The 57,671-nt window shown below is 41.4% G+C and carries 53 protein-coding genes, 1 tRNA gene and 1 riboswitch (2 of these 55 cut by a window edge); of the genes, 21 read left to right on the forward strand and 33 right to left on the reverse strand.

What is annotated here, in order from left to right; translation table 11 throughout:
* The 4 genes in view from J3L18_RS08750 to J3L18_RS08765 are tightly spaced (at most 25 nt apart) and all read left to right on the forward strand, a layout consistent with a single transcriptional unit that may run on beyond the window.
* On the forward strand, window positions 1-362 hold the 3' portion of the coding sequence (locus tag J3L18_RS08750) for a DNA-3-methyladenine glycosylase (protein ID WP_129570192.1). Its footprint begins 241 nt before the window's first position; 362 of the gene's 603 nt are visible here — the last part of the coding sequence; its start codon lies beyond the left edge, outside the window; it ends in the stop codon at window positions 360-362.
* 25 nt (window positions 363-387) lie between these two features.
* Window positions 388-1,671 (forward strand): kynureninase, encoded by a 1,284-nt coding sequence (kynU, locus tag J3L18_RS08755; RefSeq protein WP_129570193.1) that lies wholly within the window; start codon window positions 388-390, stop codon window positions 1,669-1,671.
* A 14-nt stretch (window positions 1,672-1,685) separates the two neighbouring features.
* Window positions 1,686-2,540 (forward strand): bestrophin family protein, encoded by an 855-nt coding sequence (locus tag J3L18_RS08760; protein ID WP_090525589.1) that lies wholly within the window; start codon window positions 1,686-1,688, stop codon window positions 2,538-2,540.
* A 5-nt stretch (window positions 2,541-2,545) separates the two neighbouring features.
* Window positions 2,546-3,448, forward strand: coding sequence for a histone deacetylase family protein (locus tag J3L18_RS08765; protein ID WP_129570194.1), 903 nt, complete (start codon window positions 2,546-2,548; stop codon window positions 3,446-3,448).
* On the opposite strand, the gene J3L18_RS08770 is transcribed toward J3L18_RS08765, so the two are convergent.
* From J3L18_RS08770 to J3L18_RS08785, 4 genes are read right to left on the reverse strand one after another with little or no spacing between them, the layout of a single operon-like run.
* On the reverse strand, window positions 3,445-4,827 hold the full coding sequence (locus J3L18_RS08770; RefSeq protein ID WP_129570195.1) for an MATE family efflux transporter: 1,383 nt from the start codon (window positions 4,825-4,827) through the stop codon (window positions 3,445-3,447). The two genes, J3L18_RS08765 and J3L18_RS08770, sit on opposite strands and share 4 nt — an antisense overlap.
* Window positions 4,828-4,879: 52 nt before the next feature.
* On the reverse strand, window positions 4,880-5,512 hold the full coding sequence (locus tag J3L18_RS08775) for an AlbA family DNA-binding domain-containing protein (protein ID WP_091164649.1): 633 nt from the start codon (window positions 5,510-5,512) through the stop codon (window positions 4,880-4,882).
* 13 nt (window positions 5,513-5,525) lie between these two features.
* Window positions 5,526-5,984, reverse strand: coding sequence for a GNAT family N-acetyltransferase (locus tag J3L18_RS08780; RefSeq protein WP_091164647.1), 459 nt, complete (start codon window positions 5,982-5,984; stop codon window positions 5,526-5,528).
* Window positions 5,985-5,993: 9 nt separating this feature from the next.
* Complete coding sequence (locus J3L18_RS08785) at window positions 5,994-6,470, reverse strand: DUF4442 domain-containing protein (RefSeq protein ID WP_091164644.1); 477 nt, start codon at window positions 6,468-6,470, stop codon at window positions 5,994-5,996.
* 175 nt (window positions 6,471-6,645) lie between these two features.
* Here J3L18_RS08785 and J3L18_RS08790 point away from each other — a divergent pair, with 175 nt between their 5' ends.
* Window positions 6,646-6,843, forward strand: a complete 198-nt coding sequence (locus tag J3L18_RS08790; protein WP_091164641.1) for a hypothetical protein — start codon at window positions 6,646-6,648, stop codon at window positions 6,841-6,843.
* A 75-nt stretch (window positions 6,844-6,918) separates the two neighbouring features.
* Here J3L18_RS08790 and J3L18_RS08795 read toward each other — a convergent pair whose 3' ends face one another.
* From J3L18_RS08795 to J3L18_RS08850, 12 genes are all read right to left on the reverse strand, one after another.
* Window positions 6,919-7,713 (reverse strand): SDR family NAD(P)-dependent oxidoreductase, encoded by a 795-nt coding sequence (locus tag J3L18_RS08795; protein WP_129570196.1) that lies wholly within the window; start codon window positions 7,711-7,713, stop codon window positions 6,919-6,921.
* A 108-nt stretch (window positions 7,714-7,821) separates the two neighbouring features.
* A complete protein-coding gene (locus J3L18_RS08800; protein ID WP_223266200.1) occupies window positions 7,822-8,571 on the reverse strand; it encodes a phytanoyl-CoA dioxygenase family protein in 750 nt (249 codons plus the stop codon).
* 62 nt (window positions 8,572-8,633) lie between these two features.
* Window positions 8,634-9,722 (reverse strand): GNAT family N-acetyltransferase, encoded by a 1,089-nt coding sequence (locus tag J3L18_RS08805; protein ID WP_176844408.1) that lies wholly within the window; start codon window positions 9,720-9,722, stop codon window positions 8,634-8,636.
* A 110-nt stretch (window positions 9,723-9,832) separates the two neighbouring features.
* Window positions 9,833-10,693 (reverse strand): glycosyltransferase family 2 protein, encoded by an 861-nt coding sequence (locus J3L18_RS08810; protein ID WP_129570198.1) that lies wholly within the window; start codon window positions 10,691-10,693, stop codon window positions 9,833-9,835.
* A gap of 422 nt (window positions 10,694-11,115) precedes the next feature.
* A complete protein-coding gene (locus J3L18_RS08815; protein ID WP_129570199.1) occupies window positions 11,116-12,378 on the reverse strand; it encodes a tetratricopeptide repeat protein in 1,263 nt (420 codons plus the stop codon).
* A gap of 5 nt (window positions 12,379-12,383) precedes the next feature.
* Window positions 12,384-13,502 carry a tetratricopeptide repeat protein gene (locus J3L18_RS08820; RefSeq protein WP_091164626.1) on the reverse strand — a complete coding sequence of 373 codons (1,119 nt, stop codon included), beginning with the start codon at window positions 13,500-13,502 and terminating at the stop codon, window positions 12,384-12,386.
* 5 nt (window positions 13,503-13,507) lie between these two features.
* Entirely contained in the window at window positions 13,508-16,099 is a 2,592-nt protein-coding gene (gene gyrA / locus J3L18_RS08825; protein ID WP_091164620.1) for a DNA gyrase subunit A, read from the reverse strand.
* A 162-nt stretch (window positions 16,100-16,261) separates the two neighbouring features.
* Entirely contained in the window at window positions 16,262-16,660 is a 399-nt protein-coding gene (locus J3L18_RS08830) for a hypothetical protein (RefSeq protein ID WP_129570200.1), read from the reverse strand.
* Window positions 16,661-16,683: 23 nt separating this feature from the next.
* Window positions 16,684-17,598, reverse strand: a complete 915-nt coding sequence (gene hemF, locus J3L18_RS08835) for an oxygen-dependent coproporphyrinogen oxidase (RefSeq protein WP_129570201.1) — start codon at window positions 17,596-17,598, stop codon at window positions 16,684-16,686.
* A 281-nt stretch (window positions 17,599-17,879) separates the two neighbouring features.
* On the reverse strand, window positions 17,880-19,112 hold the full coding sequence (locus J3L18_RS08840; protein WP_129570202.1) for an MFS transporter: 1,233 nt from the start codon (window positions 19,110-19,112) through the stop codon (window positions 17,880-17,882).
* A gap of 126 nt (window positions 19,113-19,238) precedes the next feature.
* Window positions 19,239-19,436, reverse strand: a complete 198-nt coding sequence (locus J3L18_RS08845) for a cold-shock protein (protein ID WP_090525558.1) — start codon at window positions 19,434-19,436, stop codon at window positions 19,239-19,241.
* A 138-nt stretch (window positions 19,437-19,574) separates the two neighbouring features.
* Complete coding sequence (locus J3L18_RS08850; protein ID WP_129570203.1) at window positions 19,575-20,210, reverse strand: peroxiredoxin; 636 nt, start codon at window positions 20,208-20,210, stop codon at window positions 19,575-19,577.
* Window positions 20,211-20,355: 145 nt separating this feature from the next.
* Here J3L18_RS08850 and J3L18_RS08855 point away from each other — a divergent pair, with 145 nt between their 5' ends.
* Entirely contained in the window at window positions 20,356-22,140 is a 1,785-nt protein-coding gene (locus J3L18_RS08855; RefSeq protein ID WP_129570204.1) for a glycoside hydrolase family 15 protein, read from the forward strand.
* A gap of 123 nt (window positions 22,141-22,263) precedes the next feature.
* Here the strand turns inward: J3L18_RS08855 and J3L18_RS08860 are convergent, their stop codons facing one another.
* The 9 genes from J3L18_RS08860 to J3L18_RS08900 all read right to left on the reverse strand — a co-directional run bounded on the left by J3L18_RS08860 (window position 22,264) and on the right by J3L18_RS08900 (window position 30,888).
* Window positions 22,264-22,452, reverse strand: coding sequence for a hypothetical protein (locus J3L18_RS08860; RefSeq protein ID WP_129570205.1), 189 nt, complete (start codon window positions 22,450-22,452; stop codon window positions 22,264-22,266).
* Between the two features lie 176 nt (window positions 22,453-22,628).
* Entirely contained in the window at window positions 22,629-23,477 is an 849-nt protein-coding gene (locus tag J3L18_RS08865; protein ID WP_129570206.1) for an N-acyl homoserine lactonase family protein, read from the reverse strand.
* Window positions 23,478-23,564: 87 nt separating this feature from the next.
* Window positions 23,565-25,772: a bifunctional alpha,alpha-trehalose-phosphate synthase (UDP-forming)/trehalose-phosphatase gene (locus J3L18_RS08870; protein WP_091164601.1), complete on the reverse strand. Its 2,208-nt coding sequence runs from the start codon at window positions 25,770-25,772 to the stop codon at window positions 23,565-23,567.
* Between the two features lie 150 nt (window positions 25,773-25,922).
* Window positions 25,923-26,399 (reverse strand): hypothetical protein, encoded by a 477-nt coding sequence (locus J3L18_RS08875; protein WP_091164597.1) that lies wholly within the window; start codon window positions 26,397-26,399, stop codon window positions 25,923-25,925.
* Between the two features lie 225 nt (window positions 26,400-26,624).
* On the reverse strand, window positions 26,625-27,437 hold the full coding sequence (locus tag J3L18_RS08880) for an SDR family oxidoreductase (RefSeq protein WP_129570207.1): 813 nt from the start codon (window positions 27,435-27,437) through the stop codon (window positions 26,625-26,627).
* 149 nt (window positions 27,438-27,586) lie between these two features.
* Complete coding sequence (locus tag J3L18_RS08885) at window positions 27,587-28,330, reverse strand: menaquinone biosynthetic enzyme MqnA/MqnD family protein (RefSeq protein ID WP_129570208.1); 744 nt, start codon at window positions 28,328-28,330, stop codon at window positions 27,587-27,589.
* 13 nt (window positions 28,331-28,343) lie between these two features.
* Window positions 28,344-28,970 (reverse strand): histidine phosphatase family protein, encoded by a 627-nt coding sequence (locus J3L18_RS08890; RefSeq protein ID WP_091164592.1) that lies wholly within the window; start codon window positions 28,968-28,970, stop codon window positions 28,344-28,346.
* Between the two features lie 112 nt (window positions 28,971-29,082).
* Entirely contained in the window at window positions 29,083-30,276 is a 1,194-nt protein-coding gene (gene mqnE / locus J3L18_RS08895; RefSeq protein ID WP_091164589.1) for an aminofutalosine synthase MqnE, read from the reverse strand.
* Between the two features lie 93 nt (window positions 30,277-30,369).
* Window positions 30,370-30,888: a hypothetical protein gene (locus tag J3L18_RS08900; RefSeq protein WP_129570209.1), complete on the reverse strand. Its 519-nt coding sequence runs from the start codon at window positions 30,886-30,888 to the stop codon at window positions 30,370-30,372.
* A 96-nt stretch (window positions 30,889-30,984) separates the two neighbouring features.
* Between J3L18_RS08900 and J3L18_RS08905 the strand changes: the two genes are divergently transcribed.
* From J3L18_RS08905 to J3L18_RS08920, 4 genes are all read left to right on the forward strand, one after another.
* Window positions 30,985-32,100 carry a trans-sulfuration enzyme family protein gene (locus J3L18_RS08905; RefSeq protein ID WP_129570210.1) on the forward strand — a complete coding sequence of 372 codons (1,116 nt, stop codon included), beginning with the start codon at window positions 30,985-30,987 and terminating at the stop codon, window positions 32,098-32,100.
* Window positions 32,101-32,319: 219 nt separating this feature from the next.
* Window positions 32,320-32,430, forward strand: a riboswitch (SAM riboswitch).
* 246 nt (window positions 32,431-32,676) lie between these two features.
* Window positions 32,677-33,996: an O-acetylhomoserine aminocarboxypropyltransferase/cysteine synthase family protein gene (locus tag J3L18_RS08910; RefSeq protein ID WP_129570211.1), complete on the forward strand. Its 1,320-nt coding sequence runs from the start codon at window positions 32,677-32,679 to the stop codon at window positions 33,994-33,996.
* 90 nt (window positions 33,997-34,086) lie between these two features.
* On the forward strand, window positions 34,087-35,142 hold the full coding sequence (locus tag J3L18_RS08915) for a homoserine O-acetyltransferase family protein (RefSeq protein ID WP_129570212.1): 1,056 nt from the start codon (window positions 34,087-34,089) through the stop codon (window positions 35,140-35,142).
* Window positions 35,142-36,377: a homoserine dehydrogenase gene (locus tag J3L18_RS08920; RefSeq protein WP_090525929.1), complete on the forward strand. Its 1,236-nt coding sequence runs from the start codon at window positions 35,142-35,144 to the stop codon at window positions 36,375-36,377. Before J3L18_RS08915 ends, J3L18_RS08920 begins: the two co-directional genes overlap by 1 nt.
* A gap of 75 nt (window positions 36,378-36,452) precedes the next feature.
* Here J3L18_RS08920 and clpB read toward each other — a convergent pair whose 3' ends face one another.
* Window positions 36,453-39,071: an ATP-dependent chaperone ClpB gene (gene clpB / locus J3L18_RS08925; protein WP_091164568.1), complete on the reverse strand. Its 2,619-nt coding sequence runs from the start codon at window positions 39,069-39,071 to the stop codon at window positions 36,453-36,455.
* A gap of 361 nt (window positions 39,072-39,432) precedes the next feature.
* A complete protein-coding gene (locus J3L18_RS08930) occupies window positions 39,433-39,870 on the reverse strand; it encodes a DUF4488 domain-containing protein (RefSeq protein WP_129570213.1) in 438 nt (145 codons plus the stop codon).
* Window positions 39,871-40,052: 182 nt separating this feature from the next.
* On the opposite strand from J3L18_RS08930, the gene J3L18_RS08935 reads away from it, so the two are divergent.
* Window positions 40,053-41,393 (forward strand): sensor histidine kinase, encoded by a 1,341-nt coding sequence (locus J3L18_RS08935; RefSeq protein WP_129570214.1) that lies wholly within the window; start codon window positions 40,053-40,055, stop codon window positions 41,391-41,393.
* Window positions 41,394-41,770: 377 nt separating this feature from the next.
* On the opposite strand, the gene J3L18_RS08940 is transcribed toward J3L18_RS08935, so the two are convergent.
* Together J3L18_RS08940 and J3L18_RS08945 are read right to left on the reverse strand one after the other, a co-directional pair.
* Complete coding sequence (locus J3L18_RS08940; RefSeq protein WP_090525933.1) at window positions 41,771-42,208, reverse strand: DUF5675 family protein; 438 nt, start codon at window positions 42,206-42,208, stop codon at window positions 41,771-41,773.
* Between the two features lie 87 nt (window positions 42,209-42,295).
* Window positions 42,296-43,717, reverse strand: coding sequence for an ATP-dependent DNA helicase (locus tag J3L18_RS08945; RefSeq protein ID WP_129570215.1), 1,422 nt, complete (start codon window positions 43,715-43,717; stop codon window positions 42,296-42,298).
* Window positions 43,718-43,774: 57 nt separating this feature from the next.
* Between J3L18_RS08945 and J3L18_RS08950 the strand changes: the two genes are divergently transcribed.
* The 3 genes from J3L18_RS08950 (at window position 43,775) to rsmD (ending at window position 45,641) form a co-directional block, all read left to right on the forward strand.
* Window positions 43,775-44,248, forward strand: coding sequence for a hypothetical protein (locus tag J3L18_RS08950; RefSeq protein WP_129570216.1), 474 nt, complete (start codon window positions 43,775-43,777; stop codon window positions 44,246-44,248).
* 68 nt (window positions 44,249-44,316) lie between these two features.
* Entirely contained in the window at window positions 44,317-45,129 is an 813-nt protein-coding gene (locus J3L18_RS08955; protein ID WP_129570217.1) for a DUF3822 family protein, read from the forward strand.
* Window positions 45,105-45,641: a 16S rRNA (guanine(966)-N(2))-methyltransferase RsmD gene (gene rsmD / locus J3L18_RS08960; RefSeq protein ID WP_129570218.1), complete on the forward strand. Its 537-nt coding sequence runs from the start codon at window positions 45,105-45,107 to the stop codon at window positions 45,639-45,641. The genes J3L18_RS08955 and rsmD overlap by 25 nt, the downstream gene beginning before the upstream one ends.
* On the opposite strand, the gene J3L18_RS08965 is transcribed toward rsmD, so the two are convergent.
* Window positions 45,638-46,390: a DeoR/GlpR family DNA-binding transcription regulator gene (locus J3L18_RS08965; protein WP_129570219.1), complete on the reverse strand. Its 753-nt coding sequence runs from the start codon at window positions 46,388-46,390 to the stop codon at window positions 45,638-45,640. The genes rsmD and J3L18_RS08965 overlap by 4 nt on opposite strands.
* A gap of 60 nt (window positions 46,391-46,450) precedes the next feature.
* Between J3L18_RS08965 and nudK the strand changes: the two genes are divergently transcribed.
* A complete protein-coding gene (gene nudK / locus J3L18_RS08970; protein ID WP_129570220.1) occupies window positions 46,451-47,026 on the forward strand; it encodes a GDP-mannose pyrophosphatase NudK in 576 nt (191 codons plus the stop codon).
* Window positions 47,027-47,155: 129 nt separating this feature from the next.
* Window positions 47,156-47,617, forward strand: coding sequence for a pantetheine-phosphate adenylyltransferase (gene coaD / locus J3L18_RS08975; RefSeq protein WP_091164529.1), 462 nt, complete (start codon window positions 47,156-47,158; stop codon window positions 47,615-47,617).
* Here the strand turns inward: coaD and J3L18_RS08980 are convergent.
* The gene (locus J3L18_RS08980; protein WP_112657201.1) at window positions 47,586-48,224 is read right to left on the reverse strand and encodes an NUDIX domain-containing protein; all 639 of its coding nucleotides are present in this window, start codon (window positions 48,222-48,224) and stop codon (window positions 47,586-47,588) included. The two genes, coaD and J3L18_RS08980, sit on opposite strands and share 32 nt — an antisense overlap.
* Between J3L18_RS08980 and pyrE the strand changes: the two genes are divergently transcribed.
* The 3 genes from pyrE (at window position 48,223) to J3L18_RS08995 (ending at window position 51,387) form a co-directional block, all read left to right on the forward strand.
* Complete coding sequence (pyrE, locus tag J3L18_RS08985) at window positions 48,223-48,882, forward strand: orotate phosphoribosyltransferase (protein ID WP_129570221.1); 660 nt, start codon at window positions 48,223-48,225, stop codon at window positions 48,880-48,882. The genes J3L18_RS08980 and pyrE overlap by 2 nt on opposite strands.
* A gap of 92 nt (window positions 48,883-48,974) precedes the next feature.
* Window positions 48,975-49,376, forward strand: a complete 402-nt coding sequence (locus J3L18_RS08990) for an SRPBCC family protein (protein WP_129570222.1) — start codon at window positions 48,975-48,977, stop codon at window positions 49,374-49,376.
* Between the two features lie 382 nt (window positions 49,377-49,758).
* Window positions 49,759-51,387 (forward strand): ABC-F family ATP-binding cassette domain-containing protein, encoded by a 1,629-nt coding sequence (locus J3L18_RS08995; RefSeq protein ID WP_129570223.1) that lies wholly within the window; start codon window positions 49,759-49,761, stop codon window positions 51,385-51,387.
* 64 nt (window positions 51,388-51,451) lie between these two features.
* Here J3L18_RS08995 and J3L18_RS09000 read toward each other — a convergent pair whose 3' ends face one another.
* Window positions 51,452-51,634 (reverse strand): hypothetical protein, encoded by a 183-nt coding sequence (locus J3L18_RS09000; RefSeq protein ID WP_091164514.1) that lies wholly within the window; start codon window positions 51,632-51,634, stop codon window positions 51,452-51,454.
* Window positions 51,635-51,900: 266 nt separating this feature from the next.
* On the opposite strand from J3L18_RS09000, the gene J3L18_RS09005 reads away from it, so the two are divergent.
* Window positions 51,901-51,973: transfer RNA gene (locus tag J3L18_RS09005), tRNA-Lys, on the forward strand.
* 182 nt (window positions 51,974-52,155) lie between these two features.
* Window positions 52,156-55,833 (forward strand): ABC transporter permease, encoded by a 3,678-nt coding sequence (locus J3L18_RS09010; RefSeq protein ID WP_129570224.1) that lies wholly within the window; start codon window positions 52,156-52,158, stop codon window positions 55,831-55,833.
* Between the two features lie 180 nt (window positions 55,834-56,013).
* Here the strand turns inward: J3L18_RS09010 and J3L18_RS09015 are convergent, their stop codons facing one another.
* Window positions 56,014-57,671, reverse strand: the 3' portion of a protein-coding gene (locus J3L18_RS09015) for a glycoside hydrolase family 31 protein (RefSeq protein WP_129570225.1). Its footprint extends 490 nt past the window's final position; only the last 1,658 of its 2,148 coding nucleotides appear in the window; the start codon falls outside the window, past its right edge; its stop codon occupies window positions 56,014-56,016.

The raw sequence follows: 57,671 nt of genomic DNA on the forward strand, positions 1-57,671 counted from the left end.
TTCATGAAATGTTTAATATCGTTACCTCAAGCGATGGGCATCCGCAGGCAATTCTTATCCGGGCTATTCAGCCTACCGAAGGAATTGAAGCAATGCAGGTACGGCGCAACATGCCGGTTCTTAAGCCAACCATAACTGCCGGGCCCGGTTCGGTAGCCAGAGCTTTAGGCATTTCGCGCAATATCAATGCGTTTAGTTTGCAAGGCGATACCATCTGGCTTGAAGACCGCGGCCTTCATTTCCCTGATGATCAGATAAAAGCCGGCCCACGGATAGGGGTAGCCTACGCTGCCGAAGATGCCTTGCTGCCTTACCGTTTCTATGTGAAAGGCAATATTTACGTAAGCAAGCCCAACAAATAAGCTTCCTATTTTGTAATATTGGCGAATGAACTATCAAAACGATCTGGCGTTTGCCCGGCAGCAGGATGAGCAGGATTCATTAAAAAATTTCCGAAGTCGTTTTTTAATTCCCCAGCACAATGGTGAAGACGCGGTTTACCTTTGCGGTAACTCGCTTGGCTTGCAACCGGTTTCCGCGCAACAATATTTAGCCGATCAATTAAACACCTGGAAAAACCTTGCTGTTGAAGGTTGGTTTCAGGGAGATGATCCCTGGCTTGATTATCACAAATCTATTACCGGCTCAATTGCCGGCCTTGTAGGCGCGCAGGAAAATGAAGTAACCATAATGAATTCACTTACAGTAAATCTTCATTTACTGTTGGTAAGTTTCTATAAACCAGATATTAAACGATTTAAGATAATAATGGAGGGAGGCGCTTTCCCTTCAGATCAGTATGCTATAGAAAGCCAGGTTAAGTTCCATGCACTTGATCCTAAGGAAGCTATAATCGAGATTTTCCCACGTGAGGGCGAGGTTATTTTACGTACCGAAGATATCCTCAAAACTATCGATGAAAATAAAGAAGAGCTTGCTTTAGTGTTGTTTGGTGGGATCAATTACTACACCGGCCAGTTTTTTGATCTGAAAGCAATTACGGATGCCACCCACGCCGCAGGCGCCTATGCCGGTTTTGACCTGGCCCATGCTGCGGGGAATGTTCCCTTGCAGTTGCACGATTGGGGCGCTGATTTTGCCTGCTGGTGTTCGTACAAATACATGAACTCCGGACCGGGCGGTATAAGCGGCATTTTTGTGCATGAAAAACATTTTGCCGATAAGGAATTGAACAGATTTGCGGGTTGGTGGGGATATCGTCGTGATAAGCAGTTTTTGATGGCCCCGGGCTTTGACCCGGAAGTTGGGGCAGCCGGCTGGCAGATAAGCACCAGTCCAATTCCGCTCCTCGCTTTATTTAAAGCTTCTATGGCTATTTTTGATGATGCGGGCGGGTTAGATACCCTTCGTCAAAAAAGCATTCATTTAACGGGATATTTGGAGTTTTTGATTCAGGGCATTAATAAAGAGCAGGGTGAAGTGATCTATAAGATCATCACACCCGCCGATCCAGTTGCCCGCGGCTGCCAGCTTTCAGTGGTATGTAAACGAAATGCCAAAGCTATTTTCAACTACCTTGCGCAAAATGGCGTAATAGGAGACTGGCGCGAACCGGACGTGATCCGCCTGAGCCCTGTACCGCTTTACAATACATTTGAGGATGTTTACCAAGCAGCCAGGTTGATGGCTGATGCATTAAAAGCTGTTTAAATTTTCAGAGTTATATGGTTTATTACAATCCCAAAGAGTGGTTTTCATTCATTTTTAAAATAAACAAGGCCGAAACGCTGCGCGAGTTATTTCCACTTATGCTTGCCGTAGGTGCATATGCAGGTGTTGTTACTTATTTCCTGATTGATTTTTGGCAGCTACCCGATACAAGCATACTTAAGAAGGTAATCTTTATTCATCAAACAATAGGTTTTGTATTCTCCTTATTACTGGCATTTCGTATCAACTCTGCTTATGACCGCTGGTGGGAAGGGCGTAAGATTTGGGGAAGCCTGGTTAACAATAGCCGCAACCTTGCCATCAAATTAAAACATCTGATTGGCGAAAATGAACTGGCTTTTTTTAATTACGCTATTCCGCGTTATGCAAGGGCCCTGAGAGATCATTTACGGGATGAATATGTTCCGGAGGAGCAGTCGTTCATCAGTGTTGATGCACAAAAACATGTACCCAACCAGGTAGCTTCTGAAATGATTAAAAACATTTACAGGTTAAATAAAGAAGGCGCTATCAACCCGGAGCAATTGTTTAGTATAACAGCTGAAATTACTTCTTTTACAGATATTTGCGGTGCATGTGAACGAATTAAGAAAACGCCTATTCCGTTTTCGTACAATGTTTTTATCAAGAAATTTATTTTTACGTACATCATGACCCTGCCTTTTACCTGGGCCTTTGATCTCAAATATTTTATTATTCCGATAATCTGCTTTGTACTTTTTGTTTTTGCGAGTATTGAGTTATTAGCTGAAGAAATTGAGGATCCTTTTGGTCGGGATGCTAATGATTTACCGTTGGATAGCATTTGCGACAATATTCAAAAACATGTTGGAGAGTTGATAGGATAGAAGGTATGCTCAAAATAGCTTACGATCCGATATATGCCCATCCGCTGCCCGAAGGGCATCGCTTTCCTATGCTGAAGTATGAACTGATCCCGGGCCAGTTATTATATGAAGGCGTGATAGGTAGGGATAATCTGTTTTCGCCGGGGCTGCTGGAAGAAAATATCATTACCCGTACCCATGATGAAAATTACTGGCACCAGCTTCGAGACCTCACGCTTTCACCGAAGGAACAACGCCGCACGGGTTTTCCTTTATCGGCGCAATTGGCTGAACGGGAGATCAGGATAGCAAAAGGCACAATTGATGGCTGCCGGTACGCTTTTGACGATGGTGTCGCGTTCAATGTTGCAGGCGGTACACATCATGCAGGCAGTAACTGGGGCGAAGGTTTCTGCTTGTTAAATGACCAAGCTATTGCAGCTAATTATTTATTGGACAATAAATTAGCTACATCTATCTTAATAATTGATTTAGATGTGCATCAAGGCAACGGCACAGCTGAGATCTTTAAAAATGAGTCCAGAGTATTTACTTTCTCAATGCATGGGGCTAACAATTTCCCTTACAGAAAGGAGCAATCTGATCTGGATATCCCTTTACAAGACGGCGTAAGTGATGGCGAGTTTCTCGACATACTTAAAACAACGCTGCCGCGATTGATTGAGCAACATAAGCCCGATTTTATCTTTTACCTTTCGGGTGTTGATATTTTGGCTACTGATAAGCTGGGTAAGCTTGCATTAAGTAAAGACGCATGTAAAGCCCGCGATCAGTTTGTTTTTGAACAATGCGTCAAACACAATGTCCCGGTGCAGGTAAGTATGGGAGGAGGGTATTCACCACAAATTAAAGATATTGTAGAAGCGCACTGTAATACGTTCAAGGCGGCTATCGACCTCTATTTTTAATCCTTTGCTATTACTGGTATTACCGGCTTTTGCTTACGGCTTTTGCTAAGCAGGTTAAACCGTGCAAATAAAAGTACCGAGGCAGTCCCGAGGCCCAGCACAAGGCCATACCAAACCCCATAAACCCCAAGGTTTAATTTAATACCAAGCAGGTAACCAACAGGCAAACCAATTATCCAGTACGCCAGAAAAGTAATAACGGTTGGGATATTTACATCGCCCATGCCCCTTAGCACACCAAGCCCAACAACCTGTGCGCCATCAAACAGCTGAAAAAATGCTGCAATTATAAGTAACTGTGATGCAATAGTTATTACTTCTGTATCCGAAGTAATAATCCATGGTAAAAGATGCCTGCCTAAAGCAAATACTACTGCTGTAAACGTCATGAAAAGCAATACAATGTGATAATTGGAGATAGCCGCAAGCCTTAAATTACGATGATCGCTTACACCAAAATAGTTACCCGATTTAATTGCTGCAGCCGCACCAATGCCGCTTGCCATCATATAAGTCATGGATGCCATAGTTATAGTAACCTGGTGTGCAGCCTGAGCAACTATGCCGATGGTGCCAACCAATAATGCAGCGCCGCCAAAGGCGCTGATCTCAAATGTGTACTGCATTGCCACAGGCGCACCGATTTTCATGATCTGGATACCTCGAAGCCTATCGATATTCTTAATGGCAAAATCTGTTAAATAAGTTTTAAAATTTTTTGAACGGAAAACATAGATACCCATAACAGTTGCCATTAAGCAACGATCAATCAGTGTACTGTAGCCAACACCTCTGATACCCATTGGTTGGATGCCAAACAGGCCCTTAACAAAAATTATCCCGAACAAAATATTAATAAGGTTACCCCATATAGATATCATCATAGCTTGCTTGGTGAAACCCAACCCTTCTGCAAATTGCTTAAACGTATTAAAAATAAGCAGGGGTATTAGGGACAAGCTAAGCAAAAATAAATATGGCTTAGCCTCTTTTACAACCGCTGGCGACTGGTCAAGATGGCCGATAAGTAACATGGTGCCAAAGTAAATTCCGCAAAACAGGATAATTCCGCTCAGCATATTCAGGAATAAACTATTGGATAATAACAGACCGCATTCTTTATGATTTTTTCGGCCATTATTTTGGGCGATAAGTGGCGTTAAACCATAAGATATCCCCATACCAATCACCAGCGGAACCATGAACAGACTGTTTACGGTTGATACCGCGGCCAAAGAAACAGTGCCCGCAAAATGCCCCACAATGATGGTATCAGACATTTGAACGAGCGTATGCCCTACGTTTGATATAATTACCGGGATAGCCAACTTAAGGCTTTCAAGATAATAAGGTTTGTATTTTTGGTAAACGGCTCTCATAATTACTCAGACAACAGGAGCGTAAAAGTAACCATTCGGGTACACACAAAAGTCAGCAGGCTGTATAATATTCTTCCTTTTCGGTTGTGTTGATTTTGATCAGGCCTGATAATATCAGGTCAACAAGTACATTCTGAGCACGCCGGCGCCCAACTTTAAGCAGTTCACTGCATTCTTTTATGGTAATGCGGCCAGCTTTTTCCAAATGGCCAAGCAAGGTACTTTCGTTTTCAGAATACTCAATTAAAACACCCTGATCATTTGACGAACGTTTTAAAACTTCCAGCACAATTTTACTGGCTAATACGCTTTTATCTTTAACGCGTACGTAAGCCCACCATTTACCATCCTCGGCGAGAGCATAATGAGGCTTTAGCTCGCTTGAGGTTATCTCTACAACGAGTACCAGTTTATCATCAAAATATACCTCTTCAAAAACAGGTTCAAGCGCCGGCCTCGAAAAAAAATGAGCTGCCTTTGTTATCATGTACCTTTCCTCATCGTCTGATTTTACACCTTTTATTGTGCCGTCATCAGTAACCCCAATAAGTAATTTACCACCTTTGTTGTTAGCGAATGATACCATTGTCCGGGCTATTTTTTCGCAACTGGTTATCGTTTTTTTAAAATCGACAGTAACGCCTTCACCTTCAAAAATCAGCTTCTTAACGTTTGTTTTGTTCATAGCCTTTCGATTATTATTGGGGCTTAATATATGGTGTAAAAATTTCCATCCAAGTTTCAGGGCGTGAGATGGGTGAAAAGCCAAACTGGCTGTATAAGTTGTGTGCGTCCTTTGTAGCTAAAGACCACCTTCTTAAGCCTTTCAGGTCGGGATGCTTGACAATGGTTTGTACCAGCCATTTGGAAAGGCCTATGCCTCGGTAGCCGGGTAAAATAAATACGTCGCAGATATAGGCAAACGTAGCATTATCAGAAACAACGCGCGCAAAACCCACCTGCTCATTCTTGAGATAGATGCCAAAACACATGGAGTTTTCAATTGCCCTGGCTAATTTTTGACGCGGGATGCCTTTTGCCCAGTACGATTCATTATTCAGATAATCATAAATAACATCAACGTTAAGTAGGTTTTTATCGGTTGAGATTTTGAAGCCTTTTTTTTCAAACGCTTCGTCATTCATAATTACAGTCATCAGTATAAGTTATATTGTAGTATCAGTAAAGTTTAAGTTTCGAACATATACCTCAATCATGAGGGATACGCATATTTCGCCATCTTTATTGTAAATGTCAATAGGGAACGAGCGAATAAATTTCCCAGCTGTATTTAAAACATGCTCTGCTTCGGCTATATCACTGTCTGATAGCTCGATATCAAAAAATAAATTTGTTGCTGCCGGCCTTGCGTATTTTACCGTTGCCGATTTCGACCAAACAGTAAGTTTATAACCTTTATGGCTAAATATTTGATAAAACAGGATAGGGTAAAAGGGATCTGCGGCCGAGAAAAGCGTGCCGCCAAAAATTGAGTTATTGTAGTTTTTATTAAGAAAACTCTTCCTGACTTTTACCTTTACACCGCGATAGCCTTTGCTGAATTTAACTACCCAGATACGCTGGAAAAGGAGAGGAGGGTAGAAGCGCATTACCCACTTTAATAATCCTTCGGATACCACCATAGCGCTTAAAGATCAGAAAAAAATTAAACAATAAGTGGCAAATGTGAATCAAACAGGCGTATGTTTAAAAATAAAAAGATAATAAAATCCAGAATTACCGGTAAACAATACGGTTAAAGCTTCGTTAATAGTATGGTTCATCATAAATTGATCATTTAATCAAAAGCAAATAACTATGAAAAAGCAATTTTTAAGTTTCGCACTTGTCGCGGCAATGATCGGCGCTATTGCAACCAGCTGTAGCTCGGAAAAAAAAGCAGGCGATGGCTCTGACAGTACAAAAATGGATTCAACAAGTCAAAGTGCACCTGCACCGGCGGCTACTGACACAGCTAAGACCGACACGAGCAAAAAAGACACTACAAAACATTAGAAATTTAAAAAGCATAAAAAATCCCGGCCAGGTATTACGCCTGACCGGGATTTTTTATGCTTTTTCCCTTAAGTTTTAGAATGCTGTTTTTATAACCCCGCCATCAGCGCGTAAAGTTGCGCCATTAGTTGCTGCCGATAGCGGACTGGCAATATAGGTAACCATGTTTGCAATTTCCTCTGTAGTAATAAAGCGTTTTATTAATGAAGTGCCACGCACATTAGTAAAAAAATCTTTTTCTACCTCAGTATTACTCAAACCCTGATCTTTCGCCAAAGCCTCAATAAAATCGCCCACACCTTCAGATAAAGTTGGCCCGGGCAAAACAGTATTTACAGTGACACCTGTGCTTTTAGTAAGTTCAGCCAAACCACGTGCAACTGCAATTTGAGCAGTTTTGGTTGTGCCATAATGGATCATTTCTTCGGGGATCTGATATGCAGATTCACTGGAGATAAATATAATACGGCCCCAATTTTTACTGATCATTTTATCAAAATAGGCTCTTGACAACCTTACCCCGCTTAGTACATTGACCTCAAAAAACTTCAGCCAGTCGGCATCAGTAATTTCGGTAAATGGTTTAGGTTCAAAAATGCCTACGTTGTTTACCAAAATATCAACTTCCGGCAGTTGCGCTGTTAGCGCTCCAACTTGCGCAATATTTGAAAAATCAGCAGCAATGCCTTTAATTTTATGGTTACCGGTTTCGGTAATCAGCTTTTTTACAACTTCGTCAACCTTGGTTTGGTTTCGGCCATTTACATATACCGTGGCGCCCTCGTTGGCTAATGATTTTGCAATAGCATAGCCAATTCCGGCTGTTGATCCGGTTACGAGAGCTGTTTTATCATTAAGTTTAAAATCCATGATTTAAATTTTTGTTTTAATAACACAAGTGTAGCCTTGTTGTTAGTTTAAGGCAGATTTTAAAATCAAAGATTAAACAGCATTGACAATAGATGCCAAATTTTGAATTTAGCCCTGACCGGGCTGGTACATTCTTTTTTCAACAGGCTGATAATATTCGTTTAAGTTTTCCGGCACCCGGGATTTATAACCCAAAACTTGCCTAAGGTCATCACTTAATCCTTCGCCAAATTCATATCCCAAAAATCTTGGATAATCAAGCTGTTGTTTAAAAAAGGGCTTAGTAAAAGCCATGGTTAATGTCCGCCGTGTTGCATCAGTATAATTTTTACCAGCCGCATGCCACAAGTTGGAGTCAAACAAGATAATGCTGCCTCTTTTTGTATTGGCACGATCTGCATTTTTGTAAAAAAAATTACTTTCCGGCTTTTCATCGCTTTTATGCGAGCCTGACAGAAAATAAGTTGATCCGTTTTCAAGAGTAAAATCATCTAATATTATCATCATTTGAATCATTACTTTAAAATCGCCGGTAAAGCTTCTTATATCCCGATGGATGTTTTGAACATATGGTTTTTCATCTTTTAAATTGATGACCGCGCCCAGCGAATTTATAATGTAATTTCCTTTTAAGAAATGCATTATCTGATCTGCACAATATTTTCGTTCAAGAAACTTTAGTGAAAATCTTTCCCGTTCAACAAGGTGGTGTAACGTTCCATTCATGTTATCGCCTATGCCATTTGCAATTTGAATTTTACGCCTGATATCGTATGCAGGTATCAATGAATCTGTTATTTCGTCAATGAATTCATTGTCCAGAGCATTTTCATATATAATCCATCCATATTCATCCATTACCCGGTCGAATACGGCAAGGTCAGCATCGGAATAGTTAAACTTATTTTTCATTTCTGTAATTAATTAAGGTTTTCAATTGTGGTGGTTTCTGGTTCAGAGGTAGTTGACTGTGCTTTTCTGTTAGGATGACGATATAATGGAAAGAATTTAATTTCAGGATTGGGATCCACGCCCGATTTTAAAACAAGCTCGTTATATGCAGGCTCATCATTGATATAGCACCAGATCCGATCTTTTACCTGTAAGTTGGAGAAAAGCTTTTTGAAATTAAAAAGTGAGTCTTCCTTTCCACCTACGCCGCCCCCAAGGTGAAAGATCTTTTTTCCTAATCTTCTTCCAATCATGCTTATTTCATCTGTTAATAATTTACTCGGAGAGATACTCAGGTAATCTGGCGACGTGGCCGAAAGATGATTCCGAACAATGTTATCAGACAATAAAATGAGCGCTCCGCACATAAGGTTAGGCCCATTGTATATTAAAATAAGTTTGTTTTTCATGTACTCTTCATTAAGAAGGTTGATGAAATGCTGAACATCAAAATAATAATTAGATGAAGCATGGAGCCTATCCATATTTTTATAATACATTTCCGCAAAATGTTCAATTTCCTGAATTGTATCTGCCTCTTTAATAACAAAGCCCATTTTTCGCAGGCTTCTTATCTGCCGACCAAGTCTTTTGTCATAGCCATTCCGTTGTTCTTCTTCAGACATTGAAAGATCAACGTACAGCGTTGTGCCGTTATCTTTAATACCGCCAATATTCTCCAACAAATGATGCTGATTGAGGAACGGATGTAATCTTGAAAAGATACAAATGGCCAATTCTTCTTTCATAAAACCTGTAAATGCAACCTTGAATTTTGTAGTTATTGCGGTTGGCAAGTTTTCAAGGGATATGTTGGATAAAGGCCCTGAATAGCCATACACACAAGTCATATCGAAGTATTCGGAACCTTCAATTTTCCTCTTGATCACAGGTAATGCTATAAAAACTGCATCTTCTTCATAAACAAATAAAAGCGGCTCGCCTTCATTATTTAAAGAGTGATAATACCAGGTATGAAATCCCTCGTGCGCATATGACCGGTTTATATATTCGTCCCAATCTTTTCTATTACGTATGGTGAAACTTCGATAGCTCATAAGTGGTTTTAATTACGTATCTAATTATTGATTATATGCCCGAGGGTAGGGCATGGGGTGCTTGTTAGTCAATAATACGAAGCAGTTTATGCCTCAAAATGGAATAAAGTTTAAAGCAGGTATTTTACAGTATCAAAAGCCTTACGTAACCGAAACCGGCCTAATTCAAATAGTATATATCTTTTAAGATACAACATCAGCAGCATTTTCTTTTGCATTCCGCGATAGCGAAAACGCCTGATGATGAGATTAAAATCACTGATAACCATTTCCATCCGGGCATCATTCCTTATCATGCTCCAAATGCCGCCAACATGATTGCGATAGCAGCTCATAACCTCAGGCATTACATATACTTTGCGCCCGGTGTTGAATGTGGCGAAGATTTTAAAGAATTTATCGGCTGCATAGCAACTCGTATACCATGGCTCCTGAAATAATTCATGTACTTCAGGAATGTTATGATAAACAACAGTTGCTGTTTTAGTTTCTACCTGCCTGCCAACTAATAAATCTTGATAAGTATACTCAAGCGGCACAGGATTTGGCTCGATATTCAGGGTATTATTGTTGATATCAATTACCCTTGTGTAGTGGCAGCAAATAATATATTCCGGGTTATTTTCCAGGAAATTGACTTGCTTTTGCAACTTTTGTGGACTTGTCCAAAAGTCATCTCCGTCACAAAGAGCAATATATTTTCCTTCACATGCATTGATGGTATTAATTGTATTTAAATGAGCACCGCGGTTTTTTTCCGGGTAAATTATCTTGATTTTATCCGGGTATTTTTCTTTGTATGATCTCAATATTTCAGTTGTGCCGTCGGTTGAACAATCATCGCCAACAACAATCTCGTACCTAAAATTAGTTTCCTGCATCAGGAAACTTTCGATAGCCTGACTAATAAAATCTTTATGATTATAAGTTGTACAGCAAACGCTAACCATCAAGTTCTGATCTGTTATCATATAAAGAGTAAAATTTATTTTTGGAGGTCGTGCAATGCTTCGCCATATGACTCACATTATTTAACCGAAAAAGTCTATTGTGTTAAATAGCTTTAATTTTCAATTGAGTTCGATCAAAAAAATGAATAATTCCGAGCCGGCTAATACAGCATTTTTGCTATGTCAAATATATTTATTCCGCACCCAATAGCAGCTTGCAGCGGCTTATTGACTCTCAAATTGTAAACTACTTTTCATTTAGTTTACATTCATGTGAATGGCTGTAAATATCAGTTGTGCATCCGTGCAATTCGGCATAAGTTTGGGTACTTCAGATCTTAAAAATCGCTCTATAAATAATTCCTATAATTAACATTATGTTAAATAGCAATATAAAAAGAAAGATCTTTTTCAAGACCCTCCTTTTATATTGTTTTATCTAATTATTGATTGGCTGGTAAAGCATCAATCTGGGCTTTTAATTTTGAGGCATTCGCATCATCTTTAACACCTAAATAATAGGTTCTTAAATTTTGCAATGCGTCAATTGATTTTGGCTGAAGTTCAACAGCTTTTACCAAATATGGCTTCGCTTGTTCAAACTGAGCTTTAGCTTTGGCAATAGCAGCATCGTATTCTTTTTGTTTGTTAGCAGGCAATTTATTAGCAGCATTATAAGCGTCAATGGCTGGGTTAAGTATTACATAGCCGTAGTTTAAATTAGCTTCAAAATAATTAGGATCAATTTCTAAAGCTTTCTTATACATTTCGCCAGCTTTAACATAAGCCTCTGCTTTTGAGGCTTGCAGTTTCGCTTTTGCAGCAGCATCTTTAGTTGCACCCGCTTCTTTTGCGTAATTATCGGCTGTTTGTGAATAAGTTAACCCTGCATAGTAATACAAAGTTTTGTTTTTAGGATCATTGGCTAAAGCTGCCTGGATCTTATCTGTAACTTCTTTTTCTTTTCCTGTTTGCAGGCTAATTTCGATTTCGCGTTTACGTAGGTCGCTGTTTGTAGGATATTTAGTTACACCCTCAGATACTGCTTTGAGAGCTCCTGCAGTATCTTTACTGGCGAGATATAATGAAGAAAGATCAAGGTAAACCCCGGCATTTTTTGAATATTTTGTAGTTACCAGTTTACTGTAGTTTGAAATCGCCGCCGGATAATTTTTTCCGTTTGCAGCTGCAAGACCAGTGTAATAAATGGCATTGGTATCTTCAGGCAATACGGTCCGGTAAAAATCAAATGATTTGTAGGCAAGGTCATATTTACCTGACGAATATTCTTTTACACCTTTAGTCAATTGATATTGAGCCAGGTTTAAGTATGCCTCATCAATCATTTTTTTATTTTCGCCTTTGGTGTCAGCTTCTTTAGCTTTTTTCAAGGCTTCCTCGGCTGTGGTAAACAATGGTAATGAAGTAGCAGGTACAGTATCCTGAACAGCTAACGCTGAATAAATTGAACCTTTTACGGCGTAAGTAAGCGGCAAAGTAGCGGTTTTTTCATTGGCTGAAGCTTTGTCAATTGATTCTTTTGCGGTAGTGAGGCTTTTGCCTGCCATTGCTGCCATTGCCGGCTGGCCCCTTAAGCCCGAATATTTTTCATATTCTTCTTTTGCGGTATTTAACTCGCCTTTTTGTGCAAAAGCTGCTGCTGAAACCAAGCCTAACAGGCCCGCCATCAAAAGTTTGATTTTCATGATTATTATTGATTGGTTAACTGTTTTAGTTTATTGTTTATTTTGTCTAACTGATCCTGGTTATTGGTTTTTGCGTATGCCAACTGCAAAGCCTGCAGGCTGTTTACATTATTCGGTGATATTTCATTGGCCTTTTCAAGCCATTGAATGGCCCGTCCCAGGTCCTGGATGCTCCTCTCCCCTTTCGAAGTTGTGCTTTGCTTTAAATATAATAACCCCAAGTTAAATACCGGATCAAAATATGTTCCGCTTAGTTCAATGGCGTGTAAGTAAAGAGATTCTGCCTGATCAAATTTATCTAAATGATCGTAGCAATTAGCAGCAACAAATGCAATATCGGCGTTATTTGCATTAATATCAAGCAGAGGGCCAATTAGAGGCTCTAAGGCTTTGTAATTTTTTTTGTTGTTATAGATATTGGCTTCATCAAGTAATAAAAATCTGTCATTAGGCAAGATTTTCCTCCCTTTTTGGAGAATCTGTAAGGCCTTGGCCGTATCCCCCAATGATTTATAGATATTTGATGCTGTTTCAATATATTCAGTACGTGCACTGTCAACCCTTAGCATATTGCTATAATACACAGCGGCATCCTGCAAATTACCGGCTTTATTGTTTGCGAAAGCGATATAGGTATTGATCTGATTCATCGCCGGCGCATACTTTTTCGCGTTTTCAAACGAAGTTTTAGCATTGGTGAAATCTGAATTATTTACCGCATCAAACCCCTTTCGGATATAAACGTTTGCCAGGCAGCGCCTGGTATAATCAAGTTCTGACTGGTATTTGAAAATTTTGTTCATACCCGATAGCCGATCAACCAGTTTGGTTGTTTTGTCAAGCATATCTGCGGGCATCCCGAGTTTGTTTAACGAATCGATATACAGGATGCTTGAATTTACAATAGCCCGATAAAGGTTTTTTTCAATATCAGCCGTGTCCGACTTGGTAATGATCAAACTATCTGCAGATTTTTTGGCCGCGGCCAAATATTTCAGGTCGTTTTTCTGTTTATAAAAAGCCAGGTTATTTACTACAACTTTCAGCGCTTCTTTTTGTGCGAAGGCAAAAGTTGTAGTAAAGCTTGTAATTAAAACCGATAAAATGATCTTGCGGTAGTGCATATTTATTATTCTGTTTTATCGTCAGTCGATGGTTCTGCACCATTTTCAGCTGTATCACCGTCGCCTGTATTTTCGGCTGTGGTATCAGAGCCTTCTGCATTTTCATCACCTTCTTTTACTTCCTCGTCCTCATCATGCTCAATTTTGGCTACTGAAGCTATCTCATCATTGTTTTTAAGCGTTATCAGCCTTACGCCCTGTGTGGCGCGGCCCATCACTCTTAATTCGCTTACAGCTATGCGGATAATAATACCTGACTTGTTAATGATCATCAGGTCTTCCTTATCTGTAACACCTTTTATGGCAACAAGGTTTCCGGTTTTTTCAGTAATATTTAATGTTTTTACACCTTTACCACCACGGTTTGTAACACGATAGTCTTCAATGTCGGTACGTTTACCGTATCCCTTTTCTGATACCACCAATACTGTTGTTTCAGAGTCATCAATTGCAATCATGCCAACTACCTCATCGTTCTCGTCATCAAGCGTAATACCACGAACACCGGTAGCTGTACGTCCCATAGGCCTTACTGTCGACTCGTTGAAACGGATAGCACGGCCAGATTTAAGTGCCATCACAATTTCGCTGCTGCCACTTGTTAAACTTGCCTCAAGTAATGAATCGCCTTCGTTAATGTTGATGGCATTGATACCGTTTGAACGTGGACGTGAGTAAGCCTCGAGTGAGGTTTTCTTGATGGTACCCTTCTTGGTACACATGATAATGAAGTTATTTTCAAGGTAGTTCTGATCTTTAAGCGAAATCAGTTTAATGTAGGCCTTGATATTCTCTTCTTTCGGAATATTGATAATATTCTGGATAGCGCGGCCTTTTGAGGTACGTGTGCCTTCTGGTATTTCAAACACCCGGAGCCAGAAACATTGTCCCGATTCGGTAAAGAAGAGCATATAGTTATGATTTGAGGCAATAAGCAAGTGCTCAATGAAATCCTCATCACGGCTGTTGCTGCCAATAGCGCCTTTACCTCCCCTGCTTTGCCTGCGGTATTCAGTCAGCGGGGTGCGTTTGATATAGCCTTCGCGCGAAATCGTAATTACAACATCTTCGTCCTCAATAAAGTCTTCAGTTTGCATTTCTGCAGATGAGTGAACCATTTCGGTACGGCGCTCATCGCCATATTTTTCCTTAACTTCCAATAACTCATCCTTAATGATCTGCATCCTTAAGCCTTCGTCGCTCAGGATGTTTTTTAAGTGTTCAATGAGTTTCATTAAAGCAGCATATTCATCTTTGATCTTGTCACGCTCAAGTCCTGTTAACCTCCTTAAGGTCATATCAAGGATTGCACGTGCCTGGATATCAGTTAAACCAAAGCTGCTCATCAAGCCTTCCCTTGCTTCATCAGGAGTTTGTGAAGCACGGATAAGACGGATAACTTCATCAAGGTGATCTAAAGCGATCAATAAACCTTCAAGGATATGCGCACGCTTTTCGGCCTCATTAAGTTCAAATTTAGTACGGCGTACAACAACCTCATGACGGTGCTCAACAAAGTGATGGATCAGGTCCTTCAGGTTGAGCAGCATTGGACGGCCATTAACCAGCGCGATGTTGTTTACACTGAACGATGTTTGGAGTGCCGTATATTTAAACAGGTTGTTCAATACAATGGCCGCATTAGCGTCACGTTTGATCTCATAAACGATGCGGATCCCTTCACGGCTCGATTCGTCACGAATAGCCGAAATACCTTCCAGTTTCTTTTCGTTAACCAGTTCGGCAGTACGCTCAATCATCAAAGCTTTATTTACCTGGTAAGGTATTTCGCTAACAATGATGCGTTCACGTTCGCCATTATAGGTTTCAATCTCCGCACGTGCGCGGATCACAACCCTGCCGCGGCCTGTTTCAAGCGCTTCGCGAGGGCCGTCGTACCCGTAAATAATACCGCCTGTAGGGAAATCAGGGCCTTTTACATATTTCATTAACTCGGCAACCTCGATCTGGCGGTTATCAATTAATGCCATAGTTGCATCGATAACTTCCGATAGGTTGTGCGGAGCCATATTGGTAGCCATACCTACCGCAATACCCGAAGCGCCGTTAACCAGCAGATTAGGAAATTTGGATGGCAGTACGGTTGGTTCCTGTAGCGAGTCGTCAAAGTTTAATTGGAAATCAATGGTGTCTTTGTTGATATCAGCAAGCATCTCTTCCGCAAGCTTTTGTAAGCGTGCTTCTGTATAACGCATTGCCGCAGGTTCGTCACCGTCAACCGAACCGTAGTTGCCCTGGCCTTCAACCAGTAAGTAGCGTAAGCTCCACTCCTGAGCCATACGTACCATGGTGTCGTACACCGATTTATCACCGTGCGGGTGATACTTACCCATCACCTCACCCACAATACGGGCAGACTTTTTATAGGGTTTGTTATTGGTTAAACCCAGGTCAAGCATACCGTAAAGTACGCGCCTGTGAACGGGTTTCAGTCCATCGCGGACATCGGGCAGCGCCCTGGAAACAATCACCGACATTGAATAATCAATGTACGCCGATCGCATTTCCTCATCAATATTTATCGAAATTATCCTGTCTTCTGCGTGTGAATTATCGTTTTCTGTTCCTTCAGCCATTTTTAATTATTTGTAGAACCTTCTCTTATAATTGCGTGTTAAAATTGATTTTTCAACGACCTGCGAAGTTAAAAAAATACTTGGGATTGCGCCAACTTAGTAACAATAAACCGGGGGAACATATTGCCCCGGGGTTAACGATATTGTTACTTTAATACAGGTTTATTTCACCCTTACCCAGTAATCTTCAACCTTGTTGCCGTTAGGCAAAACCGAAAGCAGTTTAAGTGTATCGTTAGTGATTATGTAGTTGTATTTTATGGTTTTGTTAAGCAGTTTTGACTCCTGCATACAATAGGTTTGGGTTTCAAAGCAGGTGTCAGCTTTTAACTGGTAATCGCCCTTTTCATATACCTGGGTTTTCTCTCCTTCTTCTATTACCCTCGCTTTGTAATGCTCGTTGTCGTAATCCCGTTGTAGTTTATAAGCTGCAGGGGCAGCATCAAGTTTGCCGTTAATTATACCGCCGCGGTATTCCCAGACGCCTCTAAGCGGACTGTCATCAAAACGGAAAGCACATAACAGTAAAATACCGAGTACCGGCACAATAGATCTTTTCATTGGTGATATTATTAGCTAAAAGCCTATACCCAGTTAATGCCTTTTTTTAATAAAGATAGTGTTTTTTCCTCTTCGCTGCCAGTTACCGGATGATAGTCATAAACCCATTTGGTCGTAGGCGGCAGGCTCATTAATATTGATTCAATCCGGCCATTGGTTTCCAGCCCGAATTTGGTGCCGGCATCATAAACCAAGTTAAATTCTGCATAGCGGCTGCGGCGCTGGTATTGGAAAAGCTGTTGCGCTTCAGTAAATGATTTATCGCGATTTCGGTTAACCAACTCAGTATATAAGGGTGCAAAAGAGCGGCCAACAGATTTTGAAAACTCAAAGATATCTTCCCAACTTAACTCATCATTAGCGGTAAGCCTGTCGTAAAATATGCCGCCTATTCCACGGGTTTCATTACGGTGTTTGATGAAAAAGTAATCATCAGCCCATTTTTTAAACCGGGGGTAAAAATCGGCATAGTATTGATCACAAACAGCTTTTAGGCCTGCATGAAAAAAACGGGCGTCATCTTCTGTTACATAATGAGGCGTTAGATCTATGCCTCCGCCAAACCAGCGAACCGGTTTCTGGCTGTCGCCCATGGTTGATGGCATTTCAAAGTAACGGATATTCATGTGGATGATAGGTACCAGCGGGTGATTGGGATGGATCACAATTGATACACCGGTAGCAAAAAAATCATCCTGCTCAACCTGTAGGGCACGCTTCATGGTATCGGGCAAATGACCGTGAACCGCCGAAAAGTTAACCCCGCCCTTTTCAAGGATGTTACCGTTCTGGATAACCCGGGTACGCCCCCCGCCTCCGCCCTCGCGCTCCCAAATCTCCTCCTCAAATTTTGCGGCGCCATCTAATTGCTCAAGTGCGGTGCAGATCTCATCCTGTATTTGTTTATAATCTTCGGCTATTTGTTCTTTGCTGATCATAGGCTGTAAAAGTAATGAATTTTGGGAATTGCAGCGGAAGGCCTTTTTTTAACGCGGAAACCCGTAGCTACCCGCATTTACAGCCGATAATTGAAAGTGTTCAACTTTTTTAGGTGTGAACACCCCGTAAAAATAAATCGATTGATAATCAATGACTTATGCGTTCATTATTTATTGCTAAAAACGTAAACAACTGATAATCAATGCCTGTGTTTTTAACATTAGCCTAAACGGAACATTTTTGAACACCCGTTTTTTAAAAATTGAACACCTGGCCGATTTTAGCTTATCTCTACGTAATTCAAATCCTTGCCGAAGGTTTCCTTTAACTGGCTTAAGGATAACAGGGCTACAGCAGTAAGTATCCCCATCATGATATATCCCGATTTGATATACCCATACTTTGCATTGAAAGCATTAAATGCTATAGTTATCGGGATCAGTGAGCCGCGCACAAAGTTGGGTACAGTAGTGGTAACTGTTGAACGGATGTTGGTGCCGAATTGCTCGGACGCAATGGTAACAAACGTTGCCCAATAACCTACTGTACAACCCATAAAAAAGCTTAATACAGCAAATTTTTCTGGAGTAATGCCGTAGCTGCTTAAATAAAAGTGGACACTAATTAATGATATAATCAGAAATACAGCCATCGTTAGTTTGCGCGATTTGGTAACCTGAGCCAGTAAGCCGGCCACAATATCACCAATGGCGATGCCAATGTAGCTGTAAAAAATGCCGTCGCCCGGTTTGATCAGGGTTTTAGCCCCTAAAGCAGCACCAAACTTATCCGAAAAACTGATCAATACACCCACTACGTACCAGAGCGGCGCGCCTATCAGGATGCAAAACAGGTATTTTTTTAAACGTTCCCAGTTGGTAAACAACATGAGCATGTTGCCTTTGGATACATCGCTGTTCTCAACATTCTTAAACATGCCCGATTCAAAAGTACCAACACGAAGAAGCAATAATAAAATCCCTAAGCCGCCGCCTACAAAGTAAGCATTACGCCAGCCAAATTTAGCTACGGCATAAGCAGCGGTAGCGCCAAACAAGCCAATAACAGCTACCATCATAGTTCCGTAACCCCGGTTTTCCTTGCTTAATGTTTCGCTAACCAGGGTAATACCAGCACCAAGTTCTCCTGCAAGCCCCAAACCTGCGATAAACCTTACTATGGCATAAGTATTTACATCATGAACAAGGCCATTGGCAAAATTGGCTATCGAGTAAAGTAATATCGAACCAAAAAGCACCTTAATACGGCCCAGCTTATCACCGACAATGCCCCATATGATACCGCCAAGCAACAGCCCAAACATCTGGATGCTGATAATGAACTGACCTTTATCGGTTATATCCTGTGCATTTAAGCCGATATCTTTAAGGCTGGGGATGCGTACTATAGAAAAAACCAAAAGATCATATATATCAACAAAATAGCCCAGGGAAGCAACAAGTACTAAGAAAACAGCGTTCCTTGTGGCTTTGGCGTTGGTAACATCGGTCATATCGTGTAAAAATTGGTTGGCTAATGTAGGTGATTTATGAAGATAAAAACAAAAAAATCGGCACAAAAAAACCCCTGTCATGACAGAGGTTTTGTAAGTAAGTTTTGCTCAATAATTTTATATATTTTATGCTTTTTTAACGTTTACTGCCTGTAATCCTTTTCTTCCTTCTTCCACATCGTACGTGACGCTGTCATTATCCTTAATCGCATTTACACCGCCTTGCACGTCTTTAAAGTGTACAAAAAGATCCTTACCTTCTTCGGTAATAATAAAGCCGTAGCCTTTTTGTGTGTTAAACCATTTTACTTTTCCAGTTTTCATAATTATAATAATCGTAATAAAAAATTCGTGTTAAGATCAACTAAAACCAAACTGAAAACAAATAGGCTTATTGGTTCAGAAGGAATAGATACCCTGCTTCCCTCAAATATATAAAATTATTAAATAAACCAAATAAAATTATTTATTTGGTTGTGGTGTCAGGCGCAAATAGGGCTTAACCAGGGTAAAACCCTTTGGAAATTTGGCAGGGATATCTTCAGTTTTAATTGCCGGCACTACCACCACGTCCTCCCCTTCTTTCCAGTCGGCAGGCGTTGCCACACTGTAATTGGCGGTTAACTGCAATGAGTCAATAACCCTTAAAATTTCCTGGAAATTACGGCCGGTTGATGCGGGGTAAGTGATAATAAGCTTAACTGTTTTATCAGGGCCAATAATAAATAATGAGCGTACTGTGGCATTTACCGAGGCATTGGGGTGGATCATGTCATAAGCTTCAGAAATTTTGCGGTCTTCATCGGCAATGATCGGAAAGTTAACTTCAACACCCTGTGTTTCGTTAATGTCCTGGATCCAGCCGTGGTGCGATTCAACCGAGTCAACACTAAGCGCCAATACTTTAACATTGCGTTTAGTGAACTCATCTTTTAACGCGGCAGTTTTGCCAAGTTCAGTGGTACATACAGGTGTATAATCGCCAGGGTGCGAGAATAGCACGCCCCAGCTATCCCCTAAATATTCGTAAAAGTCAATTTCGCCTTCTGATGTTTTTGCTTTGAAGTTTGGCGCCTTATCGCCCAGTCTTAAACTCATGATGATAGATTTTTGATGGTAATTTAATACGACTAAGTTACTATACATTCATAAACAAATGCAAACAAACTTTAAATAATCGCATTATTTACGCCAACATTACAAAGACTGTGTTGTTGAAGTTTGAAATTAATAACAGCTATCTATGAGTAAACACACCTATGATACCGGTATAATTGGCAATTGCGCCTTTTTAGCCCATATTAATAAAAACACCAATGTCGACTGGCTGTGCTGGCCCCGGTTCGACAGTACCTTTATTTTTGGCGGCCTCCTTGATAAAGATAAGGGCGGCGAATTCTCGATCCGTCCGGAAGGGGAATACACTACCAATCAACATTACCTGGAAAATACCAATATTTTAATTACAGAAATATGTCCTGCAAGCGGCGGCAAATATCGCATAACCGATTTTGCACCAAGGTTTTACCAGCATCAGCGTTATTATAAACCATTAATGCTGATCAGGAAAATTGAGGTTATTGAGGGATCGCCGCGCATCATTGTAAAGTGCGCCCCAGTATCTGAATATGGTGCTGTTAAATTGAGTGTAAACCGTGGCAGCAATCATATCCAATATCTGGGCGGCGAAGAAAACATCCGCCTTACCACCAATATCTCCATAAGTTATGTTTTTGATGGGCAGGCTTTTGTACTCAATGAAACCAAGTACCTGGCCATGACCTACGGCGAACCGCTTGAAGCGCCGCTCGTCAGCACAGCTGATCGGTTTTTGGCCGAAACCGTGCAATACTGGCGTACATGGATCAAACACTCGTCAATTGCTACTTATTTTCAGCCCTTTGTAATCCGCTCTGCTTTGGCCCTTAAAATACACCAGTATGAGGATACCGGTGCCATTATTGCCGCAAGTACCACAAGCCTGCCCGAATCGCCGGGAAGCGGCCGTAACTGGGATTATCGTTATTGCTGGCTGCGCGATACTTATTACGTAATAACCGCGCTAAACCACATTGGCCATTTTGAGGAGATGGAGAAGTATTTCGGCTATGTTACTGATATCACCTTTTCGGAAATGGAACGTTACCAGCCGCTTTATGGCATTACCGGTAAAAAAGACCTTGTAGAGCATATTTTAACTGATTTAGCAGGCTATATGGGCAACCAGCCGGTGCGGGTTGGCAACCAGGCGTCTGAACACATTCAGAATGACATCTACGGCCAGGTGTTGATCTCCCTGCTCCCATTATACACCGATCATCGTTTTGTTTTTTCGGAACGAAAAGATTCGGTTCACTGGATAGCCTTTCTGTTGAGTAAGATAGAGCATACCATTGATGAAAAAGATGCCGGCATCTGGGAGTTCAGGAATATGGCCAACATTCATTGTTACAGCAACCTGTTTCAATGGGCAGGCGCATCCGCTGCCGAAAAAATGGCGCGTACCATCCAAAACCAGGAGCTGATTGATAAGGCCATTTCTCTTAAAGAACGTGCGGCCGCGCATATCGAGAGCTGCTATGACCCGGTGCGCAAAGTTTACACCAACTCGGCCGGGAGCAGTAACCTTGACGCCAGCACTTTGCAATTGATTATGATGAACTATCTTGACCCAAATTCGCAGAAAGCGAAGGATCATTTAGTTGCATTAGAAAAAGAGCTAAAGACTCCTAATGGATTATTTTACAGGTATTTATATACCGACGATTTTGGTAAGCCTAAAACTACTTTCCTGATCTGCGCATTTTGGTATGTAGAAGCGCTGGCTGCTGTTGGCCGTTTGGATGATGCCCAGCGCGAGTTTGGCAACCTGCTGCAATACTCCAATCACCTGTTGCTTTTTAGCGAAGATGTTGATGAGCGTGACGGAAGCCAGTGGGGTAATTTCCCCCAGGCTTACAGCCATGTAGGGTTGATGAATGCTGCGTACCGGATTGCCATGAAATTGGACAGGCCGATATTTTTGTAGGATTAATCTTCTCTTGCATAAATTGGCAGCAGATAAGACTTACGAAGTTTTTAGAAACTTCGTAAGTCTGGATTAACCAATTCGCTGTTCACCTAAATAATTACCTGATCTCCACCACCCCATCTACAACTTTTGGGAAAATCTCAAGCTGCTTGCCATCATCCCGGGAATGATAAATTTAACATCGCTGGCAAGCGTTTTCATCCGTTTCATTGCCTTGACATAGCCCACCGGATCAAGCGTACCACCTTGCGAAGGTGGCACTAAATGCTCAAGGCTGTAATAGTAGATCCAGATATTATCAGATACCACCCTGTTTTTCCCTTCTTATGCCGTTGTTGGTGTTGTCACCAACAACTTCTTCATCCACTCGCTTTTATAACCACTATTTACAATACAGCAAAAAAATTTGAGCATAAAATTGTTGGTGACAACACCAACAACGGCGAGTAAGTCTGGATTAACCAATTCGCTGTTCACCCAAATAATTACCTGATCTCCACTACCCCATCCGCAACTTTTGGAAAGATCTCAAGCTGCCTGCCATCATGCCCGGGAATGATAAATTTAACATCACTGGCAAGTGTTTTCATGCGTTTCATTGCCTTGACATAGCCTGCTGGATCAAGCGTGCCACCTTGCGAAGGTGGCACCAAATGCTCAAGGCTATAATAGATCCAGATATTATCAGATGCTAATACTACCCTGTTTTTCCCGGTTTGCACCAGCACATATTGCGAATTGCAGGTATGCTTTGAACCTGTATAAACTTTTATACCTTTAATGATCTCTTTATTGTCGCCGTCTATCAGTTTGAGCCTGCCTGCCAAATTTAAATTAACGGTATTGATAACATCGCGCTTAGCATAACCACCTGCCTCTCCTGCTTTTTGCCATGCTGCGCCTGCAAAAAACTCATAATCCAGCTTTTGCATCCAAACCTTAGCTTTCGGGAAAAGGCTTAAACCATCTATATGATCCCAGTGAGGGTGGCTTAAAATAATATCGGTTATATCCTGGGGCTTTACACCAAGCTTTAAAAGCGCCGAGTCAGGGCGTTGATAGGTTTTAAGTTTAAATTCTTTGGCATCTTCAATATCGCGCAAAAAGCCGGCATCAACCAAAATGTTTTTGCCGTTGCTACCTTTGATAAGCCATACCATAAAATCTATTTTAACCGGCTCATTTTTGGGGCCGTTCAATGCCCAATCGCTCACTTTAAATGGATATCCCGATTCGGCGAACTTTACCGCATAAATTTTGTAAACCGGGGTTTGCGCATAAATAATATGGCAACTAAGCATTAATGCAAAAACAAGCAGGCTGATTTTTTTCATAAAAGGTCACATTATCGCGAACCGAATATAAAAAATGCCCGCAGCTAAACCGCAGACATAATAAATTTTAAATTAAACTATTCAACCCTACTTGTCTGCCGGTTCCTCAACCGGCGTATACTTAGCAAAACTGGTCAGCAATTTCCTAACCTCCGATGGGTTTCGCAGGTAAAACTTAGCTGCCGAAAGATTACTGCCAACTTTAATGGTAATAGCACTTTCGGGCAGTGCTTTAAAGATATCTTCGTCGGTATAATCATCGCCGAAAGCTATAATGAAATCATAATCACGGCCTTCGGTAAGTGTTAAAGCGGCTTTACCCTTATTTATATCCATATTCTTCACTTCCAGCACCTTGTCCCCTGCCAGTAACTGTAACCCTTTATCGCTTGCAAGATATTTAAGATTATTCATCAACTCATTAGCCCTTAGTTCGCCAAGCCCTGCCTGGGCTTTACGGTAATGCCAAACTAATGAGTATGTTTTCTCTTCAATGAACGAGCCTGGTGTACGGTCAACATAGGTTTCCAATATCGGATAAATATCATGCTTCCATTGATCGGTTAGCCCGCTTATTTTATGCCATAAAGTGCCGGGTTGCTTAAACCATGAACCATGTTCGGCAATAAGATAGATGTCGTTTTCCTTAAACCATCCATCAAGGTTTTCATGTTTTCGCCCGCTTATCAAAACCAATTGATTTGCAGGATCTTCTGCGAGTTTATTGATAATATTGTATAACTCCTTATCGGGAGAGGCCTGATCGATATTTGATTTAAAATTCACCAGCGTGCCGTCATAATCCAAAAAGATAATCCGCTTTTTAGTTTTCACATAACGGTTAATAATGCTTTGTTCGGTAGTGTTACTTACGTGTCTGGCCTGCATGGAGCGCTGCATGAGTTTTACTTCTTTCAGCCTGTCCATAAAAATTTTAACCCAATGCGATGTATTGAACTTTGCTACAAGCTGCCTCATCGGGATCATGCGCCGGCGCTGTTCTTCAAGCGGCATATTGATAGCCTGTAAAATGGCCCGGCAAACTTCCCCGGTATTATTGGGGTTAACAATTATAGCGTCTATAAGTTCTTTAGATGATCCTGCCATTTCACTCATAATCAACACACCATCATTATTTATCCGACTGGCGACATACTCTTTACTTACCAGGTTCATGCCGTCGCGCATGGGTGTAACCAAACAAACATCGGCCGAATAATAAAGTGCCGACAAGGTTTCAATGGGGAATGAGCGATAGTAATAGTGCACCGGGCTCCAGTCCATAGTGCGATACAACGCATTGATCTTCCCTACTTTTTTATCTATTTCATCCCGAAGATGAGCGTATTGCGGTACCGTATCCCGGGATGGAACTACAATCATGTAAAGCGTAATGTGCTCAATACACTCCGGGCATTGTTCAAGCAGCAGCTGAAAAGCTTCCAGCCTTTGCAGAATCCCCTTGCTGTAATCAAGCCTGTCTATAGAAAGGATGAGCTTTTTGTTCTGGAAATTCTCTCTAATAAGCTCAATCTGCTGTTTTACATCCTCCTGCAGCGGTAACGACGAATACCTTTTTTCATCGATACCCATTGGGAACGACTCGATAACAACCGAGCGCTCGCCATTGCTGATGATATTGGCACTGGATGTTACCGGCAGCAGACGTGTAGCCGCACCTAAAAAGTGGCGCACATCATCAAATGTATGTAAACCGATCAGATCGGCGCCAAGCATTCCATCCAGCAGTTCCGAACGCCACGGGATCAACCTGAACATTTCATTTGAAGGGAAAGGAATGTGCAGGAAAAAGCCGATGGAAACATCCGGCAGTTCCTGCCTAACCAAAGCGGGTAACAATAGCAACTGGTAATCGTGGATCCAGATCACGTCGCCGGGCCCGGCAATGCTCAGGATCATATCCCTGAACTTTTTGTTTACCGCTTTATAGTAATCCCAGTTTGATTGTTTGTATGCTGCATACGTTGATGCATAGTAATGAAAAACGGGCCATAAAACCTCGTTGCTGAAACCTTCGTAGTATTGGTTGATCTCTTCCTGATCTAAAAAAACAGGGATAAGGCTTAACTCTTTTAGTTCTTTTGTAACCTGGTCTTTATCTTCCTGCTCCGCAATTTCTATTCCGGGCCAGCCTATCCATACGTTATCGCCCTGTTTATATATTGAACCTAAACCGGTAGCTAATCCTCCCTCGCTTGGTGATGAATGGTATGCACCATCAGTTTTGGAAATTTTAACAGGCAAACGGTTTGATACAATTATTGTTTTCGACATATGAAGTAAATATTAATTAATATTTAAAAGACGAAAACACCCTTTTTGTTTTATGAAAAGACGCTTTATGACATAAAAGTGTGATTTATAATCATAAAAAAAGCCGTCCCGATATTCGGGACGGCTTTCCATTGCTATAATTTTTCGGAGTTATTTTACTTGTTGGAAAAACTCGATGTTAGCTTGTTGAGTAATCCTTACCAAAACTTCGTGTTTGTCGTTTTTCAAGTCAACAAAATATGAAGTTGGCTCGATGGCGTCATTGATTGAAGTGTTAGCCTGGTAAACGATAACTTCGCCTACTTCGTAACCTTTGTAATCGCTGTTGATTTGTTGAAGGGCTTTTGCAGGGATAGCTTTGTTGTCAACACGTTGAGTTGTACCTAAAAATTCACCTTGCAGGTTGTAGAAAGCAGTTTTTTGAACGCCATCAACAGTGAAAGTAGCTTTTTGAACGTTTTTGGTTACAGTCCAGTTAACGTTGGTAGCTTCAGCGAAGTCAGCAGTAAAGCCGTGTAATGCTACGTAAGAAACGTTGGTACCACCATCTGATTTTTTGCCACCATCAGCGAAAGCGTTAACGGTAAATAAGGCTGCAGTTGCTATTGTTAAAAATATCTTTTTCATGTTCGTTTAAATTTTAAATCCTGCAACAAAAATACGCTACACTTGTCAATATTTAAAATTTTCTTGAACTTTTATGAATATTTAATAATTATAGCCTTTTATAGTCATAAAATTTAAATTTTATCAATAACCTTAGTGTATATTTTACAATATCTAAAAGAAAAAACGCCAATTAATGGCGTTTTTTCTTTGCTAAACCGATTTATGTTGTCATGAAAATGTCATTTAGCCATTATCTGCAAAGCCCGGGTACAAAGTCATGCCCCCATCTGCAAAAATTGTGACCCCGGTAATGTAATCCGAATCATCTGAAGCCAGCCAAACTGCCAGTTTTCCGATGTCAGCCGGCTGGCCTATCCGGTTGTAAGGGATGAGCGTCAATAATTTATCCAGCGCTTCCGAGGTTTCCCAGGCTTCCTTATTAATAGGTGTTTGTATAGCACCCGGCCCTATCCCATTCACCCTGATCTTATGCGGAGCGAGTTCCTGTGCTATGCTTTTCATAAACATCATAATACCTCCTTTGCTGGCCGCATAGTTTACATGGCCCGCCCAGGGAATTACTTCGTGCACGCTGCTCATACAGATAATTTTGCCCGCAGCTTTGCTTCCGCCTTCAACAACACCGCGTTTTATAAACTCTTTAGCAGCCTCCCTGGCACAAAGAAACTGACCGGTTAAGTTAATGCTGATCACTTTATTCCAATCGTCGAGCGTCATATCAACAAATCTGGCATCTTTTTGCAAACCGGCATTGTTTACCAAAATGTCAATAGTGCCATATTGCTTAAATATTTCGGCAAACATGGTTTTTACTTCGTCCTCATGGCTTACATCGGCCTGAAATGCAAATGCCTCGCCGCCTGAGGCCTTGATTTGGCTTACAACATCATCAGCGGCTGCTTTATTATGGGCATAATTAATCAGTAATTTGGCTCCGGCAGCGGCCATAGCTAATGCGACACCTTTGCCAATGCCGCTATCGGCGCCGGTTACGAGGGCAGCTTGTCCTTTTAATAGTTGGGGAGTATTGCTCATAGATAAACGTTTTTGTGTTTAAGATAAGCAATGGAATTGAGAAGGGAATTGTTTTTGCCAGAACCGGGATTTATGTGATTATTGGATTACATAACCAAACAATTCTGATCCTGTAATCCTAAAAATCCACCCAAATCCAGGTTCAGAGATTACAACGCCTTTATATAATCATGAAACAGGTACAGGGCCTTCTTTTTATCCGCTGTTAAATCATAATCTATTTTAACCATCAGGTAGTCGACCAGATCAAAATCATCGCGCATGGGCAGTTCTTTAAACAGATCTTCGCGATGATCAAGGCCGTACTTTAACGACTCGTTAAACTCATCCATAAATTCCCGCGGGATAGGTTTATTGGCTATCCAGGCCGCAAATGTGAAAGGCAGGCCGGTCATTTTTTGCCATTCTTCGGACAGGTCGTAAACGTATTTGTATTGTTGTTTTTTGCCGAAGGTGCGGTCGCCTATTTGTACAAAGGCGGTTTGTTCATCTGCAGATTGAGCATAATCCGGCGCATTACTTACCTGTTTGGGGTTTACCAACCAATGGTTTTTCAGCAGCACGCGGGCAAGATTATTTGAGGAGCGCGACTGCGGATCGAGTTGAATAGTAGTTACGTCCTTAATATCACTATTGCTGAAAATAAAAACGGAGTTTACCGCGCCTACGGCACCAATGCAGTAATCAGAAACAATTTCCCATTGCGGCAAACTCAGTGCTGCAGCAACCGGGATCAGACCGATATCAACCACGTCGTCGATAAGCTTTTGGGCACAATCTGACGGGATATCAAGGCTCAGGTCGATTTTATTAATAATGTCGGTATGTTGAATGCCGTATAAAAAGGGTTTGGTATTAGTGTAGCTTACTGCTGATATTCTAATCTTGTTCACAAATTCGCTATTTCTATTCTTCGGAATGTTTGAGATGTTCGGCATTGTTAAAGTCGATAATTTCGAACCTTTCGCCATTGTAGGTTACCTTATATAATACCAGGTTTTGGTGCGGAAAGTTATCCATTTCGGATAAGGGTTTACCGGTAAGGATACAAAGCAAAAGGCGCAAAGCACGGCCATGCATACATATAAGCACCGTTTTTTCTTCGGGGTGGCTCATAATCACCTCCATGGCCTCACGCTGACGCACCTCAACCTCAAGCGGACTTTCGCCCCCTTCAAATTTACTGTCGAGCTTGCCATCCAGCCAATCACGCATAATCTGCAGGAAAGCGGCCTTATTATCGATAGTTGGCGACTGGCCTTCGTGAATGCCCCAGGCCAGCTCATCCAGTCCCGAAAGCTTTTCATAAGGTATCCCGAGGTCGATAAAAGGCTGAATGCTTTGTTGGGTACGTTTTAACGCCGATATGTAAATTTTATTAAACGGAACGGTTTTATAAGCCTCAAAAAACTGACAGGCCTGTTTACGACCTTCGTCATTTAAATCGGTATCCACACCGCGGCCCTGTATAATACCAAGTTTGTTATACTCAGTTTGGCCGTGGCGTACTATATATAAAGTTTTTTGTACCATTTTCTTGAGCCCAAAGCTGAAAGCCGAAGGCTTAAAGCTTTTTTGCTTTTATCTATGCTAAATTTATTGCTTTGCTTTAAGCTTTCGGCTTTTGGCTTTCAGCTTAAAAAGCTTAATTAATTACCGGTAATTTGTAATACTGCGGTTTCGGTTCGTCGCCGAACACAAAGTTGGTATAATCCGTTACTACGTTATATAATGTGTCACGTTCAATAGGCTGGCGGCCCACATGTTTAATTAATTCTACTACTTGTTTGGTGCTCATGCCGGGATGCTGCTCTTCGGCGCCGGCCATTGAGTAGATTTTGGTGGTATCATCTAATGTTCCATCAATATCATCTACGCCAAAATTAAGCGAAAGTTGCGCGGTAGTACGGCTGATCATAGCCCAGTAAGCTTTAATATGATCAAAGTTATCCAGGTAGATGCGGGCTACGGCGTAGTTTCGCAAGTCTTCAATCACTGAAACCTCGGGCACGTGCGACATCTGGTTATCCTTATTACGGAACTTAAGCGGAATGAATGTCTGGAAACCGCCTGTTTTGTCCTGCAACTGGCGTAAACGCTCCATGTGGTCGACACGGTGTTTATATGCTTCAATATGCCCGTAAAGCATGGTAGCGTTTGAACGGCCGCCAAGCTTGTGCCATTCTTCATGAATAGCCAGCCATTGATCGGCAGTACATTTATCTTTCGAGATCTGATCCCTTATTTCAGGATCAAAAATTTCAGCGCCACCGCCGGGGATTGAATCCAGGCCTGCTTCCTGCATCAGGCGCATGCCTGTGGCGTAATCAATTTTGGCTTTTTTAAAGATGTAGTGATATTCAACCGGGGTTAATGCCTTAATATGCAATTCCGGGCGATGCGCGCGGATGCGGGCGAAAAGTTCCTGGTAAAAAGGCACATCATATTGCGGCAGCACACCACCTACAATGTGAACCTCGGTAACCGGTTCGCCATCATATTTGGTAACCATGTTAAACATTTCATCCATGGTGTACTCCCAGCCTTCCGCCTTTTGTTTCAGCAGCCGCGAGTATGAACAAAATTTGCAGTCGTAAACGCAAAGATTTGTGGGCTCAATATGAAAATTACGGTTGAAATAAGTTTTATCGCCGTGGCGCTCCTCGCGGATGTAATTGGCTAAAGTGCCAAGATAGCCAAGTTCGCCCTGCTCATAAAGCAAAACGCCTTCATCAAAAGTGATGCGTTGTTTGTCAAGAACTTTTTGAGCAATATGCTTTAAATCAGCAGATAAATTCGGATCGTTAAGTAAAAACTGTAAATTATCTGAATTATGCATCAATTAAAAATTTGGTCAAAGGTACTAAAAAGCACAAAAGTAATATGCGTTATGACACATATCGGCCAAATTTCACGGTAAATTACATTAAAGTTACAGAGCCTTGATCTCGCTTATGGAGATGCCTATCGCGCAATCATCCTGGCAACCATTAGGTACATAACTGGCTCCTGATATCATGCCATTATTATTGGTTTCAAAATAAACAGTGTTTGTTTTCTTGTCTGCCGCAAGCCATTCGTTCTTTGCCTTTTTATATACTTCATCAAGAGTGATCGACGCTGCGCCCGAACTATGTTGATCTAACGATGCTTTATTCTCATGCCATTGGTCTCTTATAGTTTTAACAGGAGGCATATTTGCAGTTTTATATTCCAAAACATATGATAAAAAATCCCTCGCTGTAACAACGCCATTTTGAACGGTGATCTTGGTTTCGGAGCCATAACCAAAAACTGAACCGGCATTAACGGTATAAGTATAGGAGTTTTTACTTTCGGCTTTAAAGTTTTGCCATGCTTTATAGCTTTTGTCATAAGCGCTATCATTGGCATCTTTTTTACAGGCAGATAGCCCAATAATTACAAACAGGAAGATAAGGCACTTTTTCATGCGGTTTGGCTTTTAAACTTATTCGATAAAAAATATAAAAACGCTACAGCTAATAACAAATATTCTTGTTTATTTTGGGCGATAACACATTATGCCATGAAAATTGAAACTATAGCCATACACGCCGGTAACCATGTTGATGAAGCAACAAGGGCCGTTATACAACCCATTATTATGTCAACCACGTTTGAGCGCGGTGAGGATGGCGGTTTCCCGGCAGGTTATATTTACAGTCGCTCATCGAACCCCAATCGTCACGCATTGGAGCATGTGCTGGCAAAGTTAGAGGGAGGTGTTGAAGCAGCTTCCTTTTCATCAGGTAATGCGGCCGGGATGTCGGTATTTCAATCATTGGAGCCGGGCACGCATATTATCGCTCCTGATGATATGTATCATGGCTTACGTAATCAGCTTAAAACCCTTTTTGCCGGGATCCTTACTTTCGATTTTATCGATGTAAATGATACCGGGGTTTTACAACAGCACATCAAGCCCGAAACAGGTTTGATCTGGATTGAAACACCATCGAACCCCCTGCTTAAAATAACCGATATTAAAAAGGTGGTTGCTATTGCCAAATCAAAGGGCATTAAAGTTTTGTGCGATAATACATTTGCCACCCCTATGTGCCAGCGACCACTTGAGTTGGGCGCAGATATGGTTATGCACTCAGCCACCAAATACTTTGGCGGGCACAGCGACCTGATGGGCGGCGTTTTGATTACTGCAGAGAACAACGATTGGTGGACAAAAATCCGCCAGGTGCAGGAAATGGGCGGCGCTATCCCCTCGCCTATGGATTGTTATTACCTGGTACGCAGCATCAAAACCCTGCCATATCGCGTAAAGGGCCATGTACAAAACGCTCAATTACTTGCCGAATATCTTGAACAGCACCCTCATGTTGAACAGGTAATGTACCCTGGTTTGCCTTCGCACCCGCAACATGAGATAGCTAAAGATCAGATGCTGGCTTTTGGCGGGATGTTATCTTTTACTATTAAGGGCGATGAGAACGACACGCATAACATTATTAATAAGCTGAAACTATTTATCAAAGCTACCAGCCTTGGTGGTGTTGAAAGCCTAATAGAACACCGCGCTACTGTTGAAGGGCCGGATACCAAAACACCACGAAACCTGCTAAGGGTTTCGGTTGGACTGGAACATATTGATGATTTGATAGCGGATATGGAGCAGGCCCTTGCTTAGGCCTTTTAAGGTAAATAAGGTAAAAGGATAAAGGCGAAAGGTAGCTGCATTTGTCTAAGCTTAAAATTGTTCTCGAATGAACCTTTTGCCTTTGGCCTTTTACGTTTCACCTTCAAAAAAAATAAAATTTGGTACATTAGCTCATAATCCCTTATATTCGCAACAATATTTGGTAGTGATACCAACGTCGATCAATCCTCCGCACATAGTTCGGGTGTTGATTTATAAAGAAGCGGCGAGAGATCAGGCTCAATGACCCGCTGGCAACCCTTCAATGTTGAAGAAGGTGCCAATTCCTGTCCCGGCAAATAACACCGGGGAATATAAATTTATAACCATGAAAAGTTTAATTAAATTTACGCAACGCAACACTTTTTACACCGCAAACGGTAACATACAACGTATTAGCTCCCCTATTGGCTGTATTTGTATGTGTTGCTGCTGTTGATGCTTAGCAAGCTCCTGTTTTTCATTCTCTGAAAAAAGCGTGTTTTTAAACCGGTTGTTTTTAAACCGGCTTTCCAAATTCATCTAAACATTCAAAATCTAAATTAAACACATTAAAAAATTACAACTATGTCTGCCTTAAAATTCGAAACCTTACAATTGCATGCCGGCCAGGAAGTTGATCCAACAACAGGTTCACGCGCTGTGCCCATTTATCAAACTACTTCATACGTATTCAACAGCGCCGAACATGGCGCAAATTTATTTGCATTAAAGGAGTTTGGTAATATCTATACCCGCATTATGAACCCTACTACCGATGTGTTTGAAAAACGCATCGCGGCGTTAGAGGGCGGTGTAGCTGCGCTGGCAACAGCCTCTGGCCAGGCATCCCAATTCCTTGCCCTTAATAATATTTTACAGGTTGGCGATAACTTTGTTACTTCACCTTTCCTATATGGCGGTACTTACAATCAGTTTAAAGTAGCTTTCAAACGCCTGGGTATCGAAGTACGCTTTGCCAAAGATGATACTGCGGCCAGTATCGAGGCGCTTATTGATGATAAAACAAAGGCCATTTTCCTGGAAACCATTGGTAACCCGGGCTTTACCATTGCCGATTTTGAAAAGGTGAGCGAAGTTGCCAAAAGACATGACCTGCCATTAATTGTTGATAATACTTTCGGTGCCGGTGGTTACCTCTTCCGCCCTATTGAACATGGCGCTGATGTGGTTGTTGAGTCAACAACCAAATGGATTGGCGGACATGGTACCAGTATTGGCGGCGTCATTATTGATGCAGGCAATTACAATTGGGGTAACGGTAAGTTTCCGCAATTCACTGAACCATCTGAGGGGTACCACGGGTTGATATTTAACGATGTATTTGGCATTGGAGGCCCGTTTGGCAATATCCAGTTTATTATCCGCGCCCGTGTTGAGGGATTAAGGGATTTCGGCCCGTCGCAAGCTCCGTTCAATTCATGGTTGAATATCCAGGGACTTGAAACACTTTCTCTGCGTGTGCAACGTCACGTTGATAATGCCCTGCAACTGGCCAAATGGCTGGAGCAGCACCCACAGGTGGCAAGTGTAAATTACCCGGGACTGGAATCATCGCCATATCATGAGCTGGCTAAAAAATATTTAAAGAATGGTTTCGGTGGCGTATTGTCATTCGAGATTAAGGGGAGTAAAGAGCAGGCTAGCAGATTGATCAACAACCTGAAACTGGTTAGTCATTTGGCCAATGTTGGCGACGCAAAAACACTCATCATTCAGCCATCGGCAACTACGCATCAGCAATTGTCTGATGAAGAGCAATTGGCTGCCGGTGTTACGCCAGCTTCATTGCGAGTGGCTGTTGGTATTGAGCATATTGACGATATTAAAGCTGATTTTGAGCAGGCTTTTGCAAAAATCAAGCAAGGTGAGGGTGAGTTAGTTTAATAATGTATAGTTTTTTTAAGTGATATAGTAAACGTTATTGCAGGTTGCAGCCGGAAATACCGGTTGCACCTGAAATAACAAAACAACAGAATGAACGCAGAGATATTTAAATACACTAATACTTTTGAATTTGAATCGGGCCGTACAATTGAAGGTTTAGAAATAGGTTTTCACACTTATGGCCGGTTAAATAAGGAGAAAAATAATGTTGTTTGGGTTTGCCATGCGCTTACTGCCAACAGCGATGTATTTGACTGGTGGAAAGGGCTTATTGGCGAGGGTTATTTTTTTAACCCGGAAGAGCATTTTATAGTTTGCGCCAATATTTTGGGTTCTCCTTACGGCACTACAAGTCCGTTGAGCATTAACCCGGTTACCGGCCAGCCATATTATCTTTCATATCCCCAGTTTACTACAAGGGATATGGTTAAAGCGCACCAGTTGCTTGCCCAGCATTTAAACATCAATAATATCAGTGTATTAATTGGAGGTTCGTTAGGTGGCCAACAGGCTATGGAATGGGCTATTATTGAGCCAGAGCGGATCAAAAATCTGATCCTGATAGCTACCAACGCCAAGCACTCGCCATGGGGCATCGCCTTTAACGAGTCGCAGCGTTTAGCTATCACAACCGACCGCACCTTTTACAGCAATACGCCCGAAGGCGGTCAGAAAGGCTTAAAAGCTGCGCGCAGTATCGCGCTTTTAGGTTATCGTACTTATAAAACTTACGGCATTACCCAACAGGAAGAAGCCGACGATGTGCAGGACAATTTCCGTTCTTCATCGTACCAAAATTACCAGGGGCAAAAGCTGGTGAACCGCTTTAACGCCTATAGTTATTGGTACCTGACCAAAGTGATGGACTCACACAATGTGGGCCGGGGCCGTCACGGTGTAGATAAAGCGTTAAGTCTCATCAAGGCAAAAACATTAGTTATTGGCATCTCGTCGGATGTTTTGTTCCCTGTTGAAGAACAGCAATACCTGTTCAGGCATATCCCAAAAGCTGCCTTTTCCGAGCTGGATTCGTTTTATGGGCACGATGGATTTTTAATTGAAACAGAAGCATTAACAAAAATATTCACATCATTTTTTAAAACCGATGTGAAAGGAAAAATTATAGAACTGCAACGTACAGCGTAATGAGTAAAAAGTTAAATATCGGCCTCTTCGGATTTGGAGTTGTTGGCCAGGGGTTATATGATATCATCAAAACAAAGCATTTAAATATCGAGATAGTAAAATTTGCTATTAAAGACCCTAATAAAAAACGTTCTTTACCGGCACATTTATTTACTACCGACAAAGAAGAACTGCTTAATAACCCGGAGATCAATACCATTGTTGAACTGATCAATGATACCGAAGCTGCTTTTGAAATTGTTTCAAGGGCTTTAAAATCTGGCAAAAACGTAGTATCTGCCAGTAAAAAAATGATCGCCCTGCATTTGGACGAACTGATCGAAATCCAGCATCAATACGGCACATCATTATTATATGAAGGCGCTGTTTGCGGTAGTATCCCTATTATCCGCAATTTGGAAGAGTATTATGATAATGAACTACTGCATTCAATCAGCGGTATTTTCAATGGTTCATCAAACTATATCCTTTCAAAAGGCTTTATTGAAGGGCTCGATTATGATAGCGCATTGAAACAAGCCCAGGACCTGGGTTTTGCTGAAACCGACCCAACAAGTGATGTTGGTGGTTTTGACGCCAAATACAAATTGGTTATTGCCGCGGCACACGCATATGGTGTAGTTGTACAGCCCGATGAGGTATTTAACCTGGGAATCCAGAACCTTGCAGCTGCCGATTTGCAATATGCCCGCGAAAAGAACCTCAAAATTAAACTGGTGCCGGTAGCCAAAGAACTTGACGACCGCAACGTTGCCCTGTTTGTATTACCTAAGTTTGTAAACGACAAAGAGTTTTTATACAACGTTGAGTATGAATATAACGGCGTAACCGTACAGGCCGCCTTTGCCGATCAGCAGTTCTTTTTTGGCAAAGGTGCAGGTGGGCATCCTACCGGCTCGGCTGTACTTTCGGATATAGCGGCATTACGTTATAACTACCAATACGAATACAAAAAAGCTAAAGAAAAAACAGACCTTAATTTTACCAATAACATTGAATTAACCATTTACCTGCGTTATGATGACGAGGAACTGGTTGAAGCGCTGAATTTTGAACACATCAATGAGCGTTACTATTCAGGTAATTATAAATTTGTGATAGGAAAAATCAATTTGCAAAATCTGATCGCTAATCAACATCGTATATCTGAGAGTAAGGCTTTCGTAGCCTTTGCCGATCAGCTTACGGGGGTCAGCTTAGCATCGGTAACTAAACAAACAGCTGAAGTTTTTTAATAGATTCTCGGTTGTTAATAAAAAAAGGCTTCTCAAATTGGGAAGCCTTTTTACATTTAATTATTTTTCTACAGCTTATTTAGCTGGTTCCGTAGCTTCTTTAGCCGAGTTCAGGAACACGAACTGGTTATCAAACATATCTATTTTAATAACGCTGTCTTTATCAACTGTACCCGCCAGGATCTGTTTACTCAACTCGTTCAGGATCTTTTTTTGGATAACGCGTTTTAACGGACGTGCACCAAATTGAGGATCATAACCTAACTGGGCCAACCAATCTAAGGCTTCATCGGATGCTTCGATAGTTACACCCATTTCGGCAAGCGTTTGCTGTACCTGTTTAAACTGTAGCTTAACAATATCATGGATCTCATCACGATTAAGTGGAGTAAACATAATAATCTCATCAATCCTGTTCAAAAACTCCGGACGGATAGTTGCCCTTAACAAATTGAACAGCTCGTTCTTGGTTTTTGCTATCAGTTCATCGCGGTTTTCATCTTCCAGGTTTTGGAAGTTTTCCTGGATGATGTTGGAACCGATGTTGGAGGTCATGATGATAATAGTATTCTTAAAATTCACCACACGGCCTTTATTATCTGTTAAACGGCCATCATCCAGTACCTGCAACAAGATGTTAAATACATCAGGATGGGCTTTTTCAATTTCATCCAACAGTACCACGCTGTAAGGCTTGCGACGAACGGCCTCAGTTAACTGTCCACCTTCATCATACCCAACATAGCCCGGAGGCGCTCCTATCAGCCTTGAAACAGCATGGCGTTCCTGGTATTCACTCATATCTATCCTCACAAGTGCACCTTCGTCATTAAACAGGTATTCGGCCAGGGCTTTTGCCAGTTCGGTTTTACCCACACCGGTTGTACCTAAAAATATGAACGAACCTATTGGCCTGCGCTTATCCTGCAAACCTGCACGGCTGCGGCGGATAGCATCACTTATTGCCTCAATAGCTTCTTCCTGCCCGGCTACACGTTTGTGCAGTTCATCTTCAAGATTAAGCAGTTTTTCACGTTCGCTTTGGATCATCTTGCTTACCGGGATGCCTGTCCAGCGGCTTACTACACCGGCAATATCATCGGCGGTAACCTCTTCCTTCAGCATGCGGCTGTCGCTTTGGTTTTCAAGCAGGGCGGCTTTCAACTTTTCAACTTCGGCCTGGGCTTCAACTATAGTACCGTAGCGTAATTCGGCTACCTTACCATAATCGCCCGCACGTTCGGCCTGTTCGGCTTCCAGTTTATAATTTTCAATCAGCTCAACCTTAGTATTGATGCCATCAACAAGGTCTTTTTCGCCTTTCCATTTGGCACGTAATGAATCACGCTGTTGCGACAGGTTGGCTATTTCCTCACTTAGTTCGGCAACCTTACGGTCGTCTTTTTCACGTTTAATAGCTTCGCGCTCAATTTCAAGCTGCATGATGCGGCGTTCCAGTTCGTCAACCACTTCCGGTACCGAATCCATTTCCAGGCGAAGTTTTGATGCAGCCTCGTCCATCAGGTCGATAGCTTTATCCGGTAAAAACCTGTCGGAAATATAGCGTTGTGACATTTCGACAGAGGCGATGATCGCTTCGTCTTTGATCCTCACTTTGTGGTGGGTTTCATAACGTTCTTTCAGTCCACGTAAAATAGAGATGGCATCAGCAGCATCAGGTTCTTCTACCATTACTTTCTGGAAACGGCGTTCCAAAGCTTTATCTTTTTCAAGGTACTTTTGGTATTCGTTAAGGGTTGTAGCACCAATTGAACGAAGCTCACCACGGGCCAGGGCCGGTTTCAGGATATTGGCCGCATCCATAGCGCCTTCTCCCCCGCCTGCACCTACCAGCGTATGGATCTCATCTATAAAAAGGATGATTTCCCCGTCGCTTTGGGTAACCTCCTTTACAACTGCTTTCAACCGTTCTTCAAACTCTCCCTTATATTTGGCGCCTGCAATGAGTGCACCCATATCCAACGAGTATACCACTTTGGTTTTCAGGCTCTCAGGTACATCACCTTTGATGATCCTGAAAGCTATTCCTTCGGCAATGGCAGTTTTACCAACGCCGGGCTCGCCAACCAAAATCGGGTTGTTTTTGGTACGGCGTGACAGAATCTGGATAACCCGGCGAATTTCATCGTCGCGGCCAATAACCGGATCCAGCTTGCCCGAACCTGCATATTCGTTCAAATTGCGGGCATACTTGTTAAGGGCGTTATAGGTAGCTTCAGCGTTTTGATCAGTTACTTTGCTATCGCCGCGGAGTTCAACAATGGCTTTTTTTAGGTCTTTTTCATTAACACCCGAATCTTTCAGGATGCTGCTTACCGCACCACCGGCGGCTAAAATGCCTAACAGCACATGCTCAACAGATACAAATTCGTCTTTAAATTCTTTTAAATATCCCGACGCTTTTTGCAAAGCAGAATTTGCTTCGGACGAAAGGTATACGTTGCTGCCGCTTACCTTGGGGAACGATGCAATCTGCGCATCTAACGTATCATTTAACCTGTTCAGGTTAACATTTAATTTCTTTAATAAGTAGGTAATTACATTTTCATCAACCAGCAATAAGCCTTTAAGCAGATGCGCGGTCTCAATTGCTTGCTGTTGGTTACCAACAGCAATTTCAGATGCCTTTTGTACGGCTTCCTGAGCTTTTATGGTAAAGTTGTTAAAATTCATAGTACTCATTGTTGATCAATTTATCGGCCATAGTATCCATAGTGAAAAATTGTCATTTAAAATTAAATCGCAATGACACTTTGCCATAATTATTAGCAATTTAGGCATTACTATTAACAATAGCACGAGGCAATTTGTCGTTTAATACGTTAAAACAATGATAAAAGTATGCGTCAATGGAGATGTTTAAGGACGCAAAATAGATCAGATTAGCTTAACAACACCTCACTAACAGACAGGCCTTGGCTTGCCTGTTAGTGAAATACTGTGTAACGGATAAAAACAATTGCGAGTATGCAATTCTTGTTGTCTGTAAATGGAGGGCTATAATGTGATAAGGGTTTAGTAAGCCAGCCGCGGTTTAATTATCCAATTTATCAACTTTAACTAAATTGCAGGTCCAGGCAAGTCCTTTTCCGCCATTTCTTCCATCAACTACGCCACTTGTCTTCATCGTTTTTCTATCGCTGCTTAACGTATAATAATTGGCATACTGCCTTCCTTTGAGATCGTATGTAGCGTTGGGTCTCGCGTCTGTAATCGTTAATACATAAATACTGTCGGATAAGACTTTAAAAGTACCGCTGTGCGTAACGATCTGCACATTATTTTCTTTTGCAATATTATAAAAGCTGCCGTCTGACCTGAATACGACTTGAGATCCCGGATTGGTTGTATCCTTCCAGATGCCTACAAACGGTTTAATTTCTTTCTGATTAGCCCTTTCTACAGTTCTACAGGAAAAAGTTGTTAATACAGTAATAAGAATTGCGATAGATTTAAGAGATTTCAGTAACATGTGATTTTGGTTTTATGTGTAAATTAGATTTATTCCTTTTAAAAAACAATGAAGGTTCAACAAAATAGGCTTATAAGTCCTTTGACCGAATATTTAGTAAAAAGGGTTAACCATATACTGTCACATTTCTGTTACAATTTTTATAAATATTTTCATAATTTTGTTTAATCCATAAAATATAATTGAATACCCATTTCTTTTTTAACAGTCTCCCGGTAAAATACCGGTCGCAATACCGTTTGCATTATACTTACCAAAACCTGGTAGCCATAAGGGGGGCCAGTATAGTATTTTTATTGCTTAATGTAATTATCCGGATCCTTTATCTTGTATTCCCCATTAGCTTAACTAAAGCTCAAAACTTTCCCGAGTTTAATTTCAGCAACTGGGTTTTCATTATTATAACTCCTGTTTTCCTGATAGCCAGTAACCTTTTTATCGTTAGTTTCAAAAGCCATAAAAAAGCTACAACAGGCATGTCATTGCTTGTATTTTTGTTTGCGCTTTATATTATTGTTTGCGGCATGTATTCCAGCTTTATAGCCACCTCTAATCCGAGTAATGCCCTCACCTTATATCTTGTTGCATTAAGCTTGATCAGCGTGATAATTGTTTTTGAATACTATGAAACCGTATTGCTGCTTATTGCTATTGAGCTTTTTTTTACTTCCCTGCTATTTTACAGTGAAACGCCGGCTACGGATATGTTGTATAACCAGTTGATTTCAGCTATCTTACTTTCCGGCTTTTATTTTATCTCAAGGTACTTTTTTTCCTACAAGGCCAACTATTATTTTCAGGTGATCGAGATCCGCGAAAAAAATTCGGAAATTGAAAAAGCAAGCGAGTTTAAAAACCAGGTGTTGGGTATGGTTGCCCATGACCTGCGTAACCCGATAGCTGCTGTTGAATCAATTGCCATGATGATGGAACTTGATGAGGTAGATGAGGAGACACAAGACAACATCAATATGATGAAGGCATCCTGCGTAAAAGCGCGGAGTATTATTGATGACTTACTGGAGGCAGCCCGAAACGAGAACATCGCGATTATTGAAACTCAAAACATCGAGCTTAACCAATGGCTTAACAACATAGTGGGCGAATGGAAATTACAGCTGGGCAATAAAGTTAATGTGCTGTTCAGCAGTTCGATAAGTGTTGCCCATGCGCTCATAAACCATGAAAAATTTCATCGGGTTATTGATAACCTGATCAGTAACGCGGTGAAATTTTCAAAAGATCAGGATAATGTGGATGTGCGCCTGCTTAAACTAAATGATACGGTAGTTATTGAAGTTCAGGATTACGGCATGGGCATCCCTGCCAATATGCTGCCGGAAATTTTTAACCAATTTTCAAAAGCAGGCCGAGCCGGTTTACGCGGCGAAAAGTCGACCGGGCTTGGGTTGAGCATTGTACGCCAGATCATTGAAAAGCATAAAGGCACTATCAGCGTTACCAGCACCGAGGGACAGGGTTCAACGTTCAGGATCACCTTGCCGGCAGTTAATTCGTTTTAGGATATTAAACAAGTCTTTGTTTATCCAGGTAATCTTCTCACATGACCACTTAAAATGGGGGTCATACTGAGCCCGTCGAAGTATGGCGGACAGGGCCTCTGCGCACGAGTCTTCGAAGGGCTCAGACTGACAGTCCCTCTTTGTCATCTAACCTTCATAGTCCATGGATTTTAATCACTACCCATGATAACTTAAAAAATGGGTGTCATACTGAGCCCGTCGAAGTATGGCGGGCTGGGCTCTGCACACGAGTCTTCGACAAGCTCAGACTGATAGTCCCTCTTTGTCATCTAACCTTCATAGTCCATGGATTTTAATCACTCAGCATGACGGCGTAGATGCGTCATTTCACCTTCAAGCATTTATAATTTGCTATATTAAACAACCTCAATGGTCACGGTACCTCCTGCCTTAAGGGCCTCAAAAATCTTTGTATTGAGTTTAGCTGTAGCCATTGTACTATGCAGAACAGCATCAACGCCTTTATCTTCACCGGGGAGAAGGCAGCCGTCGGTGTCCTTGGCAAAATTCCCAACATGAATCTCAATCCCGGCGAAACCGGGTACATTCTCTAATAATGGCAGGTTTTCGTTGTGTTTGGGGCTGAAAAATTTGACTACATTATAAGTTCCTGTAGGAATGGCTGTTTGCGTTTTAATTTTTATTGATGCAATTTGAGCAAGTGTCATTTTGCTATTCAGCCCTCTGTCAACGTCCTCCAGTATAAAACATTCGAAGGCGCCATTTATTGATAGTTCGCCAATGGTTGATTGTTTGGTTTTGATTTTTCTTTCGAGTTTTAAGTTTAGGTTCATGATACCGGTTTTTAATTGCTAATATTAGTAATTAAAAATCTAATTATCAATAGATTATATTGATAAAAGTAAATTTATCTTTGAAGGTTATTCTTCCTTTAATTTATAAAACCTGTTATCGAAATTAACCAAAAATAATTCGGTGGTAGCTCGGGTGAGCGCGGTATAAAACCATCGCAAAAAATCCATATTGATCATCTCATCGGTTACATACCCCTGATCAACAAAAACTGCATCCCATTGTCCACCCTGTGCTTTATGGCAGGTAATTGCATAGGCAAATTTTATTTGCAAGGCATTGTAATAAGGATTAAGCTTCAGCTCATTGTGCATGGCCCTTTTATTAGGTAAATGTTCATAATCCTTCATTACTTCCTGGTAAAACCGTTTCTGATCATCCTGGCTTAACGCGGGCGAATCGGCATAAAGCGTATCAAGCAAAACCTTACAATCAAGGGTTGGATCTTCGGCATAGTCAATAAATTCCAGCTGCACATCGGCAAAACGAAAACCATACATCTCTTCGGTGCGGCGTACTTTTACTATACGGGCAATATCGCCGTTGGCAATAAACGCGGTACTATTTTCATCTTTATCCTGCAGCCAAAAGTAATTATTCTTTACTATCATGATCTGATCGCCGCCGGTAAGCTCCTCCTCCCGGTATAAAATGCGGTTTCGAATTTGCCCGTTGTACAAATTGGCATTTTTGTTTGAGCGGCAAATGATAAGTGTACGATCATAGCCGTATTTGCGATAGGCATATTCCAAACCTTCAGGCAATCGCTCGCCGGTCATCCTGAAAACATCTTTAAACCCCTTGGTCACAATTTTAGGGATCTCTATGATCTCCTCACGGATCAGATCGCGGATATTGGTGGCATTATATAAGATACCCGAATTCTTTTGCTGGCGCAAAACCTCGGTAAGCTCATAACTGAATATCGACAGGCCAAATTTATCGCCCATAAGCTGCACGTCGAGCGCAGGGCTATCGTCGGCTCCTACAGGCGGTAACTGTGCGGTATCACCTACCAGTATCAGCTTGCAGTTTTTATCATTATAAACATATCTTAGTAAATCAAATAATAACGACACGTGATTGCTGCCCATGGCCTCATCCGAGATCATGGAGGCCTCATCAACAATAAAAAGCGTATCGCTGGCCAGGTTATCGGCAAGGGCAAAACCATCATCGATCGTCAAGGCCGATTTTTTACGGTAAATGCGCTTATGAATTGTAAAAGCTTTTCGCCCGGAGTAATTGGTAATGACCTTGGCGGCACGTCCGGTTGGGGCAAGCAGCACGGCTTTATAGTTATAATGCTTCAGTGCCTTTACCAGCGCGCCCACGATAGTTGTTTTCCCGGTGCCGGCATAGCCTTTCAGAATAAAGCATTCGTCGCCTTCGGTACTTTTTAAAAAGGCATGCAGCTTGCTAAAAAGTTCCGTTTGCTGGCCTGTTGGCTCATGCGGGAATGACTGGCGGATATGATCGGGACTTGACACCCTGCAAAAATGATGATAAGTAATTTAATTCAGTAAGATTAGTTTTACATTTGACCCATGGAATTTGACGAAAACAAAGAGGAAGAAAAATACAGCGAAGACGATTATGTAGATATTTACTCCAAAAGGGCGATATTTTGGTTTTCGTTTTTTAACCTGATATTTGGCGGTGTACTGCTGGTTATCAATTTATACAATGCAGGTTACAGAAAGGCGGTTCCGGCGGTGCTGGCCTTTGTATTATTTTTTTCCTATCTCTCCTACTTTGTTATCATGCATTCGGGCGTTGACCTGCAACAGGTTGTTGACGCCATGAACGTAACGGCCAAAGGCGGCCAGCCAACACCAGCGCAGGTTACAGCAATGCTTTCGGTAGCAGGCCTTAACATAGGTTTTGGGCTGATTGGTGCTTTGATTCTAAGCCAGTTTTTTTTCAGGAGATATTTTCCGGATAATGATTATTATCCTAAGCCTGTAGGGTTGCCAATTTTGATCTTTATCATCCTGATGATATTAACCCGCATTTTATAACAGCATACCAATTTGGGCTGCGGTAATTACTGTATCTGCCAAAAAATATTACTTTTGTTAAAACCGGTATGAACGAACACAATTATACTTACCACGATGATAACTTTAGTTTAGATAAAACTGAGGATTATACTTTATTAATACAGGTTGAAGACAAATCGTTTTCGTACGCCATAAGTAATAACGGCAAGCTAATAGCCTGGGCCGAAAATTACCCATTTGATGAGCTAAGCGATCCGCAGGAATTGCTTGACCTGCTGTCGGCCAAATACGGGCAAATGATTATCGGTTTACCAGCTCATAGCTTTACGCTGGTGCCGGCAGAATTGTTTAGCGGTGAGCGCCTGCCGAACCTGGCCCGTTTCCTGGATGTGAAAGCCGACAGCAAAGTTATAGCCCAGGTATTAGATAAGGAAAATATCATCGTATACAATACCAGCGAGGCCATTGTGAGTACCGCGGAAGAATTTGGCATCCGTAATACCGTTTTTACATCAAAAGGCTGGTTAACTGCCATTGCCCAAAACAATCCCGGCACCGATTGCCTTTACCTCAATATTGAAAAAGAAAAGGTGGAGATAGCTCATTTTGCATCCGGCAAACTGCGTTTCTATAACTCTTTTGAATTTAATGGCGATGATGAACTGGTTTACTTTACTGTGCTGGTTGCCAATGAACTTAACCTCGAAGCTAAATATACCAGCTTGTATGTAAGCGGTAACATTGATGCCGACAGTAAAGGACTAAGCCGCCTGGCCGAATTTTTCAAAGCGGCCGAAGTCAATAATTTACAGGTGTTACAATTACCCGCGGAGGTTGTAGCTCACAGGGTGTTATCAATAGCGGCTCTTTCATTATGCGCATTATCGGAGGCAGTTTAAAAGGCTTAAGGCTTAATCCGCCAAAAAATCTTCCTGTTCGTCCTACAACCGATTTGGCAAAAGAAGCTTTATTTAATATCCTGCTTAACCAAATAGAATTTGAAGGCATTAAAGTGCTTGACCTGTTTAGCGGCACCGGCAACATCTCGCTTGAATTTGCTTCACGCGGAGCTTCAGAAGTTATATCTGTCGACAGGAGTATTCATTGCGTTAATTATCTTAAAGATACCTCACGGCAGCATAAGCTTACGCAAATAAAAACTTACCGCGAAGATGTATTCAAATACCTGAATATTGAAACGGAACAATACGACCTGATATTTGCCGACCCGCCGTATGACCTGAACAGGATCCCCGATTTGCCAAAAGTTATTTTTGAAAAGAACCTGCTTAAACCTGATGGCCTCTTAATTGTTGAACACCAGTCCCTGCAAAATTTGAGCAATCATCCCTCTTTTGTTGAACAAAGAAAATACGGGCATTCGTCATTTTCGTTTTTCAGACCGGTTTAGATATCTGCCTTTAAAATAACTATCCCGCTTTCTTTAAAGCCCTTTAACCGCTCAGGATCTGCATCGGTAATGATCGCGTTGATGATATCTAAGCCTGCAAAATTAAGGTATGTTTCCTTGCTTATTTTGCTGATATCACACAGAATATAGGTAAATGCGCTGCTTGCAGCGAAAGCTGTTGTAATGGATGCTTCATGTTCACTATTGGCGAACAATCCTGCTTCCGAAATACCGTCAACACCCAAAAAAGCTTTGGTTGCCCTATACTTTTGAATATGCTCAATAGCTGTAGTTCCATGTACAGCCTGTCGCTCTTTATCTAGCTCCCCTCCTATTATATTAACACTCACAGCGCTATCCTGAAGCTCATATACTACAGGCAATGAATTTGTTATAACCTTTATCTTCTTGTTTTTAATGAACTGGCATAACCTGAAAACAGTACTTCCGCAATCCATAAAAATAATATCCCCGTCGCTGATTTGTGATGCGGCCCTGCGGCAAATGGCATCTTTAACAGCTGCGTTTTGAGCGCTTTTATTCACAAAGCTATGTGGCTTTTCGTGAGGATTAACTTTTGTTGCTCCTCCACGAGTACGGTAAAGCAATCCATCGGCTGCTAACTGGTTCAGGTCGCGGCGCGCTGTAATTTCCGAAATGTTCAGTTCGGCAGCCAATTGCTTTATATCAACCTCTCCGGTTTGACTGAGCTGCTCAATTATTTTTTGTTTTCTTTTTGGAAAGTTCATTTTATTAATCCTATTTTCGTTCAAAAATAATCATTATCAATCATAAACGATCAAAAAAAAATGATTCAGATCAAAATTCTTTATACCGATATTTTATCAGATAACTGGTATATCCTTAAAAAAGTAACTTACGAGATTACGGAAAAAGACGGTAATACCGCTGTGCAAAGCCGTGAAGCTTATGACCGCGGCAACGGCGCAACCATTTTGCTTTATAATAAAGCACAATCATCTGTAATATTAACCAGGCAATTCAGGCTGCCAACCTATATCAACGGCAACCCCGATGGAATGCTGATTGAATGTTGTGCCGGCTTGCTTGATAAGGATAATCCGGAAGATTGCATCCGTAAGGAAACCGAGGAAGAAACCGGCTATAAAATAACGGATGTTAAAAAGGTTTTCGAAGCTTATATGTCGCCGGGCTCTGTTACCGAAATCCTTTACTTTTTTGTTGCCGAATATGCCAAAGAAATGAAAGTTAGCGATGGCGGTGGGCTCGCCCACGAAAATGAAAATATTGAAGTTTTAGAGCTGCCATTCAGCGAAGCCCTTCAAATGGTAAAAACAGGTGAAATAAAAGATGGCAAAACAATTATGCTTTTACAGTATGCTCAATTAGCTTCGCTGGTTTAGGTTGTTTTAGTGATCAAATGAATGGTTCAACTTGTCAAATATAAAGTCGCTCATTAAATAATGCCGATAAAAGGCAAAAAACAACTGTTCATTTAAAGAACCCAATCAACTATTCATTAATTTTACTGCATGAAGACAGCCCTTTTTCCAGGTTCATTTGATCCGCTTACTAAAGCTCATGTTGATATTGTGAAACGATCTGTTGAGCTTTTTGATAAGCTTTACATAGGTATCGGCGTGAACAGCAGCAAAAAGGGGTTGCTGAGTGTTGAACAGCGCGAACAAATGATCAGAGCCGTTTTTGAGCATGATGAACGGATCCACGTGATAGCCTATGAAGGCCTTACTGTCGATTTTTGCAAAAGCATAGGCGCCGCTTACATGATCAGGGGGATCCGTACAGTATCAGACTTTGAGTATGAAAAAGCGATTGCCCAGATGAACCATTCGCTGGCACCCGACATCGAAAGCATATTTATTGTAAGCAAGCCCGGTTATTCATCTATCAGTTCAACCATTGTGCGCGAAATTATCCGCTATAATGGCGATGTAAGCCAGTTTATTCCGAAAGAGGCATTACCTTATTTGTAACCAGCTTTTCTTTGTGCAACACATCCATAATAGATGGGAAGGTATTTTCAATTATTGGTTCAATATGATGGTGTTCAAACCAGCGCACATCTGTAATACCCTCTTCTTTTTGAGGTTTTAGCTTTTCTTTACCCTTACTTGTCATGGCAAACCAATGCGTTTTCTTAAGCACTACCTCGCCGCGGTTAACATATACATGGTATGTTTTACAAATTTTTTCTCCCAGTTCGCTCACTTTTATACCGCACTCCTCCTCTACCTCACGCACTGCCGCTTCTTTCACTTTTTCCTCTTTTTCTATTTTGCCTTTGGGCAGGTCCCATTTATCATTACGATAAATGAATAAATATTGCCCCTTAGTGTTCATAACCAGGCCGCCTGCCGCTTCAATAAGTGTAATATTCTTTTTAACAGCTTTAAGATACACCTTAGCGTTTGCTGTTTTTATGTAGAACAATTTGTTAGGATTAGCAAGGATCCAGGTATATATAATTTTAAGGTCAAAGGTCTCTGCATCAAGCCTTTCAAAATTATCTGCATGCTTTGGTTCAGATTCTGTGAGCAGGATAACCTTTTCGTTAATATAAATTCTGTATTTTTGAGCCATGTTTACTAATAATGAGATCGAACAACAAGTAGCCGAATTCCTGCTGCAAATTAAAGCAATTAAATTACAACCCAATAATCCTTTTACATGGGCATCGGGCTGGAAATCTCCAATTTACTGCGATAACCGTGTTACACTTTCTCATCCAACTATCCGCACTTACATCAGGCAACAATTAGTGGCAGCCATACAGGATAAATTCGGGTCGGTTGGCTGCATTGCAGGTGTAGCAACTGCGGGTATTCCGCAAGGTGCATTAGTAGCCCAGGAATTAGGCCTTCCATTCATCTATGTACGTTCAAAACCAAAAGAGCATGGTACAGGCAGCATGATTGAGGGCGATGCCGCTACTACTTCAGGCAAGCGGGTTGTGGTTATCGAAGATCTGCTTTCAACCGGTAAAAGCAGTCTGCAGGCCGTTGAAGCGTTGCGTGCCGCAGGTTATGACGTTGCAGGCTTGGCAGCTATATTTACTTATGGCTTTGATATTGCCGACGAAAACTTTAAACAGGCCAACTGCCCATACGTAACCCTGTCAAACTATAACGCGCTTATTAAATACGCGGAAGAACATCAGTTTATTAACGAAAAGGATGTAAACCTGCTCAAACAGTGGCGCGAAAACCCATCAACCTGGGGCGAAATGGCTGCAAGTTAAGACCGTTGATTTTTTTGATTTCGATGATTGCGCTGATTTTTAGATTGTTCGTCAGCGTAATTTGTCTCAAATCTCATATCTCAAATCTATCCATGAATACATTCACCAGTACGATAAGTATTAACAAGCCTTTAACGGAGGTTTACGATTTCCTGGCCGATTTTAATAATCACCGGCAACTGATGCCTGATAATATCCAGGAATGGACATCCACCCGGGATGAAGCCCGTTTCAGTATCCAGAATATGGCCAAGCTTGTTTTGAAAATTGAGGAGCGTGTGCCCAACCAGCTGATAAGGATCATACCTGCCGAGAAACCACCATTTGACCTGGAACTAAAATGGTCGTTATCTTTTAATAACGACCATACTGATATTTTATTCACCATTGGCGCAGAGCTTAGCATGATGATGAAAATGCTGGCATCAGGTCCGCTTCAAAAATTGGCCGACCATGAAACGCAAAGCTTATTTAATATTTTAAACCAAGCTTAGAGCGTTGCCCTAAAGCTTATAATTAATATATTTTTAATATACTTTGCGCTTTTGTGTATTGTTGATGGCTATTACCACATTGATGATAATTAAACCTATAATTAATGCTCCCATGACCATTGTTAAATAATTTAAATAAATTGTTACACTGTATGTTAGTCAAAGGCTGTACCATTATATTATAACTGGTTAGATATAGCGATTAAACGTATTAAATATACTTTTAGTTTACACTACATTATCATTTCTGTGTAATTGTATACCCATGGATTTAATTTATGGGGAAAATTGCTGCTCAAAAAATCCCCATCCATAATATCAGCACCATATATCGTTAAAATGAAGATTTTACCGTACTTTTGCGCCAAATTAGAGGTGCAGCATGATCACGGTATCCAATCTTTCTTTACGTTACGGTAAGCGTACTTTGTTTGAAGACGTAAACCTGAAATTTACACAGGGCAACTGTTATGGTATTATTGGCGCCAATGGCGCGGGTAAGTCAACATTCCTGAAAATTCTTTCGGGCGATATTGACCCAACCAGCGGCTCGGTGAGCTTCACTCCCGGCGAACGCATGGCTGTTTTGAGCCAAAACCATTACGCTTTTGACGAATTCACAGTTATCGAAACGGTGATGATGGGCCATAAGGAAATGTACGCCGTAATGAAGGAGAAAGACGCTATTTATCTTAAAGAAGATTTTAGCGATGCCGATGGCGAACGCGCGGGTGAACTGGAAAACCTTTTTGCCGAAATGGACGGCTGGAATGCCGAAAGCAATGCCGCTACCCTGCTCAGCAACCTTGGCATTAAAGAAGAATTTCATTATCAACTGGTTAAAGACCTTGATAACACCCAAAAAGTACGTGTTTTATTAGCCCAGGCACTTTTTGGCAAGCCAGATATACTGCTGCTTGATGAGCCTACCAACGATTTGGACATCCACACCATTAGCTGGCTGGAAGATTTCCTTGCGTCATATGAAGCTATTGTACTGGTAGTATCGCACGACAGGCACTTCCTGGATACTGTATGTACCCACGTAGTAGATATTGATTTTGGCAAAATGACCATTTATACAGGTAACTATACCTTCTGGTACGAATCGAGCCAATTGGCCCTTAAACAACGTGCCGAACAAAATAAGAAAGCCGAAGATAAAGTTAAAGAGCTTCAGGAGTTTATCCGCAGGTTTAGTGCCAATGCGTCCAAATCAAAACAGGCAACCAGCCGTAAAAAAGCATTGGATAAAATCAACCTGGATGAAATTCAGCCATCAAACCGTAAATATCCGGGTATTATATTCAACAACCTGGGCCGTGAAGCCGGCGATCAGATCCTGACCGTTGAAAACCTGGGCAAAACCCTTAATGGTGAGGTGCTGTTCAATAATATCACCTTCACTGTAAACAAAGGCGATAAAATTTCTATCCTGTCGCAAAACAGTTTGGCAACTACCGCTTTCTATAATATTTTAACAGGCCGCGATAAAGATTTTACAGGCACCTTTAAATGGGGTGTGACAATTAACGCGGCTGATATCCCTAACGACAGCAGCGAATACTTCGATGGCAAAAGCGACAACCTGATTGATTGGCTGCGCGAATATTCGCCTGGCGAAAAAGACGATCAATTTATCCGCGGCTTCTTAGGCCGTATGCTATTTTCGGGTGAGGAAGTTATGAAAAAATGCAGTGTGCTATCGGGTGGCGAAAAAATGCGCTGCATGTTTAGCCGTATGATGCTGCAGCAAGCCAACCTGCTGATGTTTGATGAACCAACCAACCACCTCGACCTGGAATCGATTACAGCGCTTAATAATGGTATGAAAGATTTCCGCGGCACAATCCTGTTCACCTCACGGGATCATGAACTGGTTGAAACGGTAGCCAATCGGATTATTGAGTTAACACCAGGTGGTTACATTGATAAACTCATGACCTATGATGAATATATCAACAGCCCTGTAGTGCAAAAACAACAGGAAGATTTATACGCTGCTGTATAATAACTGGTAAGGGAATATATGAGGCCTGGTAGCATAATACTACCGGGCCTTTATATTTTATAACTTATAATAAGTTAAACCCGGAGGCCTGCGTTTCGAGCTGATTAATAGTAGATTCGTCGCTAAACAGGTAAAAATGATCTTTAGTGTACGAATATTGAACATTTAAACCGTTTTGGGCAATAAAATCTTTAACAACGCTTTCATATAGCAGCTTGTTAATTTTAAGTAATTTTCTTTTTTTCATGAGAGATAGATATTAAGTTTTACAATTTAAGTAGCTTTTGTTAAAATTCCAACAAAAAAACTAACATTTTGTTAGGAAGTTGCTATAATTAACTTTTTTGGCCGAGCCGGGAATAAAATGAACACCAGGAAGATGAAAGCGGGTTATTACTCCAACCTTTAATTTTACAATAAGCAGATTAAAATAATTGTTAACTATGAGTAATTCCGTCTGCTGAAAAAGAAAATAATTTGCATATTTGCAACCCGGGAAAAGCTGGTACATATGACTCCGTAGCTCAGCTGGTAGAGCAAATGACTCTTAATCATTGGGTCGAGAGTTCGAATCTCTCCGGGGTCACTTTCTTAGGCAAGTTGTCAACTTTATTGGCAACTTTTTTTATGGCTTCACGACCAATAAACATGTTGGTTTAGCACAAAGAAATGTTTTACATGAGCCCCTGGCTTTAATCAATAACCCATTGAATTTGTATCAATATTTTCTTAGGTTTGAGAAAGCGACAAACTACCTAAACTCACTTGATGCCCCTTACACTCCATTTTACATTTTATGACATTGCGTTTTTAGGTGCTGTATTTATCAGCTTAACGCTATCACTATTTTTATGGATATCCCCAAAGGAGAACCAGTCTGCAAACCGTTGGTTGGCAATTTTAATGTTCGCTGTTGCTTTATGGATAATTCGGATTTTAACAATTGATGTTGGCCTCGTGACGTGCTTTCCATTATGGAACCGTCTGAACATTTGGCTGCCAATTACTTTTGGCCCTTTGATTTACTTTTACGTGCGTCAGATAACCCGGCCCAGGTATATCTTCAAACGCAGGGATTTGCTGCACTTCATCCCCTTGGTGCCTGAATTGGGTGCTCAGGTATTTGCTGCAATACAAAACATTGAGACGGTTAACGTTATTTACAACAACGTTAACTCAATCTTACAATTATTGGCATTCCTGTCAATTACTGTCTATTTATTTCTCTGTTATGTACAAATTGATTGTTTTTACAAGGAAAAACAATTTCAAGCGGGAGACCGCTACCGCAATGAGTTACGCTGGTTGGATCGCTCACTTGCCGGAGTCCTTATCTTATGGTTATTATGGATACCGTTTACAGCTGTTAACTATTTTTATTACCGTTATGAGCTAAGCATACACTATTACTATTCCCTATACCTGCTTTTAATAACCATTATCATTTGGATTGCAGGCAAGAGTCATTTAAAAGCAGAGATTATTGATGCAAATGATTATCAAGCAAAACCATTATTACCGGCAGATCTGAAACAAAAAGGCTCATGGTTAAAAATGGAAGTTAAGGAGAAAGGATATTACCGTGACGCAGAATTAAGTCTGAGCTCGCTTGCTGAAAAGCTCGGCTTGCATACGCATGAATTATCCCGGATCATTAATACGGTCTTCAAAAAAAGCTTCAACGATTTTATTAATGAATACCGTGTCCGCGAGGTTGCGCTTAAAATGCAGGATTCCTCGTATGACCATATCACCCTACTCGGCCTCGCCTACGGGTCGGGCTTTAATTCACAAAGCAGTTTCCATCGTGTTTTTAAGCAATTTACCGGTAAAACCCCTCTGGAGTATAAAAATCACCTTCAGAAAGTTATGCCAACTTATAACTTGGGAGGTTTTAGCCAACCTATGCCGCTAATATTGAACCACGTAAGCCCTTCGGGGTGGCCGCGTGAAACATTAACCGGCAGTCATATGATAAAAAACTATTTTAAAATTGCATTCCGCGGATTTCGGAGACATAAGCTATTTACACTGATAAACATTGTTGGTTTATCCATAGGTATAAGCGCTTTCCTGGCCATTTACTTTATTGTACACTACGATTTTACGTTTGATAAATTTCACAAGGACAGTGACCGGATTTACCGCGTTGTGATGAACATGTCATTTCAGGGGCATAAAAACTATTCGAGTGGTGTACCCGGCCCGTTGGCCGAGGCGATTAAGAGCCAGGCTACAGGAATAGAAAATATAACGCCATTATATACTCTGTGGCCTCATTTTGTTTATATCGACAAAGATAAAAATACACAAAAGCGGTTTAAAGATCCGGACAGGATAACACTTGCCGATCAGCAATATTTTAAAATTTTTAATTATGTATGGCTTGCCGGATCATCGCAACACGCGCTTGATGCGCCCGGCCAGGTAGTATTAACATCCCAGCAAGCCAGGCTTTATTTCCCGTCGTTGTCATATCATGAAATGATTGGTAAAGTAGTTACCTATGATACCCTTAAGGTAACCGTTAGCGGGATAGTTGAAACGTTTACTAAAAATAGCGACTTCATCTTTCATGACTTTATTTCTTTTAGTACCGTCACAACTAATAGACATTTAGCTGATGATCTGCATATAAAAAATTGGGGCAGGATATCTTCGGCATCGGAGATTTTTATAAAGCTGGCACCTGGCGTTCCTGTACCTGGGGTTGCAAAACAGATCACTACCATTTTCAGAAAAAACAATCTGCCGCGTGCCGAACAAAAAATGCCTGCCCCCATCATTGATCTGGCCTTGCAGCCATTGGACGATATTCACTTCAATTCCGACTATAATATTTTTAATTTCTCGTCGCCAGCCAGCAAAACGACACTTTACGGATTATTGGCCAGCGCTGTCTTTTTGTTATTGCTGGCCTGTATCAATTATGTGAATTTAACTACCGCCCAGGCCGCCCAAAGGGCAAAAGAAATTGGGATCCGCAAAACTTTAGGTAGCAGCCGGATGCAATTAGTAATTCAGTTTTTAAGCGAAACTTTTTTTATAACATTCTTTGCGGTTTGCATATCAGTATTGCTTGCGCCAATTATTTTAAAAATGTTTGCCGACGTTATATCCCCCGATATTCATGCAAATATTCTGCAGCCGGATGTCATACTCTTCTTGCTGATTTTAGCTATTGTGATCAGTATTTTGTCGGGTTTTTATCCGGCAATTGTATTATCAGGTTACAAGCCTGTATCGGTGCTAAAAAACCAGGTGCAGGATAACAGCAATAAAACACGAAACGCGTGGCTCCGTAAGTCGCTTACAGTTTCGCAGTTTGTTGTAGCCCAATTTTTCATAATGGCTACCATTTTGGTAAGCCAGCAAATTTATTATGCCCTACATAAAAACCTCGGGTTTAAAAAGGATGCTATCCTCATTATTAATACACCCTGGAATACCAGTAAGGCCAGCACCAACCAGGTACTGCTGAACGAATTCAGGCTGATGCCGCAGGTTGCCCTCGCGGGTTTAGGTAATGACCCACCTTCGGCTGATGCATTTAACAGGACGCGCATGACTTATGACGACGGAAAAAAACAAATTACAACAGAAGAAATAATAGTTAAGTCTGGCGATGAAAACTACCTCAAAATATACCAGCTGAAATTGCTTGCCGGCAGAAACATAACCGAAGCAGACACCGGGAAAGCTATTATCATTAACAATACTTACGCTACATTATTAGGATTTGATAACCCGAATGATGCTATCGGCAAGCAATTGAATTGGTTTGATGGCCGAAATATTAGTATCATTGGCGTAGTTGCCGATTTTAATCAGCGGTCGCTGCATTCTGCCATTTATCCATCAATCATAACATCGGGCAGTCCAATCCCCCGGCCAATGATGACGTTACATATTAGTTTGAAACCTGAAACCACCGGAGGTAACGAGTGGAAAACCGCCATTACAAATATGGGAAAAGCCTGGAAGAAAGCTTATCCCGATGATGATTTTGATTGCCATTTTTACGACGAAACGATAGCCCGGTTTTACGACGATGAACAACATACTTCAACACTGCTCAACTGCGCAACAGGTATCTCTATACTAATCAGTTGTCTCGGGCTGTTAGGTCTTGCTGTTTACACCACCAACCAACGAACAAAAGAAATTGGCATACGCAAAGTATTTGGTGCCAGTGTTGCGCAAATAGTAATCCTCCTATCAACCGAACTGATATCGCTTATTTTACTCGCTTTTATCGTCGTAACGCCGATTGCATGGTACGCAGTTAATAAATGGATGGAAGGCTTTGTCGACCATGTAGCTATCAGCTGGTGGGTATTTGTTATCAGCGGTGCTGGAATGCTGCTAATAGGATTATTTACCTTAAGTTTCCGAACCATTAGGGCTGGCATGGCGCCCCCGGTGAAGAGTTTGCGAAATGAATAACAGTATACCACTGCTTTCATTTAACAAATTACAAAAAAAACCATACATACTATCTGGCGAAGGTGCCCGAATATTATAAGTTCATATAGCTACTTTTGGCATAAGTTATAAGCCTAAATCCGCAAATAAACGCATTTCTTTTAGACTCAGAATCAGCAAATTGATATAATACATAACTTATTAATCTGTCATGGATTTAAAGGTTATTTTTTCAATATTATCAGGTTTACCTTTTAGCGCGGGAGAGATAGAACCAACTAATTTCCCATTCTTTTTAATGGCAGTAACCTTACGGAATGAATAGTTGCCTTTTTCGTAATCAAATGTTTCACCGTCATCATCATATAATGAATAAACGCCTGGCTTGTTGCCATAATATCTGATCTCGAGATCTACCTTCTGTCCTGCTTTAGGTGCATGCAGCATTACGGGCATCGTAGGTATAATTCCGCCATCCTTTACATATACCGGAATTTTATCCAAGCCGGGCTCAATACTAATCACCTCACCATCGCCTGCGTACTTTCCGGTATAAAAGTCATACCATTTGCCTTTGGGTAGTATCACCTTTCTGCTGGTTTCGCCGGCAAACACCGGGGCTACCAATAAATATTCGCCGGCCATATACTGATCTTTAACTTCTTTAGTTATGGCTTCTTCATATGGGTTCTCTTCCAGATTTAACTGTTTCTTTTCAGTTTTGACCTCTGAAACTCCAAAGCCGTCTTCCATATACATAGCCCTGAAAGGCGGGATCCCTTCAAAATGGTATTTAGCAAATTCGCTGTACCAATATGGCATCATTTGCATCCGCAGGTTAGCCATAGTTTTTACCTGCTCAGCAACCTCAGGAAACGACCATGGTTTTGTGCCGCTTGCCCAGGCATTAATCATAGCCATAGGCGAAAACACGTTTGATTGGAACCTACGCAGCCACTCCTCTCCTGTTTTGGATGATCGTACTTCTGGCGTCCATAATACACCGGCAAAACCGCTGTTTACCAGCGCTGTGATAAAATCGCGGTGATCATAATAATCATTATAGATTACGTAAGGAAATGACGCTCCTCCACCGTTTGATGCACGCACCAGGCCAAAAGTACGCTGGTTGCGCTGATGATAGATTTCGTTGGTATAACGCTGCATCATTAATCCATAGGTCTGGCGCATTTGCTCGGCAGCATGACCAGATGGGAAAACAGCTACATCAGGCCATAAGTAATTGTCGCCCCCATCAACCTCGTCCATTTTGTACCCGCTGATACCAATATCTATCTTTCCTTTTTCCAACTCGCCGAAAAAGATTTTACGCGCTTCGGGCATACTGATGTCCGGTACAATGCCATTCCAAACGGTATGTGAACCACTATAGGGTAAAATACTTTTGTAAAGGGGTGCCTGCGGAGATACGTAAGGATTAGTCCATAAATTTAGCTTGATATTCTTTTTCAGCATATTTTGCACCAAAGCTTTTGGATCAGGAAACCGGCTTTGATCCCATTCAAAAGTGCAGGGGTACGATTTACTTTGCCAGCCGGGTTCAAGACCGATAAAATCAAGCGGATAGCCTTTTTCTTCAAACGCCTTTGCTTCATCCTCAACACCCTGTGCATCGGTTAGGCGTTGCATACGCTGGGTAAAACCAAGCCCCCAGCGAGGCGGCAAGCAGCCACCGCCATTTAATAAATTATATCGCCTTACAGCATCCAGCATGGTAGGCCCTGCAAATACATAAATTTCGGTACCGGCGGCTGGCACTAACATTTCTACCGCATCCGAATATGGATGCGAGTTCCATGTTTTATCAAGATTTCGATTTTTTACATCTGGCGGAACTT

The organism is Mucilaginibacter gossypii (assembly GCF_017569325.2).
In the GTDB taxonomy this organism is placed as follows: domain Bacteria; phylum Bacteroidota; class Bacteroidia; order Sphingobacteriales; family Sphingobacteriaceae; genus Mucilaginibacter; species Mucilaginibacter gossypii.

What these genes read in the sequence shown, in the direction of transcription:
- J3L18_RS08955 (WP_129570217.1), top strand. Translation starts at nt 44,317, where the DNA reads ATGAACGAACACAATTATACTTACCACGATGATAACTTTAGTTTAGAT.
- J3L18_RS08820 (WP_091164626.1), bottom strand. Translation starts at nt 13,502, where the DNA reads ATGCACTACCGCAAGATCATTTTATCGGTTTTAATTACAAGCTTTACT.
- J3L18_RS08765 (WP_129570194.1), top strand. Translation starts at nt 2,546, where the DNA reads ATGCTCAAAATAGCTTACGATCCGATATATGCCCATCCGCTGCCCGAA.
- pyrE (WP_129570221.1), top strand. Translation starts at nt 48,223, where the DNA reads ATGTTTACTAATAATGAGATCGAACAACAAGTAGCCGAATTCCTGCTG.
- J3L18_RS08875 (WP_091164597.1), bottom strand. Translation starts at nt 26,399, where the DNA reads ATGAAAAAGATATTTTTAACAATAGCAACTGCAGCCTTATTTACCGTT.
- J3L18_RS08780 (WP_091164647.1), bottom strand. Translation starts at nt 5,984, where the DNA reads ATGACTGTAATTATGAATGACGAAGCGTTTGAAAAAAAAGGCTTCAAA.
- J3L18_RS08830 (WP_129570200.1), bottom strand. Translation starts at nt 16,660, where the DNA reads ATGAAAAGATCTATTGTGCCGGTACTCGGTATTTTACTGTTATGTGCT.
- J3L18_RS08790 (WP_091164641.1), top strand. Translation starts at nt 6,646, where the DNA reads ATGAAAAAGCAATTTTTAAGTTTCGCACTTGTCGCGGCAATGATCGGC.
- J3L18_RS08950 (WP_129570216.1), top strand. Translation starts at nt 43,775, where the DNA reads ATGGAATTTGACGAAAACAAAGAGGAAGAAAAATACAGCGAAGACGAT.
- J3L18_RS08845 (WP_090525558.1), bottom strand. Translation starts at nt 19,436, where the DNA reads ATGAAAACTGGAAAAGTAAAATGGTTTAACACACAAAAAGGCTACGGC.
- J3L18_RS08865 (WP_129570206.1), bottom strand. Translation starts at nt 23,477, where the DNA reads ATGAAAAAAATCAGCCTGCTTGTTTTTGCATTAATGCTTAGTTGCCAT.
- mqnE (WP_091164589.1), bottom strand. Translation starts at nt 30,276, where the DNA reads ATGCATAATTCAGATAATTTACAGTTTTTACTTAACGATCCGAATTTA.
- J3L18_RS08805 (WP_176844408.1), bottom strand. Translation starts at nt 9,722, where the DNA reads ATGAGCTATCGAAGTTTCACCATACGTAATAGAAAAGATTGGGACGAA.
- J3L18_RS08890 (WP_091164592.1), bottom strand. Translation starts at nt 28,970, where the DNA reads ATGGTACAAAAAACTTTATATATAGTACGCCACGGCCAAACTGAGTAT.
- J3L18_RS08870 (WP_091164601.1), bottom strand. Translation starts at nt 25,772, where the DNA reads ATGTCGAAAACAATAATTGTATCAAACCGTTTGCCTGTTAAAATTTCC.
- rsmD (WP_129570218.1), top strand. Translation starts at nt 45,105, where the DNA reads ATGCGCATTATCGGAGGCAGTTTAAAAGGCTTAAGGCTTAATCCGCCA.
- J3L18_RS08990 (WP_129570222.1), top strand. Translation starts at nt 48,975, where the DNA reads ATGAATACATTCACCAGTACGATAAGTATTAACAAGCCTTTAACGGAG.
- J3L18_RS08920 (WP_090525929.1), top strand. Translation starts at nt 35,142, where the DNA reads ATGAGTAAAAAGTTAAATATCGGCCTCTTCGGATTTGGAGTTGTTGGC.
- J3L18_RS08900 (WP_129570209.1), bottom strand. Translation starts at nt 30,888, where the DNA reads ATGAAAAAGTGCCTTATCTTCCTGTTTGTAATTATTGGGCTATCTGCC.
- coaD (WP_091164529.1), top strand. Translation starts at nt 47,156, where the DNA reads ATGAAGACAGCCCTTTTTCCAGGTTCATTTGATCCGCTTACTAAAGCT.
- J3L18_RS08980 (WP_112657201.1), bottom strand. Translation starts at nt 48,224, where the DNA reads ATGGCTCAAAAATACAGAATTTATATTAACGAAAAGGTTATCCTGCTC.
- J3L18_RS09010 (WP_129570224.1), top strand. Translation starts at nt 52,156, where the DNA reads ATGCCCCTTACACTCCATTTTACATTTTATGACATTGCGTTTTTAGGT.
- J3L18_RS08795 (WP_129570196.1), bottom strand. Translation starts at nt 7,713, where the DNA reads ATGGATTTTAAACTTAATGATAAAACAGCTCTCGTAACCGGATCAACA.
- J3L18_RS08760 (WP_090525589.1), top strand. Translation starts at nt 1,686, where the DNA reads ATGGTTTATTACAATCCCAAAGAGTGGTTTTCATTCATTTTTAAAATA.
- J3L18_RS08850 (WP_129570203.1), bottom strand. Translation starts at nt 20,210, where the DNA reads ATGAGTTTAAGACTGGGCGATAAGGCGCCAAACTTCAAAGCAAAAACA.
- J3L18_RS08930 (WP_129570213.1), bottom strand. Translation starts at nt 39,870, where the DNA reads ATGTTACTGAAATCTCTTAAATCTATCGCAATTCTTATTACTGTATTA.
- J3L18_RS08915 (WP_129570212.1), top strand. Translation starts at nt 34,087, where the DNA reads ATGAACGCAGAGATATTTAAATACACTAATACTTTTGAATTTGAATCG.
- J3L18_RS08855 (WP_129570204.1), top strand. Translation starts at nt 20,356, where the DNA reads ATGAGTAAACACACCTATGATACCGGTATAATTGGCAATTGCGCCTTT.
- J3L18_RS08840 (WP_129570202.1), bottom strand. Translation starts at nt 19,112, where the DNA reads ATGACCGATGTTACCAACGCCAAAGCCACAAGGAACGCTGTTTTCTTA.
- clpB (WP_091164568.1), bottom strand. Translation starts at nt 39,071, where the DNA reads ATGAATTTTAACAACTTTACCATAAAAGCTCAGGAAGCCGTACAAAAG.
- J3L18_RS08905 (WP_129570210.1), top strand. Translation starts at nt 30,985, where the DNA reads ATGAAAATTGAAACTATAGCCATACACGCCGGTAACCATGTTGATGAA.
- J3L18_RS08800 (WP_223266200.1), bottom strand. Translation starts at nt 8,571, where the DNA reads ATGGATGAATATGGATGGATTATATATGAAAATGCTCTGGACAATGAA.
- J3L18_RS09000 (WP_091164514.1), bottom strand. Translation starts at nt 51,634, where the DNA reads ATGAAAAAAAGAAAATTACTTAAAATTAACAAGCTGCTATATGAAAGC.
- J3L18_RS08815 (WP_129570199.1), bottom strand. Translation starts at nt 12,378, where the DNA reads ATGAAAATCAAACTTTTGATGGCGGGCCTGTTAGGCTTGGTTTCAGCA.
- J3L18_RS08770 (WP_129570195.1), bottom strand. Translation starts at nt 4,827, where the DNA reads ATGAGAGCCGTTTACCAAAAATACAAACCTTATTATCTTGAAAGCCTT.
- J3L18_RS08965 (WP_129570219.1), bottom strand. Translation starts at nt 46,390, where the DNA reads ATGAACTTTCCAAAAAGAAAACAAAAAATAATTGAGCAGCTCAGTCAA.
- kynU (WP_129570193.1), top strand. Translation starts at nt 388, where the DNA reads ATGAACTATCAAAACGATCTGGCGTTTGCCCGGCAGCAGGATGAGCAG.
- J3L18_RS08910 (WP_129570211.1), top strand. Translation starts at nt 32,677, where the DNA reads ATGTCTGCCTTAAAATTCGAAACCTTACAATTGCATGCCGGCCAGGAA.
- J3L18_RS08880 (WP_129570207.1), bottom strand. Translation starts at nt 27,437, where the DNA reads ATGAGCAATACTCCCCAACTATTAAAAGGACAAGCTGCCCTCGTAACC.
- nudK (WP_129570220.1), top strand. Translation starts at nt 46,451, where the DNA reads ATGATTCAGATCAAAATTCTTTATACCGATATTTTATCAGATAACTGG.
- J3L18_RS08785 (WP_091164644.1), bottom strand. Translation starts at nt 6,470, where the DNA reads ATGGTGGTATCCGAAGGATTATTAAAGTGGGTAATGCGCTTCTACCCT.
- hemF (WP_129570201.1), bottom strand. Translation starts at nt 17,598, where the DNA reads ATGATCAGCAAAGAACAAATAGCCGAAGATTATAAACAAATACAGGAT.
- J3L18_RS08995 (WP_129570223.1), top strand. Translation starts at nt 49,759, where the DNA reads ATGATCACGGTATCCAATCTTTCTTTACGTTACGGTAAGCGTACTTTG.
- J3L18_RS08810 (WP_129570198.1), bottom strand. Translation starts at nt 10,693, where the DNA reads ATGATAACAGATCAGAACTTGATGGTTAGCGTTTGCTGTACAACTTAT.
- J3L18_RS08775 (WP_091164649.1), bottom strand. Translation starts at nt 5,512, where the DNA reads ATGAACAAAACAAACGTTAAGAAGCTGATTTTTGAAGGTGAAGGCGTT.
- J3L18_RS08940 (WP_090525933.1), bottom strand. Translation starts at nt 42,208, where the DNA reads ATGAACCTAAACTTAAAACTCGAAAGAAAAATCAAAACCAAACAATCA.
- gyrA (WP_091164620.1), bottom strand. Translation starts at nt 16,099, where the DNA reads ATGGCTGAAGGAACAGAAAACGATAATTCACACGCAGAAGACAGGATA.